This window comes from Geodermatophilus sp. CPCC 206100 (genome assembly GCF_048569675.1).
Taxonomy (GTDB): Bacteria; Actinomycetota; Actinomycetes; order Mycobacteriales; family Geodermatophilaceae; genus Geodermatophilus.
Genome location: NZ_JAQISV010000051.1, coordinates 1 through 45831, shown reverse-complemented (window position 1 = coordinate 45831; position 45831 = coordinate 1). Strand labels below are relative to the sequence as shown.

At 73.3% G+C, this 45831-nt stretch carries 38 protein-coding genes and 2 pseudogenes; 26 read left to right on the top strand and 14 right to left on the bottom strand.

Features of this window, described 5'->3' with window-relative positions:
* Window positions 1–399: 399 nt before the first annotated feature.
* The 3 genes from PGN05_RS21315 (at window position 400) to PGN05_RS21305 (ending at window position 2451) form a co-directional block, all read left to right on the top strand.
* Window positions 400–1290 carry a 1,4-dihydroxy-2-naphthoyl-CoA synthase gene (locus PGN05_RS21315; RefSeq protein ID WP_419754581.1) on the top strand — a complete coding sequence of 297 codons (891 nt, stop codon included), beginning with the start codon at window positions 400–402 and terminating at the stop codon, window positions 1288–1290.
* Between the two features lie 89 nt (window positions 1291–1379).
* On the top strand, window positions 1380–1712 hold the full coding sequence (locus PGN05_RS21310; protein WP_419754580.1) for a hypothetical protein: 333 nt from the start codon (window positions 1380–1382) through the stop codon (window positions 1710–1712).
* Between the two features lie 145 nt (window positions 1713–1857).
* The gene (locus PGN05_RS21305) at window positions 1858–2451 is read left to right on the top strand and encodes a TetR-like C-terminal domain-containing protein (protein ID WP_419754579.1); all 594 of its coding nucleotides are present in this window, start codon (window positions 1858–1860) and stop codon (window positions 2449–2451) included.
* Between the two features lie 43 nt (window positions 2452–2494).
* Here the strand turns inward: PGN05_RS21305 and PGN05_RS21300 are convergent, their stop codons facing one another.
* Window positions 2495–3187 carry a TetR/AcrR family transcriptional regulator gene (locus PGN05_RS21300; RefSeq protein WP_419754578.1) on the bottom strand — a complete coding sequence of 231 codons (693 nt, stop codon included), beginning with the start codon at window positions 3185–3187 and terminating at the stop codon, window positions 2495–2497.
* A 46-nt stretch (window positions 3188–3233) separates the two neighbouring features.
* Window positions 3234–3698, bottom strand: coding sequence for a DUF5946 family protein (locus PGN05_RS21295; protein WP_419754577.1), 465 nt, complete (start codon window positions 3696–3698; stop codon window positions 3234–3236).
* 81 nt (window positions 3699–3779) lie between these two features.
* Between PGN05_RS21295 and PGN05_RS21290 the strand changes: the two genes are divergently transcribed.
* Entirely contained in the window at window positions 3780–4736 is a 957-nt protein-coding gene (locus PGN05_RS21290) for a Gfo/Idh/MocA family protein (RefSeq protein ID WP_419754576.1), read from the top strand.
* 1 nt (window position 4737) lies between these two features.
* On the opposite strand, the gene PGN05_RS21285 is transcribed toward PGN05_RS21290, so the two are convergent.
* From PGN05_RS21285 to PGN05_RS21255, 7 genes are all read right to left on the bottom strand, one after another.
* Complete coding sequence (locus tag PGN05_RS21285) at window positions 4738–5925, bottom strand: glycosyltransferase (protein ID WP_419754575.1); 1188 nt, start codon at window positions 5923–5925, stop codon at window positions 4738–4740.
* A gap of 8 nt (window positions 5926–5933) precedes the next feature.
* A complete protein-coding gene (locus PGN05_RS21280) occupies window positions 5934–6896 on the bottom strand; it encodes a glucosyl-3-phosphoglycerate synthase (RefSeq protein ID WP_419754574.1) in 963 nt (320 codons plus the stop codon).
* A 150-nt stretch (window positions 6897–7046) separates the two neighbouring features.
* Window positions 7047–8021 (bottom strand): glucosyl-3-phosphoglycerate synthase, encoded by a 975-nt coding sequence (locus PGN05_RS21275; protein WP_419754573.1) that lies wholly within the window; start codon window positions 8019–8021, stop codon window positions 7047–7049.
* Window positions 8022–8106: 85 nt separating this feature from the next.
* Window positions 8107–10260, bottom strand: a complete 2154-nt coding sequence (locus PGN05_RS21270; RefSeq protein ID WP_419754572.1) for a phage holin family protein — start codon at window positions 10258–10260, stop codon at window positions 8107–8109.
* Window positions 10257–10889, bottom strand: coding sequence for a DedA family protein (locus tag PGN05_RS21265; RefSeq protein WP_419754571.1), 633 nt, complete (start codon window positions 10887–10889; stop codon window positions 10257–10259). Before PGN05_RS21265 ends, PGN05_RS21270 begins: the two co-directional genes overlap by 4 nt.
* Window positions 10886–11698, bottom strand: a complete 813-nt coding sequence (locus tag PGN05_RS21260; protein WP_419754570.1) for an MBL fold metallo-hydrolase — start codon at window positions 11696–11698, stop codon at window positions 10886–10888. Before PGN05_RS21260 ends, PGN05_RS21265 begins: the two co-directional genes overlap by 4 nt.
* Before the next feature lie 65 nt (window positions 11699–11763).
* Window positions 11764–14316, bottom strand: a complete 2553-nt coding sequence (locus PGN05_RS21255; RefSeq protein ID WP_419754569.1) for a putative bifunctional diguanylate cyclase/phosphodiesterase — start codon at window positions 14314–14316, stop codon at window positions 11764–11766.
* A gap of 154 nt (window positions 14317–14470) precedes the next feature.
* Here PGN05_RS21255 and fdh point away from each other — a divergent pair.
* The 4 genes and pseudogenes from fdh to PGN05_RS21235 all read left to right on the top strand — a co-directional run bounded on the left by fdh (window position 14471) and on the right by PGN05_RS21235 (window position 20200).
* Window positions 14471–17761 (top strand): annotated as a pseudogene (gene fdh / locus PGN05_RS21250) (formate dehydrogenase).
* On the top strand, window positions 17758–18846 hold the full coding sequence (locus PGN05_RS21245) for a 4Fe-4S dicluster domain-containing protein (RefSeq protein WP_419754568.1): 1089 nt from the start codon (window positions 17758–17760) through the stop codon (window positions 18844–18846). Before fdh ends, PGN05_RS21245 begins: the two are co-directional and overlap by 4 nt.
* 73 nt (window positions 18847–18919) lie before the next feature.
* On the top strand, window positions 18920–19963 hold the full coding sequence (nrfD, locus tag PGN05_RS21240) for an NrfD/PsrC family molybdoenzyme membrane anchor subunit (protein WP_419754567.1): 1044 nt from the start codon (window positions 18920–18922) through the stop codon (window positions 19961–19963).
* 39 nt (window positions 19964–20002) lie between these two features.
* Window positions 20003–20200 carry a hypothetical protein gene (locus PGN05_RS21235; protein WP_419754566.1) on the top strand — a complete coding sequence of 66 codons (198 nt, stop codon included), beginning with the start codon at window positions 20003–20005 and terminating at the stop codon, window positions 20198–20200.
* On the opposite strand, the gene PGN05_RS21230 is transcribed toward PGN05_RS21235, so the two are convergent.
* Entirely contained in the window at window positions 20193–20765 is a 573-nt protein-coding gene (locus PGN05_RS21230; RefSeq protein WP_419754565.1) for a hypothetical protein, read from the bottom strand. The two genes, PGN05_RS21235 and PGN05_RS21230, sit on opposite strands and share 8 nt — an antisense overlap.
* A 1160-nt stretch (window positions 20766–21925) precedes the next feature.
* Between PGN05_RS21230 and PGN05_RS21225 the strand changes: the two genes are divergently transcribed.
* Window positions 21926–23299: a DUF4832 domain-containing protein gene (locus PGN05_RS21225; RefSeq protein ID WP_419754564.1), complete on the top strand. Its 1374-nt coding sequence runs from the start codon at window positions 21926–21928 to the stop codon at window positions 23297–23299.
* Between the two features lie 503 nt (window positions 23300–23802).
* Here the strand turns inward: PGN05_RS21225 and PGN05_RS21220 are convergent.
* Window positions 23803–24015 carry a hypothetical protein gene (locus PGN05_RS21220; RefSeq protein ID WP_419754563.1) on the bottom strand — a complete coding sequence of 71 codons (213 nt, stop codon included), beginning with the start codon at window positions 24013–24015 and terminating at the stop codon, window positions 23803–23805.
* Between the two features lie 243 nt (window positions 24016–24258).
* Between PGN05_RS21220 and PGN05_RS21215 the strand changes: the two genes are divergently transcribed.
* The 4 genes from PGN05_RS21215 (at window position 24259) to PGN05_RS21200 (ending at window position 27487) form a co-directional block, all read left to right on the top strand.
* Window positions 24259–25170: an LCP family protein gene (locus PGN05_RS21215; RefSeq protein WP_419754562.1), complete on the top strand. Its 912-nt coding sequence runs from the start codon at window positions 24259–24261 to the stop codon at window positions 25168–25170.
* Between the two features lie 5 nt (window positions 25171–25175).
* Window positions 25176–25406: a hypothetical protein gene (locus PGN05_RS21210; protein ID WP_419754561.1), complete on the top strand. Its 231-nt coding sequence runs from the start codon at window positions 25176–25178 to the stop codon at window positions 25404–25406.
* A gap of 237 nt (window positions 25407–25643) precedes the next feature.
* A complete protein-coding gene (locus tag PGN05_RS21205) occupies window positions 25644–26369 on the top strand; it encodes a PP2C family protein-serine/threonine phosphatase (RefSeq protein WP_419754560.1) in 726 nt (241 codons plus the stop codon).
* A gap of 191 nt (window positions 26370–26560) precedes the next feature.
* Complete coding sequence (locus PGN05_RS21200; RefSeq protein WP_419754559.1) at window positions 26561–27487, top strand: FkbM family methyltransferase; 927 nt, start codon at window positions 26561–26563, stop codon at window positions 27485–27487.
* On the opposite strand, the gene PGN05_RS21195 is transcribed toward PGN05_RS21200, so the two are convergent.
* Entirely contained in the window at window positions 27476–28618 is a 1143-nt protein-coding gene (locus PGN05_RS21195; protein WP_419754558.1) for a glycosyltransferase, read from the bottom strand. The two genes, PGN05_RS21200 and PGN05_RS21195, sit on opposite strands and share 12 nt — an antisense overlap.
* Window positions 28619–29056: 438 nt before the next feature.
* On the opposite strand from PGN05_RS21195, the gene PGN05_RS21190 reads away from it, so the two are divergent.
* The 7 genes from PGN05_RS21190 to PGN05_RS21160 all read left to right on the top strand — a co-directional run bounded on the left by PGN05_RS21190 (window position 29057) and on the right by PGN05_RS21160 (window position 37345).
* The gene (locus PGN05_RS21190; RefSeq protein WP_419754557.1) at window positions 29057–30004 is read left to right on the top strand and encodes a glycosyltransferase family 2 protein; all 948 of its coding nucleotides are present in this window, start codon (window positions 29057–29059) and stop codon (window positions 30002–30004) included.
* A 111-nt stretch (window positions 30005–30115) separates the two neighbouring features.
* Window positions 30116–31408 carry a hypothetical protein gene (locus tag PGN05_RS21185; RefSeq protein WP_419754556.1) on the top strand — a complete coding sequence of 431 codons (1293 nt, stop codon included), beginning with the start codon at window positions 30116–30118 and terminating at the stop codon, window positions 31406–31408.
* Window positions 31408–32760 (top strand): O-antigen ligase family protein, encoded by a 1353-nt coding sequence (locus tag PGN05_RS21180; protein ID WP_419754555.1) that lies wholly within the window; start codon window positions 31408–31410, stop codon window positions 32758–32760. The genes PGN05_RS21185 and PGN05_RS21180 overlap by 1 nt, the downstream gene beginning before the upstream one ends.
* 8 nt (window positions 32761–32768) lie before the next feature.
* The gene (locus PGN05_RS21175; protein WP_419754554.1) at window positions 32769–33530 is read left to right on the top strand and encodes a WecB/TagA/CpsF family glycosyltransferase; all 762 of its coding nucleotides are present in this window, start codon (window positions 32769–32771) and stop codon (window positions 33528–33530) included.
* Window positions 33531–33611: 81 nt separating this feature from the next.
* A complete protein-coding gene (locus PGN05_RS21170; protein ID WP_419754553.1) occupies window positions 33612–35000 on the top strand; it encodes a polysaccharide biosynthesis tyrosine autokinase in 1389 nt (462 codons plus the stop codon).
* A gap of 165 nt (window positions 35001–35165) precedes the next feature.
* Window positions 35166–36671: a sugar transferase gene (locus PGN05_RS21165; RefSeq protein ID WP_419754552.1), complete on the top strand. Its 1506-nt coding sequence runs from the start codon at window positions 35166–35168 to the stop codon at window positions 36669–36671.
* 44 nt (window positions 36672–36715) lie between these two features.
* Window positions 36716–37345: a hypothetical protein gene (locus tag PGN05_RS21160; protein WP_419754551.1), complete on the top strand. Its 630-nt coding sequence runs from the start codon at window positions 36716–36718 to the stop codon at window positions 37343–37345.
* Between the two features lie 11 nt (window positions 37346–37356).
* Here PGN05_RS21160 and PGN05_RS21155 read toward each other — a convergent pair whose 3' ends face one another.
* Window positions 37357–37962: a hypothetical protein gene (locus PGN05_RS21155; protein WP_419754550.1), complete on the bottom strand. Its 606-nt coding sequence runs from the start codon at window positions 37960–37962 to the stop codon at window positions 37357–37359.
* A gap of 341 nt (window positions 37963–38303) precedes the next feature.
* Window positions 38304–39377 carry an LCP family protein gene (locus tag PGN05_RS21150; protein WP_419754549.1) on the bottom strand — a complete coding sequence of 358 codons (1074 nt, stop codon included), beginning with the start codon at window positions 39375–39377 and terminating at the stop codon, window positions 38304–38306.
* A gap of 650 nt (window positions 39378–40027) precedes the next feature.
* On the opposite strand from PGN05_RS21150, the gene PGN05_RS21145 reads away from it, so the two are divergent.
* From PGN05_RS21145 to PGN05_RS21120, 6 genes and pseudogenes are all read left to right on the top strand, one after another.
* Window positions 40028–41347 carry a UDP-glucose dehydrogenase family protein gene (locus tag PGN05_RS21145; protein WP_419754548.1) on the top strand — a complete coding sequence of 440 codons (1320 nt, stop codon included), beginning with the start codon at window positions 40028–40030 and terminating at the stop codon, window positions 41345–41347.
* Window positions 41348–41427: 80 nt separating this feature from the next.
* A complete protein-coding gene (locus tag PGN05_RS21140; protein ID WP_419754547.1) occupies window positions 41428–41556 on the top strand; it encodes a hypothetical protein in 129 nt (42 codons plus the stop codon).
* 62 nt (window positions 41557–41618) lie between these two features.
* The gene (locus PGN05_RS21135; protein ID WP_419754546.1) at window positions 41619–42446 is read left to right on the top strand and encodes a hypothetical protein; all 828 of its coding nucleotides are present in this window, start codon (window positions 41619–41621) and stop codon (window positions 42444–42446) included.
* Between the two features lie 133 nt (window positions 42447–42579).
* A complete protein-coding gene (locus PGN05_RS21130) occupies window positions 42580–43878 on the top strand; it encodes a glycosyltransferase family 2 protein (RefSeq protein ID WP_419754545.1) in 1299 nt (432 codons plus the stop codon).
* Window positions 43879–44141: 263 nt separating this feature from the next.
* Window positions 44142–45464, top strand: a complete 1323-nt coding sequence (locus PGN05_RS21125; protein ID WP_419754544.1) for a histone H1-like repetitive region-containing protein — start codon at window positions 44142–44144, stop codon at window positions 45462–45464.
* Window positions 45465–45626: 162 nt separating this feature from the next.
* Window positions 45627–45831: pseudogene (locus PGN05_RS21120) on the top strand (glycosyltransferase family 2 protein); the annotation flags it as partial.

The window sequence follows — 45831 nt, the reverse complement described above, 5'->3', positions numbered from 1 at the left end:
ACCCGCCTCCCGCCGCCCCGGCCCCGGCGCCCGGGGCCCCCCCGCCGCCCGCGGCAGCCCCCGCCCCGCCTGCCGGGACGGCGCACGCACCGCAGCCCGCGCGCCCGACCCCGCCGCGGACGGCGCCGTCCGAGCACCCGCGGCCTCCCGGCCCACCCCCGGCACCCGCACCGGCACCGCCACCGCCCGCCCCGCAGCCCGCTCCGTGGCCCAGCCCGGCTCCTCCGCCGGAACCCGCACCCGCTCCGGCCCCCGCCCCGGCCCCGGCTCCCGGGCCGGGCGGCGGCAGCGGTGGCTGCGGGTGCGGCGTCGTCGAGGACGTGACCGACGGTCTGGGCGACCTGGTGGGCGGCCTCGTCCCCTGAGTGGGGCTCCGGGGGGCGCACTAGGTTCGGCGACATGACCGCGCGCGATGACGTCTCCGAGATCTTCGACAGCGCGGCGTGGCGGCCGGTCGAGGGCTTCGACCTCGCCGACCTGACCTACCACCGCGCGGTGGACGCCGGCGTCGTCCGCATCGCCTTCGACCGGCCCGAGGTGCGCAACGCCTTCCGTCCGCAGACGGTCGACGAGCTGATCGAGGTGCTGGAGCACGCGCGGCTGTCCACCGACGTCGGGTGCGTGATCCTCACCGGCAACGGCCCCAGCCCCCGGGACGGCGGCTGGGCCTTCTGCTCCGGCGGCGACCAGCGGGTGCGCGGGCGGTACGGCTACGAGCACGACAAGGGCCGCAGCAGCGGCCGGCTGCACATCCTGGAGGCGCAGCGGCTGATCCGGTTCATGCCCAAGGTGGTCCTGTGCGTCGTCCCCGGGTGGGCGGCCGGCGGCGGGCACAGCCTGCACGTCGTCTCCGACCTCACCCTGGCCAGTGCCGAGCACGCCCGCTTCAAGCAGACCGACGCCGACGTCGGCAGCTTCGACGGCGGTTTCGGCTCGGCCTACCTCGCCCGTCAGGTGGGGCAGAAGTTCGCCCGGGAGATCTTCTTCCTCGGCGACGAGTACTCCGCCGAGGACGCGCACCGCATGGGCATGGTGAACCGGGTGGTCCCGCACGCCGAGCTGGAGGCGACCGCGCTGGACTGGGCGCGCCGGATCGTGGCCAAGAGCCCGACCGCGCAGCGCATGCTCAAGTACTCGTTCAACCTGATCGACGACGGCCTGGTGGGGCAGCAGCTGTTCGCCGGCGAGACGACGCGGCTGGCCTACATGGCCGAGGAGGCCGTCGAGGGCCGGGACGCCTTCCTGGAGAAGCGCGATCCGGACTTCTCCCGGTTCCCCTGGCACGTGTGATGAAGGGCCCCGTCCTCCCCACCCCGCGCAGGCTCGGGGCGGTGCCCTGGACGGGGCCATAGCCTGAGACCGACGAGGGAGGGGACCACATGATCGTCGAGGTGGTGGGTGGCGCCGAGGAGCGGCCCGAGGTGCGGGTCGTCGACGTCGACGACCTGACGGGGCTGCACCTGGCGCTGGGGGCGGTGACCGACGAGGAGGCCGACCAGGTGCTCCGCGACGCGGGGCTCGGCCGCATGGCGGACGCCGAGACCGGCGTCCTCGACGTCGCGGCGCTGCGTGCCGCGGCCGAGCCGCAGGCCGGTGCCGCGGACTGGGCGCAGCAGTGGGACGGCATGCTGCGGTACGCCGGGAACGAGGGCTGGCTGGCCGACGACGGGGCGACTGTGCAGGTCCACGTCGAGAGCGCGGCCGGGGCCTGAGGTCCCGAACACCGTCTGTCGCCGCCCGTCGCGCTGACTTGAGGATGTCAAGAAAATCCTCGTGAGTTCCCGCCCGGGTCATTGTGGTCACTCCAACCGGAGTCCACGATGTCGCGGTGAAGTCCGACTGTGACCGGGTGATCTCGTGACCGGGACGCCCGGGCGCCCGCTGAGCGCCGAACTCTCCGACCAGCTGCTCTCCGTCGCCGTCGACATCCTCGCCGAGGAGGGCTGGGGCAAGCTCAACAGCGACCGCGTCGCGGCCCGCGCGCGCGCCGGCAAGGCGGGGATCTACCGCCGCTGGCCGACGATGGCGGCGATGGCCCGCCAGGCCGTCGGCCGGTTCTCGCTGGTGCACGTCCCACCCGACACCGGCTTCCTGCGTGACGACGTCTGCGCGCTGGTCGACCGCTGGCGGCGCCCGCTGGACCGGGAGGAGCGCGCCACGGCGAGCCTGGTCGGCGCCGCCCGGCACGACGAGGACCTGCGGGCCGGTCTGGACGACGCGCTGGTCCGCCCGCTGGCCGAGGCCGTGGCCACGATCGGTGCCCGCGCGGCCGAGCGCGGCGAGGAGGTCCCGCAGCTCCGGCTGGCCCTGCTCGGCTCGGTGCTCGAGGCGTTCTGGTGGCAGCGCTTCACCTCGGCGAGCGGGGTGATGTCCACCGAGCAGCTGCGGCGGGTGGTGGACGACGTGCTGCTGCCCATCCTGCAGCCGGCCCCCGAGGGCGCCGCGGTCTGAGCGCGGTCGTCCGGCGTGGCGGTGCGAGCCGCGGCCCGGCCGGTCAGCCGGCGCGGCGGACGTCCCCCGGCCAGCCGGTCACAGAGGCCGCGCCCTGCAGGGAGGCGAAGCCGGCCTCCAGGTCCCGCAGCAGCCGGTCGGCCAGCGGCACCATCGTCGCGGCGGACCGCGCGGCGCCGTCCCGGTCCTCGAGGACCGGACGCTGGCCGACGAGCAGGACCCGCGCGACGGCCATCCAGGTGGCCGCCGTCAGCGCGGCCGCGGTGGCCGGGTCGGCCGGGGCGCCGTCGGCGTCCCGCCAGGCGTCGGCCAGGGCCGAGCCGATCCGGCGCTCGGCCTCGTGGACCAGTTCGAGCTCCCGCAGCCGCAGCGCGGGGGAGGCCTCGATCGTCGCGATGTAGCGGCGCCGTGCGTCGCACTCGTACCGCCCGGCCAGGTCGGCCAGGAGGCTGACGAGGTACTCGCGCAGCGCCACCAGCGGCGGCTCCGTCGCCGGGCGGGAGCGCACCGCCTCGGCGGCGCCCTCCACCCACGGGGTGCGACCGTCGAAGTAGAGGTCCTCCTTGGTGGGGAAGTGGTTGAAGACCGTCTGCACGGCGACGTCGGCCGCCTCGGCGATGTCGGCGATGGTGACCGCCTCGAACCCGCGCTCGGCGAAGAGCTCCTGCGCGGTCTGGCGGATCAGGGCCCGGGTCTGCGCCTTCTTCCGTGCACGACGATCACTGAGGTCACCCACGGTGCTGAGCCTAACTGCACTCCGTAGGCGAACTGATTAGGCCGGCTCACGAGCCGTCGGGCGACCAGTCCGCCAGGACGGCCCGCGCCCACGCCTCGACCAGCACGGACAGGTCGATGACGTCGAGGTCTGCGGCCACGTCGGCGATCGTCGTCCGCCAGATCGTGGGCGAGGTCACCCGCCACCGGTCGCCGCCGGCCGGCTCGCCGAGGCGGGCGGCGAGCGCGTCGAGGGCGTCGCTCGGCTGCTCGGGCGCCGTTCCAGCGGGGTGCTGGGCGGCGTAGGCGCCGTCGGCCAGCGCGACCAGCGCGGCGGCGCGCGGGTCACCCGCAGCGTCCTCGCGCAGCCCCCGCACCGTCTCCTCGTACAGGCGGGCGCACGCCGCCGAGGCCCCGGCCGGCACCGGGCCGTCCCCGGCCAGCGGGGCGAGCACCGACCCGCAGCCCGGGCACCGGACGGTCGTGTCCGCGGCGGGAGCGGTGGTGGGGGACGTGCGGGGGGAGGCGGCCACCGCCCGATGGTGCCGCACGTCGCACCGGCTCGTGCGCCGGTCGCCGGGTTCGGGCGGGGACGGACCGGGCAGGAGGCGTCCGTGGGCGTGCGGGTGGGGCTGGTCGGGGCGGGAGGCGTCGGCGCCAGGCACGCCCGGACGCTGGCGGGGTTCGCCGACGTCGAGGTCGTGGGAGTGACCGACGCCGTCCCCGCGGCGGCGGAGGCGCTCGCCGCGGAGCTGGGGGTGGACGCCGTCGCCGACGTGCCCCGGTTGCTCGACCGGTCGCTCGACGGCGTCTGGCTGTGCGTGCCGCCGTTCGCGCACGGGGAGCTGGAGCTGGCCGCGGTCCGCGCCGGGGTCCCCTTCCTCGTCGAGAAACCCCTCGCGACGGGGGTGGGTGTGGCCGAGGAGATCGCCCTGGCCGTCGCGGGCGCCGGATTGCCCACCGCCACGGGCTACCACTGGCGCCACCTGGACACCGTGGCCGCCGCCCGGGCCGTCTGCGCTGCCCACCGTCCGCGGCTGGTCACCGCCACCTGGCTGGACAAGGTGCCGCCTCCGGCCTGGTGGGTCCGGCGGGACGCCTCCGGCGGGCAGGTGGTCGAGCAGCTGACCCACGTCCTCGACCTCGCCCGGGTGCTGGCCGGCGAGGTCGTGGAGGTCCGCGCCGTCGCGGCCCCCTCGGGCGATCCCGGCCGGGACGTCGACGACGCGACCGCCGCGCTGCTGACCTTCGACTCCGGGGCGGTCGGCACGGTGGGTGCCGCCTGTTCCCTGCCGGCCAAGGTGCGTGCCGGCGTCGACGTGGTCTGCGACGGAGCGGCGGTGGAGCTCACCGAGACCGCGCTCACCGTCACCACGGCTGCCGGCGCCGAGCGCTCGGAGCCGGCGGTCGACGCCCGCACCGCCGTCGACCGTGCCTTCGTCGACCTGCTGGCCGGCCGGACCGGGGCGGAGCCGCTCGTCGACTACGCCGAGGCCCTCCGCACCCACCGGGTGGCCGTGGCGATCGCCGAGTCCGCCCGCACCGGCGCCGCCGTCCGGCCCGGCGGGTGACTCAGCGCGCCATGGCGTCCTGGCCCCGGCGGCGCGGCAGGGGCAGCGTGCTGCGCGCCTGCTCCAGGACCGCCGCGTACAGCCGCTCGTAGCCGTCGGCCATCACGGCGGGGGCGAAGCGGCGCCGCGCCTCGGCGGCGCAGACCTCGGGGTCGATGTCGCCGATCCGCGCGAGGGCAGCGGTGAAGCCCTCCTCGTCCTCGGCGAGGAAGCCGGTCCGCCCGGACTCGACCAGGGAGGGCAGGCACCCGCGCGCCATCGCCACCACGGGCGTGCCGGCCGCCAGGGCCTCGCACACCGCCGTGCCCCCCGGCTCCTCCCAGCGGATGGGGAAGAGCACCGCCCGCGACCGCTGCAGCAGGTCCGCCTTGGCGGCGCCGCCCACACTGCCCACCCAGCGCGCGTGGACCCCGTCCAGGTGCGGGTCGACGTGCTCCAGGAACCAGGCCACGTCGGGGTGCGACCGGGCCGGGTGACCCGGGACGGCGAGCGCGGCGGACAGCGCGTCCCGGTCCGGCAGGCCGCCGACCGGCCCGGCCAGCACGAGCCGCACGCCGGCTGCCCGGCAGGCGCGCAGCGCGGTGTCCACCCCCTTGGACTCGCACAGCCGCGACAGCAGCAGCACCGACTCCGCGCGCTCCTCCCGAGCGACCGGTGGCCCGCCGTCCACGGGCACCGCCAGCGGCACGGCGCCGAGGACCTGGTCCCGCAGCCGCTGCGGTGCCCGCGCGATCTGCGTCTCGGACACCCCGGCGAAGAACACGCGGCCGCGGCCGTCGAACGTCGCCCAGAACTCGGCGTTGCGGTGCAGGTCCCAGTGCAGCGTGGCGAGTGCGGGCGGCCCGGCGTCCCCCAGGCTGCCCAGCACGGCCGGGCCGACCACCTCCACGTGCGTGTGCACGAGGTCGAACGGCTCGCCGGCCAGGGCGTGCTCGGCGATCGTCGCCAGCACCACCTGCTCGTGCGCGTGGGCGGTGCCCACCACCTGCGGATAGGGGCCGCCGAGCAGCTCGAAGCGCCCGGTCGGGAAGGCGCTGACCAGTCCGTCGACCGGCAGGGTCGACTCCCCCACGGAGGCCAGGACGACGCGGTGCCCACGGGCCCGCAGCTCCGCGGTCAGCGTCGCGACGACGTTCTCGAGGCCTCCGTAGCCCGGCGGCGGCACCGGCAGCCAGGGACCGGCGTCCATGAGGATCCTCACGACCACGACCTCCCGGATCCCTCAGCACCGCGGACGGCGCTCATCGGCGGGCGCTCACTGACCCCGACGTCCCAGACGACGGTCTCCAGCCCGTCGGCGGTGCGCAGGAACTGCAGCAACGAGGACCCGGCGGGGCCCGGCCCCGGCCGCCGGGCCAGCGCGGTCTGCAGGATCTGACCGGCCATGCGACCCAGGGCGGCGTCGGCCTGGTGGGTGTGCCGACGGGTGCCGAGGTCGACCTGGGCGATCGCGTCGAGGCCGGCGAGGTCCACGATGTCGACCAGCAGGCCCAGTTCCACCCCGTAGCCCGAGACGAACGGCACCTGCTCGAGCACGGTCCGGCGCCCGGCGTACTCGCCGGAGAGGGGTTGGACGACGCCGGCCAGGTGGGGCCAGAAGGCGTTGAGCAGCGGTCGGGCGACCAGCTCGGTCACCCGTCCTCCGCCGGAGGGCACGATCCCGTCGGTGGTGGTCAGCGGCCGGTCGTAGAGAGCCTTGACGTAGCCGATCGTCGGGTCGGTGAGGAGCGGGCCGAGGAGGCCGACCACGAACCGGGGGTCGAAGCCGATCAGGTCCGCGTCGATGAAGACGACCAGGTCACCGGTCGTGGCGTGCAGGGACTTCCACAGCGCCTCGCCCTTGCCCGGCCGGGAGCCGTGCCCGGTCAGGACCGTGTCGACGTGGACGACGCGGGCGCCGGCGTCGGCCGCCCGCTGCGCCGTCCGGTCGGTGGATCCACTGTCGATCACCACCAGCTCGTCGACCAGCGGGCACTGCTCCACGAGGCTCTCCCGGATCGCGCGGACGATCGGGCCGACCGTGCGTTCCTCGTCCAGCGCGGGGAGCACGAGGGTGACGGTGTTCTCTCGCGCCTGTTTGGCGGCGAGCAGCTGTGCCGGGTGCCACGCGTCGGCGGTGAAGGTGCGCTGGCGCAGCCAGCGACGGACGTCAGGGTGCACGCATCCCCCCAGGTCGGGCGCCGACCTCGTCGTCGACACGGGCCCCCGTCGCGCCAGGATGCCGGGTCGCGGGGCTCCTGGCACGGCCCCGGCGCGGGATCGGCCGGCCGTGACCGGCCGTGCTGCCGGCCGGGGGCGACCCGGTGACGGTCAGCCGACGACGTCGAGCAGCGCCCGGTACTCCGGCACGCTGATCATGGGCGGTCGCTCGTCGACGGCCACCGGGGTGCTGGAGGGCACGAAGCCGGTCCCGTCGTGGGAGAACTGGGTGAGCAGCCCGCCGGCCTCCGTCCCGAGGGACGCCGCTCGGGCCAGCACCGTCGACACCACCTGGCCGGCCATCCGGCCCAGCGCCTCCTGGCTCTGCGACGTGTGCCGCCGCACCCCGAGGTCGACCTGGGCCAGCCCGCCCAGGCCGGTGAGCCGCAGCAGGTCGACCAGCAGGCCCACCTCCACGCCGTAGCCCGAGACGAACGGGACCTGCTCGAGCACCGACCGGCGGCCGGCGTACTCCCCGCCGAGCGGCTGCACGAACCCGGCGAGCTCCGGCCACAACGCGTTCAGCAGCGGTCGGGCGGTCAGCTCGGTCACCCGTCCCCCGCCCGCGGGCACCGTCGCGCCGGCCATCTCCAGGGGACGGGTGTAGCAGCCCTTCACGTAGTCCACCTGCGGATCGGCCAGCAGCGGGCCGAGCAGCCCGGGGACGTAGTGGGTCACGTCGCCGAGCAGGTCGGCGTCGAGGAAGACGACGAGGTCGCCGGTGGTCGCGGCCAGCGACTTCCACAGCGCCTCGCCCTTGCCGGGGCGGCTGCCGTGGGCGTGCAGGACGTCGGCGGCCGCCACGACGTCGGCCCCCGCGGCCCGGGCGACCCGCGCCGTGCCGTCGGTGGAGTCGGAGTCCACGACGAGCAGCTCGTCGACCAGGGGCACCCGGCGGACCCAGTGCTCGGCCAGGTCGGCGACCAGCCCGCCGACCGTCGTCTCCTCGTCGCGCGCGGGCAGGACGACGCTGACCCGGTGCCCGCCGCGCCGCTTGGCGCGCAGCAGGGCGTCGACGTCGATCGCGGACGGCACGGCCGCCGAGGTCGTGCGCTGCTCGAACCAGGCACGCGCGTCGGGTCTCATCACCCCACCTTCCGCGACGGGGTCGGCCCACCGCCACGGGGCTCGACCATGTTCACGCGTTCGTCACCTCCCGTGCCGCGGCGCGTCACACCCCCACGTCCGCGCTGCTCAGGGCGGTCGGGCTCAGTGCGCCGACGGCTGCGCCCTCCCCGGTCGGCTCGGGGTGGCCGAGGTCGGTGAGCCAGCCCCGGAGTACCCGGTGCAGCTGCTCGGCGCCGACGACCTCCCCCGGCGGGCGGAACGACCGGGGGTGCAGCAGGAAGGCGTGCTGCTGCGGCCCGCCCAGCCCGCCGTGCGACCCCACGTGCGGCTCGAACGGCGAGGCCTCGTCGGTGTCGGGGTCGTAGCGGCTGTTGATGGCGACGTCGGCGCAGTGCGGGAAGGCCGACGCCCGGGCGACCAGCGCGGCTGCGTGCTCGCCGTAGGGCTGCAGCGGGTCCTCGCCGATCACCGTTCCCGACGCCAGCCGGTGCAGTCCGTCGCGGCCGAGCACCACCGGGCCGAACTCCTCGGAGTGCACCAGGACGAAGCCGACGCCGTCGTGGTCGACCAGGCCGGGGAGCAGCCGGGGCCAGTGCCGCTCGATCTCCTCCAGCGAGACCCGGCCGGGGATGTCGGCGAAGGACACCATCGCGGTGTGGCCGGAGACGGCGACCACGACGCCCGGGGCCGTCCGGGGCGCCGGACCCGTCCGATCGGCGGTCAGCTCGTGGTGGTGCGGCACCTCCCCGGCGCGCTCCACGCGCTCCCGCAGCCGGCGGGCGATCGGCCCGCCGCTCTCGGCCAGGGCCGCCCCGACCTGCCAGGTCTCGGCGAGCCGGCGGCTGTCCCGCGGCCCGGTGAGGTGCCGCTCGGGCAGCTCGCCGGGCGCGCCGCACAGCCGGCCGACCAGCTGCTCGACCGACTCCCCGAAGCGGGTCACGAACGCCTCCCCCTGGGTCTGCCCGTGGTCGGACAGGCACACCAGGTGGTACTCGCGGGGGGCGACCTGCGCCGCCCGGTGCAGGCGGCCGAGCTGCTGGTCGATGCTGCGCAGCACCGCCAGGCTGTCGGCCCGTTCCAGGCCGCCGTGGTGGGCGGCCTCGTCGTAGCCGAGGAAGTCGGCGTAGGCCACCGGCCGGCCCGCCATCATGTCCTCGAGCAGGGCGAAGACCACGACGTCGCGCGCGATGACCGTCGTCCCCGGGCGGGCCAGGGGGTAGATGCCGCCGCGCGCCACCCGTGGCCGGACGTCGTCGCGCCGCTCGCGGGCCGCCGCCAGCAGCTCCCGGTGGATGTCGACGGCGGAGACCGCGATCGTGCGCAGCGCGTTCACCGGGTTGGCGAAGTAGGCGTAGTAGCCGGAGCCGACCCGGTCCCGGGCCTGGCGCGGCCGCCGGCTGGCCGCCGGGACGACGTGCGCCAGCGAGCTCATCGTGAGACTGACGTGGGCGGCGTCGCCGGTGAACAGGTTGCCCCGGCTGGCACCGCCGCCGGAGAGCAGCCCGCGACCGTCGGCGTGCGCGCGCTCGATCTCGGCGGCGTCGACGGGGGAGGAGACACGGACGATCCGGTCGCGCTCCTTGTCGTACCAGCGGAACCCGGGCACGTCCCAGTTGGAGCCGTGCAGGATGCCGCAGACCGCCGCGCCCGTCTGCGAGCTCCAGTCGGTGTGCCACGAGGTCAGGGAGTGGCTGCCGGACCGCAGCCACGCGGCGAGGTTGGGCATCGAGCCGTCGCGCACCGCCCGCCGCGCGGTGTCGAAGGAGAGCGCGTCGATCTGCAGGAACAGCACGCCGGGCGGGCGCGGCTCCGTGCCGGCCGCCGCCCGGGCCCGGCGGCGCGCGCGGCGGAAGAACAGCTCGTCCTCGTCGATGGCCAGCGCGCTGCTGACCACGCCGGACACCGCCGCCATGGCGATGCCGAGGGTGACGGCGGTGGGCAGGTCCTCGATCACCACCCCGGGCACGAGGAAGGACAGCCCGAGGACCGCCGCACCCAGCAGCAGGAAGCTGCCCAGGCCGAGGGTGAAGAAGGCAAGCGGCAGCGCGACCCGCATGACCAGCGGCCACACCACCGCCGTGAGCAGCCCGAGCAGCAGGGCGATGACCGGCGGCTGCCACCAGGAGTCCATGGTGAAGTCGGCCAGCCACGCGTCGAGGGCGGCCAGCGCGGCGGTGCTGGCCGCCCAGGTGAGCAGCACACGGGCGGGCGTCCGGCCGCGCTGCAGGACCCGTCCGGACGAGGGACCGCCGCTCATGCCCGACGGCAGGTGGCCGGGTCCGCCTCGGCGGGCTCCTCCGGCACCGGGGCGTGCTTGCGGCGCGCGCTCACCAGGTTGAGCACCGCGCCGACGACCAGCACCAGCACCGTCGCCAGCAGGACGGCGGTCAGCGGGGAGTCGAAGATGCCGCCGCTGACCACGCCGAGGAGCGCGTAGGCCACCGCCCAGAGCAAGGCGGCCAGCAGCGAGGCGGGCAGCAGCCGCCGCCACGGATAGGCCAGCGCGCCGGCCGCCAGGAGCACCGGGATCCGCCCGGCGGGCAGCAGCCGGCCGACGACGATGATCTGCCAGCCGTGCCGGCGGAACTGGTCGCGGACCTCCTCGATCCGGTCCGCGTGCTGGCCGCGGGCGACCCAGCGCACCGCCGCGGGCCCGCCGAAGCGGCAGATCGCGAAGGTCACCACGTCACCGGCCCAGGCGGCCAGCGTGGCCACCAGGAGCACGGCGGGGAGGTTGAGCCCGGACGCGGTCACGGCGAACGCCGCTCCCGCGCCGACCACGGCCCCGGTGGGGACGACCGGAACGACCGATCCCAGCAGGACGCCGCCGAACAGGACCGGGTACCCGATCGCCGAGCCGTCGGTCCACGCCGCCAGCGCGCTCATGTCGGCTCCGTCGCGGGTCGGGGGGCCACCACCGGGGCGCCCGGCTCGGTGACCGCGACGTGGGTGTCCAGGCCGCGGGCAGCGACCGCCGCGGCGAAGTCGCGGGGCGGGTCCACCAGCAGGCGGCGCATCCGGCTCCGCACCCCGGGCAGCAGCGTCGTCCCCCGGACGGCGAGCGTGCCCCAGTGCACCGGGACGACGAGCCGCGGACGCAGCCGCTCGACCGCCTCGGCGGCCGACCGCGGGTCCAGGTGCCCCGGGCCCAGCGAGGGGCCCCATCCCCACACCGGCAGCACGGCCACGTCGACGCCCCGCTGCCCGATCAGGTGCATCTCGTCGAACAGGTCGGTGTCGCCGCTGACGTACACGGTCTGGCCGGCGCCCTCGATCAGGTGCCCGACGGCCGGGGTGTCCGGCCCGGCGGTCGACCGCGGGCCCCACCGGTGGCCGGTGTGGTCGGCGGGGGTGGCCGTGATCCGCAGCGCGCCGTGCGGGAAGGACTCCCCGGGCAGCACCTCGACGACGTGCCGGAAGCCGCGCGAGCGCAGCGACGCCCCGGCGCCCCGGGGGACGGCGATCCGCACGTCCGGCCCCAGCAGCCGCAGCGACGGCAGGTGCAGGTGGTCGCCGTGCAGGTGGCTGACGAGGACCAGGTCCACGCCGGCGTACGTCTCGGGTGCGGGCTGCGGGACGACGCGGCGCAGCGGCCCGACCCGCGGGGTGAGCAGGGGGTCGGTCAGCACCGTGTGCCCGGCCAGCTCGACGCGGACCGTCGAGTGGCCGAGGAAGTGCAGGACCGGGGCAGTCACCGCGCCAGTATCGACCCCGCCGGTGACGTTCCGGGACCGGTTTGACCCCTCCGGGATCACCCTGATCACCCCACAGGGTGGGCGCCCGCCACGGGTGCCAGGCCGGTGGGCCAGTCCCCGGCGGCCAGTCGTGCGACCTCCAGCGGCCGGGAGAGGGCGTAGCCCTGCAGGAAGCGGTGGCCCATGTCCCGCAGCAGCCGCAGCTCCGGCTCGGTGGCGACGCCCTCCACCACGACCGCGAGGTCCAGGCTCCCGCCGAGGTGCAGGACCGATCGGCACAGGGCCTGCCGCTGCGGGTCGTCCTGCATGCCGGCGAGGAACTGCTGGTCGAGTTTGAGCACGTCGATGGGCAGGCCGACGAGGTAGGCCAGGGACGACCAGCCGGTGCCGAAGTCGTCGACGGCCACCCGGACACCGAGCCGGCGCAGCGTCGCGAGGTCCTCGACCACCTCCTCGTCGGCCAGCACGGACTCGGTGAGCTCGACGGTCAGCCGGGACGCCGGCAGGCCGCTGGAGGCGAGCGCGGCCAGGACGTCGCGCACCAGCGAGCCGCCGGCGGCCTGCCGGGCGGAGACGTTGACCGCCACGGCGAGGTCGGGGTCGGGCAGCCCGGCGACGGTGGTGCACGCCTCGGCGAGCACCCAGCGGCCCAGCTCGGTGATCAGCGACGACTCCTCGGCCAGCGGCACGAACTCCGCGGGGGAGATCTCGCCGAAGACCGGGTGCCGCCAGCGCAGCAGCGCCTCGACCGAGACGGTCCGGTGCAGCACGACGTCCACCACGGGCTGGAACGCCAACCGCAGCTCACCCCGGCCGAGGGCGCCGGCCAGGTCGGCGCGCAGGGTGTCGCGGCGGTCGCGCTGGAGGCGCAGCGCCTCGTCGGCGCGACGCACGCAGCCGGGTCCACCCGTGCGGGCGCTGCGCAGGGCCAGGTCCGCGGCGCGCAGCGCCTCGGACGGGTCGGCGTCGGGCGGCACGGCGGTCACGCCCGCCCAGGCGTGCAGCCGCGCCCCGGGGAGTGCGCCGACGGCCGTCACGAGCCGGGTGGCCAGCACCTCGGCGTCGGCCACGGAGCCGGCGACCACGACCGCGAAGTCGCCGTCCTTGGTGCGGGCGAGCCAGTCCTCGCCGCGCAGGCCGCGGGCGAGGCAGCCGGCGACGTCGTGCGCCGGCCCCGGCACGAGCCCCGCGATCCCGACCACGGCCAGCGACCGCGGACGACCGCCGGCCTCGGTGCGCAGCGCGGCCAGCCGCCGCACGAGCGCGGCCCGGTTCGGCAGCCCGGTGTCGGGGTCGGCCAGGGCGAGCTCGAGCAGCGCGGGGCCCGCGTCGGCGGCGGGCGGCGCCGAGGTGATCGCCCGGCAGTAGAGGACGAACGCACCGACGTCCGGGTCCTGCCGCAGGTCCCGCACGGTCGCCTGGATCAGCCGCCACCGGCCGTCGGCGTGACGGACCCGTCCGGTCCGCACGGCGGAGCCGTCGCACGGGGTCGCGGTCAGCACCTCGACGTCGTCGGGGTGCAGCCAGTCGACGAGGCTCCGGCCGACGGCGTCCTGCGGGTCCCGGCCCAGGAGGTCGGCCAGCGCGCGGGACGCGAAGGTCACCCGCATCCGGCCGTCGAGGATGACCACCGGGTCGGCGCTGCTGCGCACCAGGGTGCGGAAGTAGTTCTCGCTGCGCAGCAGGGCCGCGGTCAGCCGGTGCTGGCCGCGCCAGGTGACGACCTGGTGGGCGACCAGGGCGCAGAGACCCAGCACGCCCAGGACGACGTCGAACGGGTCCGCGCGGTGGGCGTCGGAGAGCAGCAGGAGCAGCAGCGTGCCGCCGACGAGCGCGGCCAGGTGCGGCAGCAGGGAGACGGTGGCGCCCACGGCCTGCAGCCGCGGGTCGCCGGGCGCGTCCCGGGGGACGTCGAGCCGCCCGGCCACGCACAGCAGGACGACGGTGACGGCCATCGCGGGGCGGACCCAGGTCCCGAGCGCGGAGGAGGGCAGCCCCGACGCGAGCACGCCCAGCACCAGCGCCGCCGCCATCACCCCCTGCCCACCGAGGAGGACCGCGGCGACCCGCTGGCGGCCACGCGGGACGGTGCCGTGGAACAGCAGGGCGGCGGCCGTGGTGATCGCGACGACCGGCGGGAGGACGACGACGGCGGCGGCCAGCGACCACGGCACCGCGGGTCCGGCGAGCAGCGGGTGCAGGAGGACGTGCACGGCGAGCAGCGTGGCGACGACGAACAGCGCGGCGGCCGTGACCAGCTGCACCCGCCCCGCCGTCCACGAGGCGCCGGTGCGCAGGGCGTCCCGGCGGGCTCCGTCCTGGGCGTCCTCCCCGGCTACCTCCTCACGCTCGTCGCGCTCGCCGCCCCCGCCCGCGACGACGACGGCCAGCGCGTAGCAGCGCCAGGCCCGCGGCGACACGCTCCGGCCGGCGGAGGCGAGCAGCACGGCCGCTCCGATGAGGGTCAGGCCGGCGCAGGCGGCGTCCTGAACTGCCGGGGGTGCACCCAGCAGTGCCGTCGCCGCCGAGAGCAGCGCGGCCGCGACGACCAGCGGCAGGCGCAGCAGCCGGGACGCGCCGGGGGCGGCCGGTCGCGAGGGGGCGGGGACGGAGATCACCCCCGCTCCATCGGAACGGATCCGGCCGCTCTGGAGCCGGGGGCGCGGCGGCTTCCCCGGAAGGGGGAGCGGACCGCGCGCAGGCCCGCTGACCAGGCCCGGGACCGCGGGCCTCGATGCGCCGGATGCGCGGGGACGTGGCAGAGTTCCCCGGGTGAAGACCTGGCTCGACACGTGGCCGGTGTTCCGGCAGCTGACCGGCCCCGACCCGCTCGGACGCGGCAGGGCCGCGCGCAGCAAGGCGACCGAGAACGTGGTGAGCCGCACCGCCACCGCCGACCGCGTCGTCCAGAGCGTCTGCCCGTACTGCGCCGTCGGCTGCGGACAGCGGATCTACGTCAAGGACGAGCAGGTCGTCCAGATCGAGGGCGACCCGGACTCGCCGATCAGCCGCGGCCGGCTGTGCCCGAAGGGCAGCGCGAGCAAGCAGCTCGTGACCAGCCCGACCCGGGTCACCACCGTCCGGTACCGCCGTCCGTTCGGGACGGAGTGGGAGGACCTCGACCTCGACACGGCGATGGAGATGATCGCCGACCGCGTCCTGGAGGCCCGCCGCAAGGGCTGGCAGGTCGAGAACAACGGCAAGCGCGTCAACCGGACCATGGGAGTAGCGAGCCTCGGAGGGGCGACCCTCGACAACGAGGAGAACTACCTCATGAAGAAGCTCTACAGCGCCCTGGGCGCGATCCAGATCGAGAACCAGGCCCGCATATAGCACTCCGCGACGGTCCCCGGTCTGGGGACCTCGTTCGGACGTGGCGGTGCCACGAACACCCTCGAGGACCTGGCGAACGCCGACTGCATCGTCATCGAGGGCTCGAACATGGCCGAGTGCCACCCGGTGGGCTTCCAGTGGGTGTCGGAGGCCAAGGCGCGCGGCGCGAAGATCGTGCACATCGACCCGCGGTTCACCCGGACCAGTGCGATCGCCGACCTGCACGTGCCGATCCGGGTCGGCACCGACATCGCGTTCCTCGGCGGGCTGATCCGGTACGTGCTGGACAACGACCTGTACTTCGAGGAGTACGTGGTCGCCTACACCAACGCCGCGGCGCTGGTCAGCGAGGACTTCGTCGACGCCGAGGAGCTGGACGGGGTCTTCTCCGGGTTCGACCCGGAGACGCGCACCTACGACGAGGCCAGCTGGCAGTACGAGCCGGAGGAGGCCCCGCACTCGGGGTCGGACGACCCGGCAGGGGCGGCCGAGCAGAAGGCGGCCGAGCAGCACCCCGACGTCAAGAAGGCCGACAAGGCGCAGGCCGCCGGCAGCGGCGGCCCGCCGATCGCGAGCAAGCCCAAGCGCGACGAGACGCTGCAGCACCCGCGCTCGGTCTTCCAGGTGCTCAAGCGGCACTTCGCCCGCTACACACCGGAGATGGTCGCCGAGGTCTGCGGCATCGAGCCGCAGGTGTTCCTGCAGGTGGCGCGCTGGATCACCGAGAACAGCGGGCGTGACCGGACGACGGCGTGGGTCTACTCGGTGGGCTGGACGCAGCACAGCGTCGGCGCGCAGTACATCCGCACCGCGTCGATCCTGCAGACGCTGCTGGGCAACATCGGCCGTCCCGGCGGCGGGATCATGGCGCTGCGCGGGCACGCCAGCATCCAGGGGTCGACCGACGTCCCGACGCTGTTCAACCTGCTGCCGGGCTACCTGCCCATGCCGCACGCGCTCCAGCACCAGACGCTGGAGGACTACGTCGCCGACGCGGCCGGCAAGGGCGGGTTCTGGGGCAACAAGCCCGCCTACATGGTCAGCCTGCTCAAGGCCTGGTTTGGCGACGCCGCGCAGCCGGAGAACGACTTCTGCTTCGACCACCTGCCCAAGATCGACGGCGACCACAGCTCCTACCGGACCATCGCCGACATGATCAAGGGGAAGGTCTCCGGTTACTTCCTGGTCGGGGAGAACCCCTCGGTCGGCCACCCGAACGGCCGGATGAACCGCTTCGGCCTGGCCAACCTCGACTGGCTGGTCGTCCGCGACCTGCAGCTCATCGAGTCGGCGACCTTCTGGAACGAGTCGCCGGAGATCGAGACCGGGGAGCTCGCTCCGGAGTCGATCGGGACCGAGGTCTTCTTCATGCCCGCGGCCACGCACGCGGAGAAGGAGGGGACGTTCACCCAGACCGAGCGTGTCCTCCAGTGGCGGCACAAGGCGGTCGAGCCGCCGGGCGACGCCCGCAGCGACCTGTGGTTCTACTTCCACCTGGGCCGGATCCTGCGGGAGCGGCTGGCGGACTCCACCGATCCGCGGGACCGCCCGCTGCTCGACCTCACCTGGGACTACCCGCTGGAGGGGGAGACGCAGGACCCGAGCGCGGCGGCGGTGCTGCGGGAGATCAACGGCGTGGGACCGGACGGCCGCGCGGTCTCCGGCTACATGGACCTCGCGGACGACGGCTCGACGTCCTGCGGCTGCTGGATCTACTCCGGCGTCTACGCCGACGAGGTCAACCAGGCGGCCCGGCGCAAGCCGCACCGCGAGCAGGGCCCGGTGGCCTCCGAGTGGGGCTGGGCCTGGCCGTACAACCGCCGGGTGCTCTACAACCGCGCCTCGGCCGACCCGTCGGGCCAGCCGTGGAGCGAGCGGAAGAAGTACGTCTGGTGGGACGAGGAGGCCGGCCGCTGGGTCGGGGACGACGTCCCCGACTTCGAGGCGCAGAAGCCGCCGTCCTACGTGCCGCCGGAGGGCGCCAAGGCGCAGGACGCGCTCGCCGGGACCGACCCGTTCGTCATGCAGGGCGACGGCAAGGCGTGGCTGTACGCGCCCGCGGGGCTGGTCGACGGGCCGCTGCCGACGCACTACGAGGCGGCCGAGTCCGTCGTCGAGAACGCGCTGTACAAGCAGCAGGCCAACCCGACGATCGAGCGGATCGAGGGGCCGTGGAACCGGGAGAACCCCTCGCGCAGCGAGGTCTTCCCGTTCCAGGTCACCACGTACCGGCTGACCGAGCACCACACGGCCGGTGGGATGAGCCGCACCCTGCCCTACCTGTCCGAGCTGCAGCCGGAGTTCTTCGTCGAGGTGAGTCCGGAGCTGGCCGAGCTGCGGGGGCTGCGCAACGGGGAGTTCGCCACGCTCGTCAGCGCCCGGACGGCGATCGAGGCCAAGGTGCTGGTCACCGAGCGCCTGCGGCCGATCCGGCTGCGGGACGGCCAGGTCGTGCACCAGATCGGCATGCCGTACCACTGGTCCTACAGCGGCATCTCCACCGGAGACTCCGCCAACGACCTGCTCGGCATCGTGCTGGACCCGAACACGCACATCCAGGAGGACAAGGTCAGCACCGCCGACATCCGGCCCGGACGCCGCCCCCGCGGGCCGGAGCTGCTGGAGTTCGTGGAGTCCTACCGGCGGCGGGCCGGGGTGGCCTCGGGGCTGGTGGGCGTCAACGGGCGCGACCCGGTCGAGGCGTCGGCCGGAGAGGGATCGCAACTGTGACCTCGATCAGCTCGGCGAGCCCCGCCTTCACCGGCCGGGATCCGGACAACCGGCTGTACGGGCCGCTGCCCGACGTCCAGGCCGAGGCCGGCTACGAGGCCGACCACCCGGCGCGGGTGGGCTTCTTCACCGACACCTCGGTCTGCATCGGCTGCAAGGCCTGCGAGGTGGCGTGCAAGGAGTGGAACCTCCTGCCGATGGACGACTCGCACGGCACGCGGGACGTCATCGGCCTGTCCGGGATGTCCTACGACAACACCGGGCAGCTCGGCGCCAACAGCTGGCGGCACGTGGCGTTCATCGAGCAGAGCCGCGCGGTCGACCTGCCGATGCCGAGCGTCGGGCCGCCGTCCTCGGTCGGCGCACCCGGCGGCACCGGGGACGCGACCGCGCCGCCCACCGACGCGCTGGGTCTCGGTGCCGACGAGGTGCTGTCCGCGCAGACCAGCGTGCTCAACGCCGAGGCGCTGAGCGAGTACGACCCGCAGACCGGCCAGACCGGCGCGGACAAGCAGATCCGCTGGCTGATGAGCTCGGACGTGTGCAAGCACTGCACGCACGCCGGGTGCCTGGACGTCTGCCCGACCGGTGCGCTGTTCCGCACCGAGTTCGGCACCGTCGTCGTCCAGGGCGACATCTGCAACGGCTGCGGCTACTGCGTCGCGTCCTGCCCGTACGGCGTCATCAACCAGCGCAAGGACGACGGCCGGGTGTTCAAGTGCACCCTCTGCTACGACCGGCTGACCGACGGGCTGCAGCCGGCGTGCGCGAGCGCCTGCCCGACCCAGTCGATCCAGTTCGGCAACCTCGACGAGCTGCAGGCCCGCGCCGACGCCCGGCTGGCCACACTCCAGGCGCAGGGTGTGGAGACCGCCCGCCTCTACGGCCGGGACGAGAACGACGGCGTCGGCGGCAACGGCGCGTTCTTCCTGCTGCTCGACGAGCCGGAGGTCTACGGCCTGCCGCCGGACCCGATCGTCACCACCCGCGACCTGCCGGCGATGTGGAAGGCCGCGGGGAAGGCGGCCGTGATGATCGTCGGAGTGGCGCTGTCGGCCGTCCTCGGCTCGCGGAGGTCCACGTGACCGAGCTCGCGAGGTCACGCGGGGGCACAGCACCGCGCGGCACAGTTCCGACGAGCGCCGGCGAGGAGGAGCTGTGACCGAGGGGATCGCGACACCGGGGGCGGGCTGGCGGCGGGCCGGGGGCTCCGACGTCACCGAGAGGCCCGGCGGGCGGCGCCGGCGGCGCGGCGGAGGGCGCTCGCGCGGCGAGGTGCCGATGGTCGACGAGGCCGAGTTCACCTCGTACTACGGCCGGCAGATCGTCAAGACGCCGGTGTGGAAGAGCCCCGACGTCCCGCTGTACCTCTTCCTCGGGGGTGCGGCCGGGTCGTCGGCCATCCTCGGTGCGATCGCCGACCTCACCGACCGGCCGCACCTGACCCGGGTGACCCGGCTGGTCTCCGGGGGCGGGGCGATCGCCTCGGTGGTCTTCCTGGTCCACGACCTCGGCCGGCCGGAGCGGTTCCTGCACATGCTGCGGGTGCTCAAGCCGACGTCCCCGCTGTCGGTCGGCACCTACATCCTCTCGCCGTTCAGCGCGGCGGCCGGGGCGACGGCGGCCGTGGAGCTGCTGGGCTGGTTCCCCCGGCTCAAGCGCTTCGGTGGGGTGGTGGCGGCACTGTTCGGCGGGCCGCTGGCCAGCTACACCGGGGTGCTGCTGGGCAACACCGCCGTGCCGTCCTGGCACGCGGCGCACACCCAGCTGCCCTACCTCTTCGGGGCCTCGGGGATGGCTGCCGGCGGCGGCATCGCGATGGCGCTGAGCCCCGTCTCCGAGGCCGGCCCGGCCCGGAAGATGGCGGTGGCCGGTGCGGTGATCGAGCTGGCCGTGACCCAGCGGGTGGAGAGCGACCACGGGATCGTCAGCGAGCCCTACCACCAGGGTCGGCCGGGAGCCCTGCTGCGGGCGGCGAAGGCGTGCACCGCGGCGGGGGCGGCGCTGACCGTGGTCGCCGGGCGCCGGCGGCTCGGCGCGGTGGCCTCGGGGGCGCTGCTCGCGGCCGGATCGCTGCTGACCCGGTTCGGGGTGTTCGAGGCGGGCCTGGACAGCACCCGGGACCCGAAGTACGTCGTCGTTCCCCAGCGGGAGCGGATCGAGGCCCGCGAGAACGGCCACGCGTCCACCATCACCCGCTGAGCCCGCGTCCAGGAGGGCGTCGCCCGGCGAAGGAGGACCGTGGGTGTCCTCGTCCTCCTCGTCCCGGCGCTGCTGGTGGTCGTCCTCGGGTACGCCGTCGGCCACGCGCTGTGGTCCGCGCTGGGCGGCCCGGGGCCGGAGCTGGTCGGCTGGCTGACCGGGCTGGTGCTGCTCGGCGTCGTCGTCTGGGCCCTGCTGCGGGCGCGGCGGCGGTCCCGCCGTGGGCGGGTCAGCTGACGCAGACGGCGCCGGTGCCCGCGGCGGTGGCGTTCGCCAGTGCGGTGGTGGCGCGGAGCAGCACCTCGCGGGCGGGGACGCCGGGCACGAGGAGGGTGACGCCGGCGCAGACGCCGAGACCGGGGACGCCGAGGCGGCTGATGGCGCCGACCACGCGCGCGGCCGCGGTCACCGCGCCGTGGATGCCGCCGCTGAGGACCAGGGCGAACTCGTTCGGGCCCGACCGGCCCAGCCAGTCGTCCCCGCGCACGGAGCTGGCCACGATCGAGGTGGCGGCGGCCAGGCAGCCGGCGGCGGCCGGCCCGTCGACGTCCGGCCGGTGCAGGCCGAGGACGATCAGGCAGTCGGGGATCTCCTCGACCACGGCGAGCCGCTCGGCCAGGTGGGCGAGCACCGAGTCGGGGCCCGGCAGGAGGCTCGTGACGTCGGGCTCCGGGGGCAGCACGGAGGTGACCGACCGGTAGGCCGTCGTCGGGTCGTACGCGGTGTCCATGCGCACGGGATCGGCGGGGGAGCGGACCGGGTTGAGCCGTGCCCGCAACTGCCACCCGATCGTGTGCATCACGACGCGGGCACGATCGGAACGGAACGGCTCCGTTCCCTGCCAGAAGGACCTACTGTCCCGCGCGGGGCGGAGGGTCGGCGGACTGGCGAACGTCGGTCCGGGGGCTGACGGGGGCACGGTGACGGCGAGCCGCGGAGGCCGCCCGCCGGTACCTGCGCACGACGATCACCGAGACGCGGGCCGACGGCTCGGGCGTGCGCTACGTCGCGTCGGGCCCGGGCGGCCTGGTGCGCCAGATGGCGCTGCGGGTGAGCTGGCAGGAGCTGGCCGCGGACCGTCGGCGGGGTACCTGACGGTGGCGGAGCACCTGGTCGAGCGCCCCCCGGCTGTTCGGCATCCCGCTGGACCCGCCGACGGTGCCGGCCCTGTGGTCGGCCCGCCGGTTCTCCGCCGCGCTGCGCGCCGAGCTGGCCGGGGTGCCACGGCCGGGACCGGGGTCGGACGGTCCGGCGGCGCCGACGACGTGGCTCCCGGACGGTCCGGTGGGCCCCGCGGATGGCCTGCCGTCGCCGCGATCCCCCCGCATCTCCCGCACTCTGTGGACCTAGGTCTCGGCCGGGCGCGGTGCATCCACGGCGAGGTGGCGGTCCCTGTCTCTGAGGCCACAGAAGGCGGATGGGGAGCCACAGCTTTCCCGATGGACACCTCAAGCACTCCGGCAACCACGCATCCCCGTCGGTCCGTACTCACCGACGCACGATGGCGCAGTGAGAACTCGGCACGATTCGGTCAACGGCCACGGGGACGAAGAGGTCAGGTCCGACGCCGTCGCTGTCCCGACAGGATCAGTGACTGCGGGCGCCTCGGCTGTGGAGCGGCCTGGCGCCCGCCGGTGGCCCCGTGTCGTCGCGTGGACGGCCGCCATGGCGGTTCTCCTCCTCGTCGGAGGGGGGTTCAGCGCCTCGACCGGGACCGCGTCGGACCGGGCACGCCACGAGGGTGGTGTGTCTACGATCCAGCCCGCGCGGACGGAGTCCGCCCCGGGGGGTCGGGCGGTGCCGGGTGCGAACCGGGGTCGCGGGCACGGAACGGCGGACTCACGCTCGACCAGCCCAGCGTCGTCGACCTCGGCACCGCCCACGGCGTCGGCGCCGCCTACGGCCTCGGCACCGCCTACGGCCTCGGCACCTTCCACCGCGCCGACCGCAGCATCCTCCGTCGTGCCGGCGCCTGCGGGCAGCGATCCCTCCCGGACGGTCACCCTTCTCCCTGAGTCTCCTGACTACCTGGCCAACCCCGGAACGGGATACCAGGGATGGACGCACGATTCGGGAGCGCTCCCGCAGTCGACGGAGTACCGGCGTGGCGAGCACCCGGCTCAGGGGGGCTTCGACTGGGCGACCCTCAACCCTGGCCCTGGCGTCTTCGACTGGGCTCCGATCGACACGTTCCTGGCCGAGTGTGCGGAGCGCGGGGAGCGAGGCTCGTTCCGGGTCTACACCATGAACGGTGCCCCCTACGGCACGCACCGTGTGCCACCGTGGGCCCTCGACCGGGGCGTCGTCATCCGCCAGACCGCCGAGCGAGAGCCGGACTACCGGGATCGCGACTACCAGCGCTACTGGGGAGACTTCGTCGACGCCCTGGCGAAGCGCTACGACGGTGACCCCCGCATCGCCTTCATCGACATCTCGGGTTACGGCCTGTTCAACGAGTGGCAGGCCAACGACCTGACCGATGCGTCTGACGAAGCCGGCCTCGCGGACTCGGTCGACTCCTCGACGCGCCGCCATCTGGTGCACATGTTCGTCGGTGGCTCAGGGGCGGCCCGAGTCGTGGAGCAGGACGGCGTGTCGGACGGAACTCTGCTCTATGCCCACCCGGGGTTCCGTACGACCCAGTTGCTCATGCCCTACGGCGGCATCTGGGCGAGCAGTCGCTACGTCGCGACGCACTACCCTCACGTCGGCTTCCGGAACGACGCGCTGTTCACCAGGCACGCCGACCTCGAGGTCCTGGCGCTCATGGGCTACGGGGTCACCGACATCTGGCGAACGGCACCCGTGGTGTTCGAAGCTGCAGGGCCGCCCCCGGCGGGGGCGGAGGCCGCCGCCGCGCAGACCCTTCGCGGGATGGGCGCCAGCTTCCTGCACGAGAACGCCGTGATGACGGACCGGAGCGCGCTCGAGCGCCTCGTGAGCCCGCTGGGTTACCGCTACCACCCCTCTCGCGTCAGCAGTCCGCCGTCCGTCAGCACGAGTGAGCGCCTCGATGTCGAGACGACGTGGACGAACACCGGGAACGCCCGCGCCTACCCGCGGATGGGGCAGGACTTCGTCCTCGCCTACGCACTCGCGGACGAGGCAGGCGCGGTCGTGGCCACGTGGCAGACGGACCACGGTGTGTCGGAGTGGTTGCCGCGAGACCAGCACGTCGTCCGGGACGCCTTGCCGCTGACCGGTGTGCCCGCGGGCACGTACGACCTCTTCCTCGGCGTTGCGCAGCGAAGCACGGACACCCGCATCGCGCTGCCCCTCGCGGACACGCGGCCGGACGGGTGGTACCCGGTGACGACGGTGTCGCTCCGAGGATGACCCGTGACCACTCCGCTGCCGACTCACCTGCCCGCTGGGTGGCCGGCGGGCGGCGCAGGCGAGCGAGGTCGCGAGCCCGCCCGCGATCGAGTGGTGTGGCGTCGTGATGACCCCCTGTGACGGCGCAGTCGGAACGTTCAGAACTGAACCGTTCCGCGCTGTCTCAGATTGACCTCCACCCCTGCGCCGCTTACCGTCACGGCGTCCCACGGACGCCCCCCGGGCGACGGATGTCTGAGAGGGCCCCTGCAGTGCACGCTCCGGGTGAGGAACCGACGTCAGAATCGGCGTCGGGTGACGAGCGTCCGCGCTCCCACCTCCGCCCGGTCAAGGCCCCGGTGCGACCCGCGCCCGTCGAGGGACCCGCCTGCGGGGGCTGCGGTCACGGCCGTACGGCCCACGAGCACTACCGGTCCGGCAGCGACTGCGCGCTCTGCACCTGCGCCAGGTTCCGCCGCGGCTGGTCGATCTTGCGCCGGCACCCACATCGGGCCGGTTGAGGGCTAACGCCGGCGCGTGGCCACCAGCAGGCCGGCCTCCGAGAGCAGCCCGGCCGCCCAGCCGCAGACGACGAAGACGTCGCCCTTGTGCACCCCGTGCTCCGCTGTCACCCGGAACAGCACCGGCCCGTCGTTGAGGTACTCGCCGGTGACCAGCAGGAAGGCGAAGACCGTGAGGATGCCGGCGACGACGGCGGCGAACAGCCAGCGGAGCACCGGACGACGGTAGCCGTCCGACTCGATGAACCGCGGTCTCGGCGCGGCTGTCAATCCACCGTGAGGAACTGACTGCACTCTGTGGCGATCATGCATGACGACGTCGACGATGGTCGAGTGACGAACGGGGGGCCGAGACACGAGGCGCCGGCCTCCTCCGACGGTTCCCAGGTGACCCCACCGGTGATCGCGCCAGGGGGCCGACGGCATCGGCACCGCGCGCACCGCTCGCGACTCCGCACGGTGCTCATCGCTCTCCTCGGCGTCCTCGTCGTCGGCGCCGGGCTGGTCATCGGGTTCGGGACGCAGCAGGTCGACACCGCAGCGGAGGACGTCGGGCGGGTCGGCGAGGCCTTCCCGCCGGAGGAGTCCCGCCCGGAGGCGCCGCCGGCCGTCGCCGCGGACGCGCTGACCTTCCTCGTCGTCGGCGTCGACCCCGAGGACGTCGACACGCGTGCCAGCAGGGCCGAAGCGGCCCTGCTGGTGCGCCTGACCGGCGACCGCCAACACCTCCAGGTCGTCTCCCTCCCCCTGGACACCTGGGTGGCGGGCCAGGAGGCGACGCTCGAGGCCGCGTTCGGCTCCGCGGGGCCGCAGGGCGCGGTCCAGGCCGTGGAGACGCTGACCGGCGTCCGCGTCGACCACTACGCCGAACTCGACTACTCCGGCTTCGTCACCGTCACCGACGCGCTGGGCGGCATCACCGTCGACGTCCCCGAGGCCTATCGCAACCGTGGCATCGACTTCGCCCCCGGGCCGCAGCGGATGGACGGTGCCGCGGCGGTTGCCTACGTCCGGGACGAGAGCGCCGCGACACGTCCGGGTGCGCCGGAGCGGCAGCAGCGGGTCGTGCAGGCGCTGTTCGCGCGCATCGGGGAGCTGGGGGCCTTCTCCGACCTGGGCCGGCTGACCGACCTGCTGGGCTCGGTCACGAGCGCCCTGCGCGTGGACGACTCGCTGGCCGACGAGGACCTCGTGGCGACGGCGTGGGACCTCCGCGGCGTGGCCGCGCCGGAGTTCGTGAGCGCACCGGTCGGCGGGTCCGGCGTCGAGGGCGGACAGCCGGTGCAGCACCTCGACGAGAACCGCGCCACCGCGCTGTGGGGCTATCTCCGCGACGACTCGCTGGCCGCGCACGTCGGCGAGTTCGGCTGACCGACGTGTCCCGCGCCCGCGGCCTCCGGTCGCTGTGGCTGACCGTGCCGATGTACGCGGTGCTGGTGCTCGTCGTCGTGCTGGACGTTCGGGCCGCCGTGTTCTGGGGGCGGGTGGGCGGCTCGCTGGGCACGCGGGTCGCGTTGGCGGCCGGCGTCATCGCGCTGCTGGCCGCGCTGCTGCTGGCTTTCGACGTCCGGCGGCAACTGCAGCTCGCCCGCGACCTGCGCCGCTGAGGGGCCGGTCTCTGGCCGGTGCGAGCAGCCCCGCCCGGCCTTGGCGATGAGCGGTACAGCATCGGTGGCCGGGGGGTGTTCGGAGGCGCGTCCCCGTTCGCCTCCGGCGGGGTTGATCGACCCGGCGCTGCCGCCGGTCCCGCGCGTGTCCTGCCAGTTGGCTCGAGACCTTCTAGGCTCGTCGCGCCCGCCTTCCCCGTGGGTCCTTCTGTCGTCGATGTGTGTTGTGGAGTGTGGATGGCGCCGGTCGAGCTGACGTGGGGGGCCGCCACCGTGACGGGGCAGCGCGAGGACAACCAGGACAGGTTCCTCGCCGAGCCGCCGGTCTTCGCCGTGGCCGACGGCATGGGCGGACACGCGGGTGGTGCCGCAGCCGCCGAGACGGTCGTGGAGGCGTTGCGCGCGCTGACCGGGTCGGAGACGACGACGGTGGAGAAGATCCGCCTCGCCTTGCTGCGGGCGGACGGTGAGATCCGTGCCTTCCGCGGACCGGACACCGCCGGTGCCGGGACGACAGTCGCCGGGGTTGCGCTCGTCGACGAGGGCGACGGCCCTCAGTGGGCGGTCTTCCACGTCGGGGACTCGCGCGTCTACCGGTGGCACGACGGGCAGCTCGAGCCGCTGACCACGGACCACTCGGTCGTGCAGGAGCTCATCGACGCCGGTTACATCTCCGACGAGAGCGCCGCCACGCACCCGCAGCGGCACATCATCACCCGCGCTCTGGGGGTGGGCGCGCGCAGCGAACCCGACGTCGCACTGCTGCCGATCGTGGCCGGTGAGCACTTCCTCGCCTGCTCCGACGGCCTGACCGGGGAGCTCGACGACGGCCGCCTGGCTCAGGCGATGGCGGCAGGTGTGAACCCCCACATCGCGCAAGCACTCACCTCCGAGGCTGAACACGTCGGCGCCCGTGACAACGTGACCGTCGTCGTCGTCGGTGGTCGACTCGCGACTGTCTGACGCTCCCGAGCTCCGAGGAAGCGGTGTGTGGGGGGACGACGCGTGCTGCGGCCCCTCGGGCGGCACCGCACCGTCGAGATGTGCGGTGTGCGCCCGTGTCGGAGACTCCTCGGGCGGAGCTCCGTCAATCAGTGGCCGACAGAGCGCCTCGGGCTGAGCGGCCCGCACGACTCTGCGAGGAGGCAAGGTCGATGCCTGAGGGATTCGAGCCACCATCCGTGCCGGATGTCTGCGCAGGAGCCGGCGAGCACCCTACGCAGGCAGTACCGCTCCACGACGACCTCGTCTACGACGTGGGCATGCACCTCGGCGAGGACACCGCCTTCTACCTCCGCAAGGGCTATCGCGTTCTCGCCTTCGAGGCGAACCCCGACCTCCTGTCGCACAACACGCGGCGCTTCTCGCAGGAGATCGACGCCGGCAGGCTCGAGATCCTCCACGGTGCGATCTCCGACAGCCCGGGGGACTCGGTCTCCTTCTACGTGCACCCGACCAAGACGGTGTGGGGTACCACGCAACCTCAGTGGGCAGAGCGGAACGCGAACCGCGGGGAGAGTGTCCGCGTCGAGGTGCCGCGAGTCGATCTCTCGGCGGTCATCCGCTCACACGGGATGCCCTGGTACATGAAGATCGACATCGAGGGCGCCGACCTCTTCTGTCTCGAGGTGCTCAAGGGCTTCTCGCCGAAGCCCGCCTTCGTGTCCATCGAGTCCGAGAAGGAGAACTGGTCGCGACTCGTGCAGGAGATCGACCTCCTGGCTGATCTCGGCTTCGACCAGTTCGCTGCGGTCCAGCAGGAGGGCGTGCACCGCCGACTGCGCCAGTTCCGAGGGCGGACGCGCAGCGGTGCAGCCTTCGTGCACGACTTCGAGGAACACTCCTCCGGGCCGTTCGGCGCCGACCTGCAGGGATGGGTGGACCGTCCCGAGGTGCTCCGCAGGTACGCGCGCGTCTTCGCCGAGTACAGGCTCCTCGGCGACGAGTCGCTGCTCCAGCGCACGCGCATCGGGTTCGTCGCACTGAAGGCCATCTCGCGAGTAGTCAGACGGCCGCTGCCCGGGTGGTACGACACCCATGCCGCTCGCAGCGACGTCGTCCAGTTGACGTCAGCGGAGTAGCGCGTCGTAGACGTGTTGGACCTCGTTCGCCACGCGGTCGATCCGGAAACCTCGTTCATAGACCTCCCGGCTGCGCGCGCCGAGGGTCTCGAGAGTGGTTCGCTCTCGCCAGGCCGAGCTGATGATCGCAGCGATCCCTCGAGGTGATTCGTCGGCGCCGTACAGCCACCCGTTCTGACCTGCGGTGACGACATCTCGGAGACTGCCGACATCGGGGGCTGCAACGGGCACGCCGGCGGCGCAGGCCTCGATCACCGACAGTGGGAGGCCCTCCTGGCGGGAGGTCAGCAGAAAGAGATCGCACTCGGCCAAGGCTGCGACTGCGTGCCGATCGGCTCCCGTGAACCTCACTCGGGCCTCCAGTCCCTTCCTGGCCACCAGTCCTCGGGCGTGTCCGAGGAGGGGGCCATCCCCGATCCAGCGCCCTCGTGCGGGAACTCCCTGCTCGCAGAGTTCCTGGACGATCTCCACGAATCTCGCGGGGTTCTTGTTCTCGTCCACGCGGGCGATGTTGAGGAGGTTCAGGGCGTCCCCGGGAGGCGTTCCGCGAGACCGTCGGAAGCCGTGGTCGCGCACGCCGTTCCGCACGACGAAGACTCGGCCGGAGGGGCGCTTGTACTCGTCGATGAGCATGCTCGCGACACCTCCGCCGACCGCGATCAGTGCCTGTCCGCGAAAGGAGAGAAACCGCCGACTCGCAGGCGTGAAGATCGCATGGACGTGCTCTACGTGAGCCAGGGGACGCCTCCCTCTCGCCAACCACGTCGCGGCGGACACCCCTCGTTGGTGCGTGTGGACGACGCTCCACGGGCGGTGACGGAGGAGGGGGCGGATGGCCAGTAGTGCGCGCGGTAGCGGCAGGTGGCGTCCGGGGAGGTCGAAGCGCTCGATGTCCGGGTGGAGTTCCGTCCACAGTTCGCCCGGCCCGGCGGCGACGGCGACACTGTGCCCTCTGGCGACCTGCTCGTTGGCGAGGTCCACGAGCACGAGTTGCGACCCACCGAGTTCGAGGTTGTCGGTGATGTGCAGGATGTCGAGCGGTCGAAAGTGCACGTGCTGCTGTCCCGCCTTCTCGGTGCGCTCCTCGACCAGCCGAGCGGTCAGGCCGCTGAGTGCGCCACCCAGGAGCAACCGGTCGAGCGGTGTCTGTGTGGTGGGTCGGGGTGCAGATGTCGCTGCGCATGGTGCCACCGGTCGGGGGGTTGCCTCCCGTCGAGTGCGGTCGTCTGCACCGATGGGGGGAGACGGCGCCCTGACGTCCTGGTGATCGCGGGAGCACCCATCGGTCCCAGCGCGCGTGGACGGGCCACCGCCCGTGCGCCGGAGAGTGGAGTGGTGCGCACGATGTCCCGCGGAGGAGCCCGCATCACCCGACTCCTCAGATGGAGGCATGCGTCATCACGTCCATCGCAGGCGGGATCTGCCTCGGGGATACCGTCGACTCCGGCTACGAACGGATCGGACGCCCACTGTGCGTGGAGCGGTCCGCCGAGTCCGGGTCAGGGGCTTCGCTGCGTCGAGAGCCGGCGAGACCAAGAATCGTCATGCGGTCAAGAGAGGGGGACATCTGTGCAGCGCCCGGACATCGCCGTGGTCATCCCGACGCGAGGGCGTCCCGACGTCGTCAAGCGGGCGGTGTTCAGCGTGCTCTCGCAGACCTTGATGCCGACCGAGGTGTGGGTCGTCATCGACGGCCCGGACCCGGCTACCGCGGAGGCGCTCGGCGCAGGGGGAGACGACCGGGTGCACGTGCTCGCGCTGGACACCAACCGTGGTGCCTCGGCGGCTCGGAATGCAGGGGTCGCGGCGGCACGCAGCGAGTGGGTCGCATTCCTCGACGACGACGACGAGTGGCTGCCCGAGAAGTTGGAGCGCCAGTGGGCGGTCGTCCAGCGCTGTGCGGCCAGGGACCACACCCTCTTCGCGACCGCGGTCGAGTGGCGGGTGGATGAGTCGTCGCAGGTCTACCCGCGTCGCGCCATCTCCCCCCATGAGCGTGTCGCCGACTACCTCTTCGTGCGGACCCAGCCAGGCGAGGGGATGCTCGCCGTCCCGACGCTCATGCTCAAGCGCGCCTTGGCAGCGGCCCATCCCCTTCCTCAGGGCCTGCCAACCCATGAGGAGTTCGACTGGTTCCTGCAGTTGGAGGCGGCTGGCGCGGGCTTCGAGGTCCTGCTCGACCCTGTCGTCATCGTCCACGCTCCGAGCAGCAGGATCTCGGTGTCGACGACGTCGACGTGGCACATGTCCCTCGGGTGGGCCCTTCTCCGTCGGAAGGAGTTGGGGAAGCGGGCCTTCGGCGCGTTCTGTCTGACCGAGGTGGCTCGGAGCGCCAAGCGGGAAGGGGGGCTGGCCCTGCTCGTGGGAATTCTGGCCATGGCCCGGACGGGCACCGTCCGGCCCTTCGAAGTCGCCCGCTTCTTCGCCATCTGGTTCGTGCCGGACGCGCTGCGGCGCCGGGCCGACCTCGGGCTGGGGCGCCTCCGGCGTCGACCTGCCACTCGCGGTGCTCGGTGAGCCGACCCGACCGCAGTTCGGCCGCGGGACAGTCACCTCGTCGGTGTCGCAGCAGCACGTCGATCGGCGGCTCCGGCGGCCGTGATCTCGGACCGCAGGAGGACCCTGACCGTGGCTAGTCGGTCGGGGACGCTCTGGCGTCTCACGCTGGGAATCGGAGACTCGGCGCTGCCCAGCGTCGGCAACCTCGGCATCAGTGTCGTGGCTGCGCACTCGATGACCATCCCTGGATTCGGTGCCTTCACCACGATCCTGCTCCTGCTGATCCTGGCGGTCGGGCTCTCGAGAGCTGCACATGGTGACGTCCTCGTCCTCAGAGCTGCTGAGTCACCGGACGTCCGAGCGAGGGACCGGCGCGACTCGACCACCTCTGTGCTGGTCCTGGGTGCGTGCGTCGGGGTCCTGACCATGCTCTGCGGACTGGCGCTGAGACAGAGCGGGGGCGATGGCGACTGGGTGGCAGTGGTCGTGGCCGGGGGTGCGGTTCTGCCGGTGGTCCTGCTCCAGGACCACTATCGATGGATCGCGTACGCGCAGGGTCGTATAGCGGACTCACTACTGAACAACCTCTGCTGGGTCGCAACGGGGATCGCGGGCATGCTGGTCGTCCTGCAGGCGCAGGACGGCCCGATGGGCGCGCACGTCGGAGTCCTGGTGTGGGGACTCGCTGCCGTCCCTGCGGTGGTCGTCGGAGCATGTCGTGCGCACTGTCCGCCGCGCCCGGGCCGCCCAGGCAGGTGGCTCAGCGACAACCGGCGGCTGGCGTTCGCGTTGGTCCAGGACTTCGGGCTGCTCCAGGCGTCGGCTCAGGGGGCCCTGGTGCTCCTGGCGGCTCTCACGTCGACGACCGATCTGGCCTACCTGCGCAAGGCACAGATCTGGATGGGGCCGGTGACGATGGTGACCACTGGCCTCCTGTCGACGCTGCAGTCGCTGCTCGCCCGCAGGCATGGCGGGAAGCCCGTTGACGTAGCCCGCCTGGCCGGCACCATCGCGGCTGTCGCGACGGTCGGAGCACTCCTGTACGGGAGCGCCGTCTTCCTGTTGCCGGCGAACTGGGCGGGGCTGCTCGCCGGCGAGGGATGGGAGCAGGCGCGCCCGTTCGTCTGGCCCCTGGCTGTGCAGTTGGCCGGCGGTATAGCGGGCGGTTGCCTGGGCATAGCGCTGCGGGTGCTCGGTGAGGTGCAGCGCCAGGTGCGCTTCCGGTACCTGATCGCACCCCTGTCTCTCGCCCTGGTGGCGGTGGCGGCCGGTGTCAGTGGAGCACTCGCCGCAGTCTGGGCGCTGGCGGCGATCTCCGTCGCGACCGCCGTCCTGTGGTTGCTCCTCCTGGCCCGAGTGGTCGGGACGAGCCTCCGTGGAGGCGCTCGGAGCCCCCGCGAGTCGACGCTGGAGCGGTCGTAGTGGCGGCGGCCGGCTCCTCCAAGCAGCCCGTCGAGAGGACGTCTGAGTTCCTCTTCGCCGCCTACCTCACCGCTGTGGCGGCCACGCCCTATCCGGGCAGCTACTGGACTCTGCTCGTGCTCTCTGCGGCGGTTCTGTGCCAAGCCGCTTCGACTGATGCGCCGATGTACGTCAGCCGTTCCCTCATCGTCGTGTTGGGCTGGTTCTCCGCGTCGGTCCTGTGGTCGATCGCGCCATCGTTGACCGCGCGCAACACGTTCCTCACGGTTCTCATCACCGTCGCTGCCGCTGTCATGACCCGGGTGGTCGGGGCCCGCGGCTCCCTTCGTGCACTGATGTCGGCCGGGAAGGCCCTCCTCGTGCTGAGTTGGGCGGTCTACTGGGTGGCGCCCCAGATCGGCCGAACTCAGGACGTGTATCAGACCGGCGCCTTCGAAGGGGTCTTCGTCCAGCGCAACGTCGCCGCCTTCTTCTGCGTCATCCTCGTCATCACCTTCTTCGTGGCGGCGACCGACGCCGCCTCCACCGGCGAGCGCTGGCGGCACGTGACGTGGGCTCTCCTAGCGCTCGGGACGTTGCTCTCCACCCAGAGCGGCACCGGCCTGGCTGTCGTTCTCGTGTCGTCCGCAACGACGTTGGCTCTCATCGTCGCTTCGCGGGCCAAGACGGCTGGTCGGCGCCGCTTCCTGGTCGGAGGGGCGCTCATCCCGCCGGCCGCGCTCGCCCTGTGGCTGCCGTTCAACCTCGATGTCGTCAGCCAACTGTTCGGCCGGGACCCGACTCTGACCGGGCGCAGCGTCATCTGGGCCATCGTCGAGCGCTACGTGGCCGAGTCCCCGTGGTTCGGACACGGTTTCGGTGCCCTGTGGGTGGGTGGTGTGCCGCTGACCGACACGATGTGGGTCCAGGCCGGGTTCCCCTTCTACCACGCGCACAGTGCGTACCTGGATCACCTGGCGCAGGTGGGGATCGTCGGGCTGGTCCTCGTTCTCCTGCTCCTGATCGGGGCCACCGGGCGGGCCGCCCACCAGGTGGTGGGATCGGCCAGCGTCCTGGCGATGTGGCCGGCCGGTGTCTCGATGTGCCTGCTGTTCTACGCGATCGACGAGCAGTCGTTCGCATCGCAGTTCGGCTGGGTCCTCGTGGTCATGGTGTCGACGATGGTCGCGGCCGAAGCAACCGGCGGAAGTGAACCGGGGACCCGAGCAGAGCCCAGGGCAGGCGAACCCAGAGCGGCATCCGGCCGGTCATCCGCTGGCGCGATCCCTGGCCGGCGAGCCATGCGAGCGAGGGGTGTCCGCGTCCGCGACCGTAGGCAGCCCCGAGACGAGCGGATCGCGGCCGGGAGATGAGGAACTTCGTGATCGACGTCGTCGATGTCGGCCCGTTTCGTGTGGTCGACGCGCGCAGGGATGAACTCACGCGCGACCTGGTGCAGGCATGGGTGCGCCGGGCCGCCCCGATCCGGGTGTTCTCCCTGCACGTGGGGGGCCTGAACCTGCGCCGAGATGCGGCCTTCGTCGACGCCGTGAACCAGGCGGAATGGCTCTGTGCCGACGGTGCGGCCGTGGTGCTCGTGGCGCGTTTGGCCGGCTCGAATCGGATCGAGCGGGCGCCCACGACCGACCTCGCGCACGCGGTCCTGCGGGAACTGCGGTCCGTCGCTGGTAGGACGGTGACCTTCGGCGTCATCGGTGGCCCTGAGGGCCTGGCCGACCGTGCAGCTGAGCGCCTGACGGAGTTTCACGACGCACGATGCGTCGTGTCGAGCCACGGGTACCGATCGAACTGGCAACCCGTGCTGGACGTGCTGGCCCAGGAGCAGCCCGACGTCGTCTTCGTCGGGATGGGGATGCCCAAGGAGGCACTGTGGGTCACCGAGAACCTGCCGTCGTTGCCTCCCAGCCTCTATCTGACCTGCGGAGGTTGGTTCGGGTTCCTCGTGGGGGACGAGTCACGAGCGCCAGCGGCGGTGCAACGCTTCGGAGGCGAGTGGCTGTGGCGCGCCGCGCAGTCCCCTCGTCTGTTGCCCAGGTACGCCCGAGGCGTGGTCACCACGATCGGACTGCTGCCGGGCGCCGTGGGAGCGCGTCGGAGAACCAAGAAGGCTCGAGTCCGATGACGGTGTGGTCGTGATGTGTTCCGTGTGCGGCAGGCGATGCCTCCACGTCGTCCAGGAGACGGCGCAGGGCGGAGAACGGGGATGGTCGTGGATCTGAGAAGTGTCTTCACCGCGCTTCGAGTCAGGTGGTGGATGGTCGGTCTCGGCCTCGCAGTCGGCGTGGTGTCCGCCGTCGTCGTGAGTCTGGCGGCGACCCGCCAGTACACGACGGACATGCAGTTCTTCGTCAGCACGACCGACTCCGGCTCCACGACGGAGGTCTTCCAGGGAAGTCAGTTCGCGCAGCAACGCGTGGCGTCTTACTCGGAGTTGCTGCAGGGGGACCTGCTGGCAGGGCGCATCGTGGATGAACTCGACCTGGACGAGACGACGGAGTCGTTGCGGAGCCGAATCGAGGCGGCGCCTGTGCCGGAGACGGTGCTGATCGAGGCGTCCGTGACGGACGAGTCGGCAGAACAGGCGCAGCGCATCGCCGAGACCCTGGCGGCGCAGTTCGTCGACCTCGTCGAGGAGCTCGAGACTCCCGCCAACGCGACGGAGTCCACGGTTCGAGTCGCGCTCACCGACAGCCCCGGCATACCCGCCCGTCCCAGCGAGCCCAACCCGCTGCGCAACATCGCTCTGGGTCTGGCGTGCGGGCTCTTGGCGGGTGCCCTCGCGGCAGTTGGTCGCGAGTACTTCGATCGTTCGGTCAAGCAGCCGGACGAGGTCGTGGCGCTGACCGGCGTTCCGGTCATCGGCACCGTGCTCCGCAGCGAGGCGCTCGAGAAGAACCAGACCATCGATCGCATGGGCGAGGGGCGAGGCGTCGAGGACTACCGCCAGCTGCGCACGAATCTGCAGTTCCTCGACGTCGATGAACCTCCGAAGGTCATCATGATCTCGAGCGCCATGCCGTCGGAGGGCAAGACCACGGCGGTCGTCAATCTCGCGCTCGCACTCGCCGATTCGGGACGCCGGGTCACCGTCATCGAGGCGGACCTGCGCAGGCCCAAGGTCACGCGTTACCTGGGTCTCGTGGGCGATGTGGGCCTCACGAACATCCTCGCCGGCACTGCGGACCTCGAGGACGTGGTGCAGCGGTACGGGGACAGGGACCTGCGAGTGGTGGCCTCCGGACCCATGCCCCCGAACCCCGGTGAAGTGCTGGCCTCCAGCCACATGCTGTCCTTGCTGGACAAACTCCGGGGCGACAACGACTTCGTGCTCGTCGACGCGCCGCCACTCCTGCCGGTCGCAGACACATCCGGCCTGGCCGTGTCGATGGACGCTGTGCTGCTGTCCGTTCGCTACGGGAGCACTCGAAAGGACCAGTTGCAGCAGGCCGCCGCCACTCTCGACCGTGTCGGCGCGAGACATCTCGGAGTCATCCTCAGCATGGTCCCTCCGAAGACAGAACTCGCGTCTGCCTATGGATACGGACCGGCCTACGGCCAGGGGCGCCACTCTGCGGCAGGTCCGTCAAGGTGAGTCATGTCATGGCCTCGAGGGCGAGTCGGCCCCCAGGCGAGCCTGGTGAGTCTCGTGGTGTGTCCGGTAGCTTTCTCGTGACCGGTAGAACCACTGAGTTCCTGGTCGTCTGATCGCTCATCGAGGTACGGGGCCTCGATGTCTCTGCGGGGGTCTCCTATTTCCATGCTCGAGGAGCGTGACGGTTCAGTCCGTCACGCTGCGCAGCGGCAGGCTTTCTCTGCGCGTTTTCCGGCCTCCCGCCTGCGGGGCGAGGGCACCGTGGCGCGGCGCGCGTGGCGGCGTGAGTACGTCCGTCGCATCGTGGGCGTGGATGCTCTGTGCGCGCTCGTCGCTGGAGCCGTCGGCTATGTGGTCCGGTTCGGCCCGCCCGGCGTCGCCACCGAGGACGTCTCCCTCGCCGTCGCTCTCGCACTGCCCGTCATCTGGGTCGCGGCGATGCTGGTTGCCCGGACCTACGAGGAGCGCTATCTCTGGGTGGGTCCCGAGGAGTTCCGCAGGGTCCTCTCCGCGGCCGCCCTCCTGCTCGCGACCGTCGGGACCGTCTCGTGGGCCTTCAAGCTCGAGGTCGCACGGGGCTTCGTGGTCCTGGCCCTCCCCATGGCGGCCATGCTCACGCTGCTCCAGCGGTTCACGCAGCGGCGGTGGCTGCATCGTCAGCACAGGCACGGGCGTTTCCAGCAGACCACGCTCCTCGTGGGACACCGCGCAGGCGTGGAGGCCCTCCACGCCCAGATCGACCGGGACGCCCATCACGGGTACCGCGTGATCGGTTGCGCTCTGCCGCGGGCGGATGGCGCGGACGCCGAGGTCTTCGACGGTTTGCCCGTGCTCGGTGGCTTCGACGAGCTGGTGGACCTGGTCCACCGCTACGAGGTGGACACCGTCGCGGTCCTGCCATCGCCCGAGCTGGACGGACCCGCCCTCCGCCGGCTCGGGTGGGGCCTCGAGGACACCCGCGCAGAGTTGTTGCTGGCGCCGGCCGTGACGGAGGTCGTCGGGCCTCGAGTGAGCATCCGTCCCGTTGCGGGACTCCCTCTCCTGCACGTCGAGCGACCGGAACTGACTGGTGTGCGACGGCTGACCAAGGAGGCCTTCGACGCCGGCAGTGCGGCGATCGGGATCCTGTTCCTCGCCCCTGTCCTCGTGACCATTGCGTCGATCATCAAGCTCACCAGCCGCGGACCGGTGTTCTTCAAGCAGGAGCGGGTCGGCCGGGACGGTCGGACCTTCTCGATGCTGAAGTTCCGCAGCATGGTCGTCGGGGCCGACAGGATGGTCGAGGACCTCGCCGATCGGAGTGATGGGAACGGGGTCCTCTTCAAGAAGAAGGACGACCCGCGAGTCACCGCGATCGGCAGGATCCTCCGGCGGTACTCCCTGGACGAGCTGCCCCAGCTCATCAACGTCGTCCGTGGCGAGATGTCCCTCGTCGGCCCGCGACCCCCGTTGCAGACCGAGGTCGATCAGTACGGCTTCGACATGCACCGGCGCTTCCTCGTGAAGCCGGGTCTGACCGGTCTCTGGCAGGTCAGCGGTCGGTCGGACCTCTCCTGGGACGATTCGGTCCGCATCGACGTCCGATACGTCGAGAACTGGTCGCTGACGTTCGACTTCATGATCCTGTGGAAGACCGCAGGCGCCGTCCTCCGTGGAGCCGGCGCGTACTGAGCAGCGACAATGGCCTGGTGGCCCGTCGTAGGTCTGGTCAGGACGTGTTCACCGTTCTGCTGGTGTGCACCGGGAACATCTGTCGGTCGGCTCTGGCCGAGCGACTGGGCCGTGCGTACCTCGACGAGGTCATGCTCGACGACTCCCACCTCGTTCGCTTGAGCAGTGCCGGGGTGCACGCGGTGGTGGATTCTGCGATGCACCCGTTCAGCGCGCTCGTCCTGCGCGGTCTGGGTGGGGATTCCGAGGGCTTCCGCGCCCGGCAGTTCGTCGGCGACATGGCCGCTCAGGCCGATCTGACGCTCACCATGACGCGTCGACACCGTCGCGAGGTGCTCGAGAGCGCCCCCCGGTCGTTCGCGCGGACGTTCACCCTCCGCGAGGCCGCCGACCTCGCTCGACTCGTCGAGAAGGGGCCGAGGATCGGCGGGGACGGACTCGCGGAGCGGGCTCACAGGTACGTCCGCGAGCTCGCTGCGGCTCGGTCGCGCAGGAAGAGCGGGGTCGAGGACGACATCCGAGATCCGATCGGCCTCAGTCTCCAGGTCCACGAGGAGGTGGGCGAGGAGATCGCCGTGGCCTTGCTCGGGGTCCTCGGGGGGATCGCGGCCTTGCGTGCCGATGCTGTCCCATCCCGAGGTCGGAGAGCGCTGACGTCGGCCCGTCGCACCTGACCGTGCGGCCGTCAGACGGGTTCGGGCGTCCGCAGCTCACTCCGGACGCTGGTGAAGAGAACGTCTGCGAGCGGGCGCAGGGCCGTGGCCACCCTGACCGCGACGGAGTCGTGCATCGCAGCGGTCTTGCCCACGGGATCAGGTGTGTCGTCCTGGTCGGACGTGGTCCGTCCCGCTCGGGCCACGTCGAGGCGACGACCGAGCTCCCTGGCTCGTGAGGTGAGGGGCATGAGGGCGAGCCCCGTCCGGTCGGCGTGCGAGAGCAGAGCGGCAGCCTCCGTCAGCGTGAAGGTCCGACGCAGACCCCGCGGCACCGCCCTGAGCACCGCACTGCGCTGATCGCGCGTCATGGTGAACACCAGGTCGGCATCCTCGGCCAGCTCGGACGAGAAGGGGCGCGACCGGAAGACCGGGTGGGGAGCCTCGTGACGGCGGAGGGCCTCCGCAGCGTGCGGATCCATCTCACGTCCCGGCACAGCGGCCAGGCCGGCACTGGAGATGTCGACCACAGCCAGTTCGGGGCTGTTCGCCAGCGACTCCCGCGCCCATGCGAGGGCCAGGCCCTCGGCGAGCGGAGAACGACAGAGGTTGCCCGTGCAGACGAACAGGATGCGCACGTCACGACGCTAGAGGCGTGCCCTGGCGATCGAGGCCCTTGCGCGGACCGAGTGACCCGAGCGGGTGAGGCGGACCCGTGGCCGGCGGTCAGGAGCGGGACGAACCGGGCCGCATGGTCGGACGCAGCCCACCACGGACGTGTTCGAGCCGCGTGTGCAGGACCGTCAGGGCGGCCGCAGCCAGGACAGGACCGTGCTCACCGAGCCAGATGTCCACGGACAGCCACGTCGACCCGATCAGGAAGTCCACGGCTGCATCTTCCGTCGTGTCCAAGGGCTCGGCGCGCGTGGCTGTGCCCACGTGGCTGCCGTGAGCGGTGAGCCCAGTGGAAGGGCAGCGCTCAGCGGGGGACGTCGGGAAGGGCCTGGTCGGCGAACTCGGCGGCGTTCTGGGACAGCGAGTCGTTCTGCAGGTAGGTCCACATGCGCTCGCACGTGACGTCGTCGAGGTAGACGACGCTGGCCGGCCCCTCCATGCCGGTCCCGAGAACCGGCGCGGTGAAGAAGTCCACGTTCTCCGGGTTCAGGCCGCGCAGCGAGTAGGCCAGGGACAGCATGTCGCCGTTGCCCAGCCCCTCGTCGACGGCGACCGCACTGGTGACGGCCCGCAGGGCGGCGTCCATCCGGCCGGGGTCGCTGAACGTGTCGGAGCTGAACAACTGGCCGAACAGCGCCTGCAGGTACTGCTGCTGCCGGCGCACCCGGTCGAAGTCGCCACCCGGGAGGCCGTAGCGCTGGCCGAGGTACCACCGCGCCTCGTCGCCGTCGAGGTGGTTGACGCCGGCCGGGAAGGAGTACGGGCCGTTGCTCGTCGTGGCCGCGACCACGACGTCAACCCCGCCGAGGTCGTCGGTGACCTGGACGATCCCCTGGAAGTCGATGGCGACGTAGTGGTCGATCCGGACGCCGGTGAGCTGCTCGACGGTCTGGATGAGCAGCGTCGGTCCGCCGAGGGCGTACGCGGCGTTGATCTTGTCGCGGCCGTGGCCGGGGATGTCCACCCACGAGTCCCGCGGGATGGAGACCAGCTGCGCGTGCTCCCGGTCCGCCGAGAAGCGGGCGATCATGATCGCGTCGGAGCGGCCGCCCGTGGCCACGCCGTCGTCGGCCGTCGCCCGGGTGTCGGAGCCGACGAGGAGGAACGTGGCCGGCTCGGCGCTCGCCTCCTGCGCGGGGGTGGCCGGCGCCGGTCGAGACCCGTCCTCGAGTCCGTGGAAGACGTCGGAGACGCGGGTGATGTTGCCGGCGTACCGCTCGGTGAGGAACCAGAGGCTGCCGCCGGCCAGCAGGGCGAGCACGAGCCCGAGGACCCCCAGGCTGATCAGCGCCTTGCGCAGCGTGCGGCGCCGTCGGGGGAGCGGCGGAGCCGCGTCGTCGGCCTGCTCGTCCGGCCCCGCCGTCGTGATCGCGCTCATCGGTCCCCCGTCCACCTGCCCGTGCGGCCGAACGTAGGGACGGCGACGTGCGGGGACGAGCCCCTGCTACCCGCAGGGGTGAGCTGTCCGCCCAGGTGACGAGGGGGTACGGGGCGAGGGCAGGGCGGGCGTCGGCGCCGGGGACGAGAGGGCCGGCTCCGGCTCCCTGCGGTCGGCCAGGCGGATGCCCCGGCCGACGACCAGGGCCCCGGCCAGCGCGAGGAGGCACCACGCCGCCACGGCCAGCAGGATCCCGGTCACGAGGTCAGTACACCGGGTCGACCTGTGACCTGGCTGTCCCCAATCCGGGGGACCTGTGACACGGAGGGGTTGCCAGGCGTTCCGTCGCAGGCTGTGCGACTTCCGTCGCGGTGCGAGTACGGGGCAGGATGGGGTCGTGCCCACCCCGCTCCGCACTCGACCGCGCGCGACCGCGCGCGGTCACTGGCACCGGTTTCGCTGGGTCGGCGAGGACGCGTTCAGCTCCGCCAGCCTCTACGCCTGCCGCTGCGGTGTCGTCCGTCCCGGTCTCTGACCTCGGTCGGGTTGACGGATCCCCTCAAATTGTGGGATGGCTCGGGCGCCGTCCCCGCCCGTAACCTGCGACTTCCGGCATCGGCGCCGGGAAGTGTCCCGGGAGTGGGGAGTCCATGAGGATCTCGGTCATCGGCTGTGGCTACCTCGGTGCCGTGCACGCGGCGTCGATGGTCGAGCTCGGCCACGAGGTCGTCGGCATCGACGTCGACGCCGCGAAGGTGACGGCGCTGTGCCACGCCACCACGCCGTTCTACGAGCCCGGCTTCGACGAGCTGCTCGCCCGCTCCCTGGCCACCGGCCGGCTGGACTTCAGCACCGACATCGCCGACGCCGCCGGCGCGACCGTCCACTTCCTCTGTGTCGGCACCCCGCAGAAGCACGGTGAGTACGCCGCCGACCTGCGCTACGTCGACGCGGCCGCCGAGTCGCTGCTCCAGGTGCTCGAGCCCGGGGACCTCGTCGTCGGCAAGTCCACGGTGCCCGTGGGGACGGCGGCGCGGCTGGCGGAGATGGTGGGGGAGAAGGTCCCCGACGCGCTGCTGGCGTGGAACCCGGAGTTCCTGCGCGAGGGCTTCGCCGTGCACGACACGCTGCACCCGGACCGGCTGGTGTACGGCCTGCCCGAGGCGCCGGCCGGGGAGACCGCCGAGCGGCTGCTGGACGAGGTGTACGCCCCGATCGTGGCCCGCGGGACGCCGAAGGTGACCACCGACTACGCGACCGCGGAGATGGTGAAGACCGCGGCCAACTCGTTCCTGGCCACGAAGATCAGCTTCATCAACGCGATGGCCGAGCTGTGCGAGGCCACCGGCGCGGACGTGAAGCTGCTGGCCGACGCGATCGGCTACGACGACCGGATCGGGCGCAAGTTCCTCAACGCCGGCCTGGGGTTCGGCGGGGGCTGCCTGCCCAAGGACATCCGGGCGTTCATGGCGCGGGCCGGGGAGCTGGGTGCCGATCAGGCGCTGACGTTCCTGCGCGAGGTGGACAACATCAACATGCGCCGGCGGATCCGGATGGTGGAGCTGGCCCGCGAGGTCTGCGACGGGTCGCTGCTGGGCAAGCGGGTGGCGGTGCTGGGGGCGGCGTTCAAGCCCGACTCCGACGACATCCGGGACAGCCCGGCGCTCAACGTGGCCGCGCAGCTGCAGCTGCAGGGCGCCGTCGTCCGCGTCACCGACCCGGCCGCCATCGCCAACTCGCAGCGGGAGTGGCCGCACCTGGACTACGCGGCGACGCCCGAGGAGGCCGCCGAGCGGGCCGACCTGGTCCTCCTGCTCACCGAGTGGCAGCAGTACCGCGACCTCGACCCGGTCGCCTTCGGCAAGGTCGTGGCCCGGAAGCGCGTGCTGGACGGCCGCAACGCCCTCGACCGCGAGGCCTGGACCGCGGCCGGCTGGAGCTACCGGGCACTCGGCCGCCGCGCGGGCTGAGTCCCAGGTCACGTTCCCGGGTGGTACCGACCGGCACGCCCCCTGCCGATGTCGGAGGCGTGGGGATCCTGGTGGCTGTCGTGACCGTGTGGGCTGTGCTGGCCGTGCTCCTGGCCGTCGTGCTCGGCCGCGGCATCCGGCTGGCCGACGTCCGCTCCGGCGTCGACGCACCCCTGACGACCGCGGCCCTCGGCACCGCCCGCTCCTGAGCCGTCACCCGGTCGGGTGACCAGGGGTCACGGCGGGCGGCGCTGCTGCCGATGACGAACCCGTGTGGTTCTGGATCATCGGGGGACTGATCGTCTGGGCGCTCGTCGCGCTCGCCGTGGGAGTGGTCGTCGGCCGCGGGATCCGCCTGGCCGACGCCCGCGCCGGCCTGGCGCCGGCCGGCGCGGTCGAGCCGCGCACCGCCCGCCGCCGGATCCCCCTCCCGCCGCTCGGCGTCGGGCTCGCCGCCGCCGCGGTCCTCCTCGAGGCCACCGGCTACGTCACCCACCTCACCGGCGCCAGCGGCACGGCCGCCCGCGTCCTCTCGATGGACGCCCCCTACTCGATGCCGCGCGCCTTCGTCGCCGCGCTCTTCGCCGCGGCCGCCGTGGCCGCTCTCGCCGGCGCCGCCCGCATCCCCGGCCGCCGCACCTGGTGGGCCGCCGTCGGCGTCGTCGCCGGCGCGATCGCGCTGGTCAAGGCGGGCAGCACCGTGCACGCCGAGGGCATGAGCCGGCTCTCCGGCGCGATCGGCCCGATCAATGCCACCGTGGTCAGCGCCGCGATCGCCGGCGGCGCGCTCGCCGTCCTCGCCTTCGTCAGCCGGGCCGAGCGCCGCGACCGGCGCCGCGTGCTCGGCTGCCTCGCGGCCTACGCCCTCGCCTCCGTCGGCCTCTCGGCGGTCTCGACCGTCGTCGCCGAGCAGTGGGTCCTGCCCGCGACCTTCCTCGAGGAGTCGATGGAGGCCCTCGCCGGCGTCGCCTTCCTCGTCGCCGTCCTCGTCGGCGTCGCGCCGCGCCTGGTGCTGCCCGCCTCGTGGCGGCTGCGCCGGGTGGCGGACGAGGCCACTCTCGACGTCCCCGAGCGGCTGCCCGGGATCGCCCGCGGCTGACCTCGCGGGGGTGTGAGGTCGGTGACACCATCGTCGGGGAGTAGTTGAGCTCCGCAACCCCGCCTACCGTCGGGGTGGAGCGACGGCGCTCTCCCGACGAGAGGTCCGGCCAGGACCAGTGAGGGGGTGCCCCGTGCGCCTGCCCGCCGAGGACGTCACCGGCACGTGGTGCTGCGAGCTCGAGCTCTCCGGGAACGCTCCGCCGCGGGCGGTCACCCCGTCGTCCGGGCAGCACGAGGCGCGGGTCCTCGTCCGGTTGCACGGCGAGCCGCTGGGCTACCTGGAGGCGCCGCTGCCGGCCATGGGCCTGGACGTCGACGCCGTCGTGCGCCGCGCCGCCGCGGAGTTCGCCCCGCGCATCGCCGCCCACCTCGCCGAGGAGTCGCTCCCGGTGCAGGAGCGCCCCGCCGCCGCGGGCGAGGGCTGCCCGAACCGGGTGGTCTCCGACGAGCTCGTCACCGTCGTCGTCTGCACCCGCGACCGCAGTCCGGTCCTGGCCTCCTGCCTGGAGCACCTGCAGCAGCTGACCCACCCGGCCGTCGACGTCCTCGTCGTGGACAACGCCCCCTCCGACGAGAGCACCCACCGCCTCGTCGCCGCGGTGGCCGCCCGCGACCCGCGCGTGCGCTACACCCGGGAGCCGCGTCCCGGCCTGTCCTACGCGCGCAACCGCGGCCTGGCCGAGGCGCGCGGGCGCTACGTGCTGTTCACCGACGACGACGTGTCGGTCGACCCTCTGTGGGTGCAGGGGGTGCTCAAGGGCTTCCGGCGGCGGGACGACGTCGCCTGCGTGACCGGCCTGGTGTGCACCGCGGACATCTCCAGCGCCGCCGAGGCGTACTTCGACGCCCGCGCCGCCGCGTGGTCCTCCCGCACCGAGCCCCGGCTCTACGACCTGGCGGAGGACCGGGACCCCTCGGCGCTGTACCCCTACAGCCCCGGGCTGTTCGGCACCGGCGCCAACTTCGCGTTCGACCGCGACCACCTGCGCGCCCTCGGGGGCTTCGACGAGGCGCTCGGCGCGGGCACGCGCACTCGCGGCGGGGAGGACATCGACGTCTTCGTGCGGGTGCTGCGCAGCGGTCGCGCCCTCGTCTACGAGCCCTCCGCGATCGTGTGGCACCACCACCGGGCGGACGACGCCGCGCTGCTCACCCAGATGTACGGCTACGGCACCGGCCTGTCGGCCTTCGTGGCCAAGTACCTGTTCGCCTCGGAGACCCGCGGGGAGGTGCTGCGCCGGGTGCTGGCCGGTGCCCGGCGGCTCGTCACGATCCCCACGGACGCCGGTGAACGGATGGGCGACCAGACCGCCCGGCCGGACGGGGCGCGCCGCCGCGAGCTGTTCGGAGTGGCCGTCGGCCCGCTGCTGTACCTGGGGGCGCTCCGGGACCGGCGCCGTCGTCGGGCGGAGGACCGCGCCGCCGCCTGACCCCCGAGCCGGGTGCTTCGTTCCTGCTCGCCTGACCTGCGGGGTCTGTGCGCAGCGTCACGATCGCGGCAGGAAGCGGCTGCTCAGACGGCGGGAGCGACTACGCACCGTGAGACACGCCGGTGCGTCCCGCGAGACCGCTGCTGAATCGGTTGCCGCAGCCCGTCACTCCCCGGAGGGTCGTCCGGGTGACCTCAGGCCAGACGCCAGGTCACCAGCCATGTCGCCGTCCGTGCGGGCGTGGCGGGGGAGCAGTGGACCGGATGAGCGGGAGCCCGGGAGGGGCGGTCGGCCTCGCCGAGCCGTGCCCTCGGCCTGCGCCCCACCGCTCCCGCACCCGCCGGCTGTTCCTGAGCCTGCTGTTCGCCGCCGGCCTGTGGACGCTCCTGGTCGTCGTGGCGGACACGGCGCGAGCCGAGGCCCCCGCGCAGCCCGCCGCCGTCGGCGAGCAGGGCTCGCCCGGCGCCGACGACCGGGGGTCGCAGGGCGGCGACCCGGCCGAGGAGCCCGGGTCCCAGGACGGGCCTCCGGTGGCCTGCACCGACGACGAGGTCCCGGCCGAGGACCCCGACGGCGTCCTCCCGTTCGTCTGCGTGCCCGTGACCTCGTCGGACGACGAGCCCGGCCCACCTCCGGCCGAGGAGCCGCGGAGCCCGGCCGTCGAGCAGCCCGCGGCCGACCCCGTCGTGCCCGTCCCGGCCCCTCCCGCGCCGGCGACCCCGTCGGCCGACCAGGTCGCCGCGGCGGAGAAGACCGCCGCCGAGAAGGCCGCTGCGGACAAGGCGGCCGCCGAGAAGGCCCTCGCGGACAAGGCGGCGGCCGACAAGGCGGCAGCGGACAAGGCCCTCGCGGACAAGGCGGCGGCCGACAAGGCGCTCGCGGACAAGGCCGCCGCGGACAAGGCCCTCGCGGACAAGGCGGCGGCCGACAAGGCCCTCGCGGACAAGGCGCTCGCGGACAAGGCAGCGGCCGACAAGGCCCTCGCGGACAAGGCAGCGGCCGAGAAGGCCGCCGCCGACCAGCTGGCGACCCAGCAGGTCGGGGCGGCGGCGGAGGCGCTCGCGGGCGACAAGGCGGGCCAGCAGCCGGCCGTCGTCACCGAGGACGTCCCCACGGTCGTCGCCGTCACCTGCCCGCAGCCCCCCGCCGCCCCGCAGCCGCTCGGCTCGCCTGCGGTCGCCGACGCCGACCCCCGGGCCGGGCCGGCTCCCGCGGCCGACGCTGACAGCGGTGCGCCCGCGCCCGCCCCGGTGGCCCGTGCGGCCGCCGTCGCACCCCCGGGCCCGCCGCCGGCCGTCGTCGCCGACGTGCAGGACGTGCCGGTCAACGTCCCCAGCCCGGTTCCGCCCGTCGCGCCGCCGCCGGCACCACCGGCGGCTCCTCCGGCGGCTCCGTGCAGCACCACGGCGGCCTCGGGCACCTACGCGTCCGGTTCCGGGCAGCAGAACGGCCAGTCGGCTCTGCCGGCCGCCATCCTGGGCGCCGAGATCGCCGTCCTCCCGGTCGGGACCCCCGCCCTCCCCTGGGTGGATGTCCCCACGACGGTCGTCGGCGGGGCCGACGATCCGGGCAGCAGCCCCGACTGAACTCGTCCTCCTCCGGCTGAGCGCGGGTGCCCCGAGCACCCCTGGAGCGCCGAGCCGAGGTCCCCGCGCGCCTGGCCACCGGCCGTCGCGCACCCCCGACAGGTCGTCATCGACGTCCACGGACGTCGTCATCACTGCAGCGCACGACTCGAGGACTGAGGAATGAGAGAAGTGAAGAGCAGCGTCATCGACGTCCGGCCTTCGGCCGAGGTCGTCCAGCACCCCCGCGCCCACACCGGCCCGGTCCGCACCACGGCGCCGCGCGTGAGCGTCGTGGTCCCCACCTTCAACGAGGCCAAGAACCTGCCGCACGTGTTCGCCCTCATCCCCGAGGACGTGCACGAGGTGATCGTGGTCGACGGCCGCA

Coding starts and splice junctions, on each gene's coding strand:
- PGN05_RS21315 (WP_419754581.1), top strand. CDS start 400: ATGACCGCGCGCGATGACGTCTCCGAGATCTTCGACAGCGCGGCGTGG.
- PGN05_RS21310 (WP_419754580.1), top strand. CDS start 1,380: ATGATCGTCGAGGTGGTGGGTGGCGCCGAGGAGCGGCCCGAGGTGCGG.
- PGN05_RS21285 (WP_419754575.1), bottom strand. CDS start 5,925: ATGGACGCCGGTCCCTGGCTGCCGGTGCCGCCGCCGGGCTACGGAGGC.
- PGN05_RS21275 (WP_419754573.1), bottom strand. CDS start 8,021: ATGAGACCCGACGCGCGTGCCTGGTTCGAGCAGCGCACGACCTCGGCG.
- PGN05_RS21270 (WP_419754572.1), bottom strand. CDS start 10,260: ATGAGCGGCGGTCCCTCGTCCGGACGGGTCCTGCAGCGCGGCCGGACG.
- PGN05_RS21265 (WP_419754571.1), bottom strand. CDS start 10,889: ATGAGCGCGCTGGCGGCGTGGACCGACGGCTCGGCGATCGGGTACCCG.
- PGN05_RS21205 (WP_419754560.1), top strand. CDS start 25,644: ATGGCGCCGGTCGAGCTGACGTGGGGGGCCGCCACCGTGACGGGGCAG.
- PGN05_RS21200 (WP_419754559.1), top strand. CDS start 26,561: ATGCCTGAGGGATTCGAGCCACCATCCGTGCCGGATGTCTGCGCAGGA.
- PGN05_RS21170 (WP_419754553.1), top strand. CDS start 33,612: ATGGTCGTGGATCTGAGAAGTGTCTTCACCGCGCTTCGAGTCAGGTGG.
- PGN05_RS21165 (WP_419754552.1), top strand. CDS start 35,166: ATGCTCGAGGAGCGTGACGGTTCAGTCCGTCACGCTGCGCAGCGGCAG.
- PGN05_RS21150 (WP_419754549.1), bottom strand. CDS start 39,377: ATGAGCGCGATCACGACGGCGGGGCCGGACGAGCAGGCCGACGACGCG.
- PGN05_RS21145 (WP_419754548.1), top strand. CDS start 40,028: ATGAGGATCTCGGTCATCGGCTGTGGCTACCTCGGTGCCGTGCACGCG.
- PGN05_RS21125 (WP_419754544.1), top strand. CDS start 44,142: ATGAGCGGGAGCCCGGGAGGGGCGGTCGGCCTCGCCGAGCCGTGCCCT.